Origin of the sequence: Rahnella sp. AA (assembly GCF_002834385.1) — a bacterium.
Lineage (GTDB): Bacteria > Pseudomonadota > Gammaproteobacteria > Enterobacterales > Enterobacteriaceae > Rahnella.
The window spans coordinates 749728-807398 of sequence record NZ_PITQ01000001.1; the positions used below are offsets into that span (position 1 = coordinate 749728).

51 protein-coding genes (2 of these 51 only partly in view) are annotated in these 57671 nt (G+C 53.2%); 31 read left to right on the forward strand and 20 right to left on the reverse strand.

Annotated elements, in window-relative coordinates:
• Together CWS43_RS03360 and yfhb are read left to right on the forward strand one after the other, a co-directional pair.
• A protein-coding gene (locus tag CWS43_RS03360) for a PTS transporter subunit EIIC (RefSeq protein WP_101075793.1) crosses the window boundary here: on the forward strand, nucleotides 1-299 show its end. 1063 nt of this gene lie to the left of the window's left edge; 299 of the gene's 1362 nt are visible here — the last part of the coding sequence; the start codon falls outside the window, past its left edge; it ends in the stop codon at nucleotides 297-299.
• 4 nt (nucleotides 300-303) lie between these two features.
• The gene (gene yfhb, locus CWS43_RS03365; RefSeq protein ID WP_101075427.1) at nucleotides 304-942 is read left to right on the forward strand and encodes a phosphatidylglycerophosphatase C; all 639 of its coding nucleotides are present in this window, start codon (nucleotides 304-306) and stop codon (nucleotides 940-942) included.
• A 72-nt stretch (nucleotides 943-1014) separates the two neighbouring features.
• Here yfhb and yiaY read toward each other — a convergent pair whose 3' ends face one another.
• Complete coding sequence (yiaY, locus tag CWS43_RS03370) at nucleotides 1015-2166, reverse strand: L-threonine dehydrogenase (RefSeq protein ID WP_101075428.1); 1152 nt, start codon at nucleotides 2164-2166, stop codon at nucleotides 1015-1017.
• 333 nt (nucleotides 2167-2499) lie between these two features.
• On the opposite strand from yiaY, the gene tadA reads away from it, so the two are divergent.
• Nucleotides 2500-3012 carry a tRNA adenosine(34) deaminase TadA gene (gene tadA / locus CWS43_RS03375; RefSeq protein ID WP_101075429.1) on the forward strand — a complete coding sequence of 171 codons (513 nt, stop codon included), beginning with the start codon at nucleotides 2500-2502 and terminating at the stop codon, nucleotides 3010-3012.
• Between the two features lie 22 nt (nucleotides 3013-3034).
• Here tadA and mltF read toward each other — a convergent pair whose 3' ends face one another.
• Nucleotides 3035-4495, reverse strand: a complete 1461-nt coding sequence (gene mltF, locus CWS43_RS03380) for a membrane-bound lytic murein transglycosylase MltF (protein WP_101075430.1) — start codon at nucleotides 4493-4495, stop codon at nucleotides 3035-3037.
• Between the two features lie 275 nt (nucleotides 4496-4770).
• On the opposite strand from mltF, the gene purL reads away from it, so the two are divergent.
• The 5 genes from purL to CWS43_RS03405 all read left to right on the forward strand — a co-directional run bounded on the left by purL (nucleotide 4771) and on the right by CWS43_RS03405 (nucleotide 12954).
• Nucleotides 4771-8664: a phosphoribosylformylglycinamidine synthase gene (gene purL / locus CWS43_RS03385; protein WP_198555775.1), complete on the forward strand. Its 3894-nt coding sequence runs from the start codon at nucleotides 4771-4773 to the stop codon at nucleotides 8662-8664.
• A 278-nt stretch (nucleotides 8665-8942) separates the two neighbouring features.
• Complete coding sequence (gene pagP, locus CWS43_RS03390) at nucleotides 8943-9554, forward strand: lipid IV(A) palmitoyltransferase PagP (protein WP_101075432.1); 612 nt, start codon at nucleotides 8943-8945, stop codon at nucleotides 9552-9554.
• 172 nt (nucleotides 9555-9726) lie between these two features.
• Nucleotides 9727-11031, forward strand: a complete 1305-nt coding sequence (agp, locus tag CWS43_RS03395; protein WP_101075433.1) for a bifunctional glucose-1-phosphatase/inositol phosphatase — start codon at nucleotides 9727-9729, stop codon at nucleotides 11029-11031.
• 102 nt (nucleotides 11032-11133) lie between these two features.
• The gene (locus CWS43_RS03400) at nucleotides 11134-12141 is read left to right on the forward strand and encodes a fatty acid desaturase (protein ID WP_101075434.1); all 1008 of its coding nucleotides are present in this window, start codon (nucleotides 11134-11136) and stop codon (nucleotides 12139-12141) included.
• A gap of 15 nt (nucleotides 12142-12156) precedes the next feature.
• Nucleotides 12157-12954 (forward strand): phosphate/phosphite/phosphonate ABC transporter substrate-binding protein, encoded by a 798-nt coding sequence (locus tag CWS43_RS03405; protein WP_101075435.1) that lies wholly within the window; start codon nucleotides 12157-12159, stop codon nucleotides 12952-12954.
• A 50-nt stretch (nucleotides 12955-13004) separates the two neighbouring features.
• Here the strand turns inward: CWS43_RS03405 and sseA are convergent, their stop codons facing one another.
• The 3 genes from sseA to CWS43_RS03420 form a co-directional block, all read right to left on the reverse strand.
• Nucleotides 13005-13850 (reverse strand): 3-mercaptopyruvate sulfurtransferase, encoded by an 846-nt coding sequence (sseA, locus tag CWS43_RS03410; RefSeq protein ID WP_101075436.1) that lies wholly within the window; start codon nucleotides 13848-13850, stop codon nucleotides 13005-13007.
• Between the two features lie 34 nt (nucleotides 13851-13884).
• A complete protein-coding gene (locus tag CWS43_RS03415) occupies nucleotides 13885-14433 on the reverse strand; it encodes a GNAT family N-acetyltransferase (RefSeq protein ID WP_101075437.1) in 549 nt (182 codons plus the stop codon).
• A gap of 120 nt (nucleotides 14434-14553) precedes the next feature.
• Complete coding sequence (locus CWS43_RS03420) at nucleotides 14554-15345, reverse strand: helix-turn-helix transcriptional regulator (RefSeq protein WP_101075438.1); 792 nt, start codon at nucleotides 15343-15345, stop codon at nucleotides 14554-14556.
• Nucleotides 15346-15495: 150 nt separating this feature from the next.
• Between CWS43_RS03420 and CWS43_RS03425 the strand changes: the two genes are divergently transcribed.
• Nucleotides 15496-16266, forward strand: coding sequence for a class I SAM-dependent methyltransferase (locus tag CWS43_RS03425; RefSeq protein ID WP_101075439.1), 771 nt, complete (start codon nucleotides 15496-15498; stop codon nucleotides 16264-16266).
• Nucleotides 16267-16318: 52 nt separating this feature from the next.
• Here the strand turns inward: CWS43_RS03425 and CWS43_RS03430 are convergent, their stop codons facing one another.
• Nucleotides 16319-17233: a DUF808 domain-containing protein gene (locus CWS43_RS03430; protein ID WP_101075440.1), complete on the reverse strand. Its 915-nt coding sequence runs from the start codon at nucleotides 17231-17233 to the stop codon at nucleotides 16319-16321.
• A gap of 389 nt (nucleotides 17234-17622) precedes the next feature.
• On the opposite strand from CWS43_RS03430, the gene CWS43_RS03435 reads away from it, so the two are divergent.
• The 8 genes from CWS43_RS03435 to ppnP all read left to right on the forward strand — a co-directional run bounded on the left by CWS43_RS03435 (nucleotide 17623) and on the right by ppnP (nucleotide 24697).
• On the forward strand, nucleotides 17623-17898 hold the full coding sequence (locus tag CWS43_RS03435) for a DUF1471 domain-containing protein (protein WP_101075441.1): 276 nt from the start codon (nucleotides 17623-17625) through the stop codon (nucleotides 17896-17898).
• Between the two features lie 234 nt (nucleotides 17899-18132).
• Complete coding sequence (locus CWS43_RS03440; protein WP_101075442.1) at nucleotides 18133-18711, forward strand: class I SAM-dependent methyltransferase; 579 nt, start codon at nucleotides 18133-18135, stop codon at nucleotides 18709-18711.
• A 274-nt stretch (nucleotides 18712-18985) separates the two neighbouring features.
• Entirely contained in the window at nucleotides 18986-19510 is a 525-nt protein-coding gene (gene aroL / locus CWS43_RS03445) for a shikimate kinase AroL (RefSeq protein ID WP_101075443.1), read from the forward strand.
• 536 nt (nucleotides 19511-20046) lie between these two features.
• A complete protein-coding gene (locus CWS43_RS03450; protein ID WP_101075444.1) occupies nucleotides 20047-20850 on the forward strand; it encodes an IclR family transcriptional regulator in 804 nt (267 codons plus the stop codon).
• Between the two features lie 51 nt (nucleotides 20851-20901).
• Complete coding sequence (locus tag CWS43_RS03455) at nucleotides 20902-22479, forward strand: OPT/YSL family transporter (protein ID WP_101075445.1); 1578 nt, start codon at nucleotides 20902-20904, stop codon at nucleotides 22477-22479.
• A gap of 133 nt (nucleotides 22480-22612) precedes the next feature.
• A complete protein-coding gene (locus CWS43_RS03460) occupies nucleotides 22613-23542 on the forward strand; it encodes a DUF1177 domain-containing protein (protein ID WP_101075446.1) in 930 nt (309 codons plus the stop codon).
• A gap of 5 nt (nucleotides 23543-23547) precedes the next feature.
• A complete protein-coding gene (locus CWS43_RS03465; protein ID WP_101075447.1) occupies nucleotides 23548-24225 on the forward strand; it encodes an AroM family protein in 678 nt (225 codons plus the stop codon).
• 181 nt (nucleotides 24226-24406) lie between these two features.
• A complete protein-coding gene (ppnP, locus tag CWS43_RS03470) occupies nucleotides 24407-24697 on the forward strand; it encodes a pyrimidine/purine nucleoside phosphorylase (protein WP_101075794.1) in 291 nt (96 codons plus the stop codon).
• 194 nt (nucleotides 24698-24891) lie between these two features.
• On the opposite strand, the gene rdgC is transcribed toward ppnP, so the two are convergent.
• Nucleotides 24892-25806: a recombination-associated protein RdgC gene (gene rdgC / locus CWS43_RS03480; protein ID WP_101075448.1), complete on the reverse strand. Its 915-nt coding sequence runs from the start codon at nucleotides 25804-25806 to the stop codon at nucleotides 24892-24894.
• Between the two features lie 209 nt (nucleotides 25807-26015).
• Between rdgC and mak the strand changes: the two genes are divergently transcribed.
• Entirely contained in the window at nucleotides 26016-26936 is a 921-nt protein-coding gene (gene mak / locus CWS43_RS03485; protein WP_101075449.1) for a fructokinase, read from the forward strand.
• Between the two features lie 50 nt (nucleotides 26937-26986).
• Here mak and eat read toward each other — a convergent pair whose 3' ends face one another.
• Complete coding sequence (eat, locus tag CWS43_RS03490) at nucleotides 26987-28351, reverse strand: ethanolamine permease (protein WP_101075450.1); 1365 nt, start codon at nucleotides 28349-28351, stop codon at nucleotides 26987-26989.
• 22 nt (nucleotides 28352-28373) lie between these two features.
• On the reverse strand, nucleotides 28374-29687 hold the full coding sequence (locus CWS43_RS03495; RefSeq protein WP_101075795.1) for an aspartate aminotransferase family protein: 1314 nt from the start codon (nucleotides 29685-29687) through the stop codon (nucleotides 28374-28376).
• A 276-nt stretch (nucleotides 29688-29963) separates the two neighbouring features.
• Here CWS43_RS03495 and CWS43_RS03500 point away from each other — a divergent pair, with 276 nt between their 5' ends.
• On the forward strand, nucleotides 29964-30974 hold the full coding sequence (locus CWS43_RS03500; protein WP_101075451.1) for a phosphotransferase enzyme family protein: 1011 nt from the start codon (nucleotides 29964-29966) through the stop codon (nucleotides 30972-30974).
• Nucleotides 30975-31140: 166 nt separating this feature from the next.
• Nucleotides 31141-32226 (forward strand): AraC family transcriptional regulator, encoded by a 1086-nt coding sequence (locus CWS43_RS03505; protein WP_232776640.1) that lies wholly within the window; start codon nucleotides 31141-31143, stop codon nucleotides 32224-32226.
• Here the strand turns inward: CWS43_RS03505 and CWS43_RS03510 are convergent.
• From CWS43_RS03510 to sbcD, 5 genes are all read right to left on the reverse strand, one after another.
• On the reverse strand, nucleotides 32223-33044 hold the full coding sequence (locus CWS43_RS03510) for an ABC transporter ATP-binding protein (protein ID WP_232776643.1): 822 nt from the start codon (nucleotides 33042-33044) through the stop codon (nucleotides 32223-32225). The two genes, CWS43_RS03505 and CWS43_RS03510, sit on opposite strands and share 4 nt — an antisense overlap.
• Nucleotides 33041-33805, reverse strand: coding sequence for an ABC transporter permease (locus tag CWS43_RS03515; RefSeq protein ID WP_101075452.1), 765 nt, complete (start codon nucleotides 33803-33805; stop codon nucleotides 33041-33043). Before CWS43_RS03515 ends, CWS43_RS03510 begins: the two co-directional genes overlap by 4 nt.
• A gap of 11 nt (nucleotides 33806-33816) precedes the next feature.
• On the reverse strand, nucleotides 33817-34839 hold the full coding sequence (locus CWS43_RS03520) for an ABC transporter substrate-binding protein (protein ID WP_101075453.1): 1023 nt from the start codon (nucleotides 34837-34839) through the stop codon (nucleotides 33817-33819).
• A 228-nt stretch (nucleotides 34840-35067) separates the two neighbouring features.
• On the reverse strand, nucleotides 35068-38316 hold the full coding sequence (gene sbcC / locus CWS43_RS03525; protein WP_101075454.1) for an exonuclease subunit SbcC: 3249 nt from the start codon (nucleotides 38314-38316) through the stop codon (nucleotides 35068-35070).
• Complete coding sequence (gene sbcD, locus CWS43_RS03530; RefSeq protein WP_101075455.1) at nucleotides 38313-39551, reverse strand: exonuclease subunit SbcD; 1239 nt, start codon at nucleotides 39549-39551, stop codon at nucleotides 38313-38315. The genes sbcC and sbcD overlap by 4 nt, the downstream gene beginning before the upstream one ends.
• A gap of 227 nt (nucleotides 39552-39778) precedes the next feature.
• Here sbcD and phoB point away from each other — a divergent pair, with 227 nt between their 5' ends.
• Nucleotides 39779-40468, forward strand: a complete 690-nt coding sequence (gene phoB, locus CWS43_RS03535; protein WP_013576682.1) for a phosphate response regulator transcription factor PhoB — start codon at nucleotides 39779-39781, stop codon at nucleotides 40466-40468.
• Between the two features lie 22 nt (nucleotides 40469-40490).
• On the forward strand, nucleotides 40491-41810 hold the full coding sequence (phoR, locus tag CWS43_RS03540) for a phosphate regulon sensor histidine kinase PhoR (RefSeq protein WP_101075456.1): 1320 nt from the start codon (nucleotides 40491-40493) through the stop codon (nucleotides 41808-41810).
• 34 nt (nucleotides 41811-41844) lie between these two features.
• On the opposite strand, the gene CWS43_RS03545 is transcribed toward phoR, so the two are convergent.
• Both CWS43_RS03545 and CWS43_RS03550 read right to left on the reverse strand, forming a co-directional pair.
• Entirely contained in the window at nucleotides 41845-42174 is a 330-nt protein-coding gene (locus tag CWS43_RS03545) for a DNA-binding transcriptional regulator (RefSeq protein ID WP_101075457.1), read from the reverse strand.
• Entirely contained in the window at nucleotides 42167-42562 is a 396-nt protein-coding gene (locus CWS43_RS03550; RefSeq protein WP_101075458.1) for a type II toxin-antitoxin system RelE/ParE family toxin, read from the reverse strand. Before CWS43_RS03550 ends, CWS43_RS03545 begins: the two co-directional genes overlap by 8 nt.
• Before the next feature lie 267 nt (nucleotides 42563-42829).
• Here CWS43_RS03550 and CWS43_RS03555 point away from each other — a divergent pair, with 267 nt between their 5' ends.
• The 3 genes from CWS43_RS03555 to proY all read left to right on the forward strand — a co-directional run bounded on the left by CWS43_RS03555 (nucleotide 42830) and on the right by proY (nucleotide 47287).
• On the forward strand, nucleotides 42830-43933 hold the full coding sequence (locus tag CWS43_RS03555) for a cobalamin-independent methionine synthase II family protein (RefSeq protein ID WP_101075459.1): 1104 nt from the start codon (nucleotides 42830-42832) through the stop codon (nucleotides 43931-43933).
• Nucleotides 43934-44380: 447 nt separating this feature from the next.
• Nucleotides 44381-45700, forward strand: a complete 1320-nt coding sequence (gene brnQ, locus CWS43_RS03560; protein ID WP_101075460.1) for a branched-chain amino acid transport system II carrier protein — start codon at nucleotides 44381-44383, stop codon at nucleotides 45698-45700.
• A 156-nt stretch (nucleotides 45701-45856) separates the two neighbouring features.
• A complete protein-coding gene (gene proY, locus CWS43_RS03565) occupies nucleotides 45857-47287 on the forward strand; it encodes a proline-specific permease ProY (protein WP_101075461.1) in 1431 nt (476 codons plus the stop codon).
• Nucleotides 47288-47359: 72 nt separating this feature from the next.
• Here proY and ggt read toward each other — a convergent pair whose 3' ends face one another.
• The 3 genes from ggt to CWS43_RS03580 form a co-directional block, all read right to left on the reverse strand.
• A complete protein-coding gene (ggt, locus tag CWS43_RS03570) occupies nucleotides 47360-49123 on the reverse strand; it encodes a gamma-glutamyltransferase (RefSeq protein ID WP_101075462.1) in 1764 nt (587 codons plus the stop codon).
• Between the two features lie 266 nt (nucleotides 49124-49389).
• Nucleotides 49390-49992, reverse strand: coding sequence for a peroxiredoxin C (locus CWS43_RS03575; protein WP_101075463.1), 603 nt, complete (start codon nucleotides 49990-49992; stop codon nucleotides 49390-49392).
• Nucleotides 49993-50216: 224 nt separating this feature from the next.
• Nucleotides 50217-50798: an ACP phosphodiesterase gene (locus CWS43_RS03580; RefSeq protein WP_101075464.1), complete on the reverse strand. Its 582-nt coding sequence runs from the start codon at nucleotides 50796-50798 to the stop codon at nucleotides 50217-50219.
• Nucleotides 50799-50933: 135 nt separating this feature from the next.
• On the opposite strand from CWS43_RS03580, the gene queA reads away from it, so the two are divergent.
• From queA to secF, 5 genes are all read left to right on the forward strand, one after another.
• Nucleotides 50934-52004, forward strand: coding sequence for a tRNA preQ1(34) S-adenosylmethionine ribosyltransferase-isomerase QueA (gene queA / locus CWS43_RS03585; protein ID WP_101075465.1), 1071 nt, complete (start codon nucleotides 50934-50936; stop codon nucleotides 52002-52004).
• Nucleotides 52005-52118: 114 nt separating this feature from the next.
• Nucleotides 52119-53243 (forward strand): tRNA guanosine(34) transglycosylase Tgt, encoded by a 1125-nt coding sequence (gene tgt, locus CWS43_RS03590; protein WP_101075466.1) that lies wholly within the window; start codon nucleotides 52119-52121, stop codon nucleotides 53241-53243.
• A 166-nt stretch (nucleotides 53244-53409) separates the two neighbouring features.
• Nucleotides 53410-53745, forward strand: a complete 336-nt coding sequence (yajC, locus tag CWS43_RS03595) for a preprotein translocase subunit YajC (RefSeq protein ID WP_101075467.1) — start codon at nucleotides 53410-53412, stop codon at nucleotides 53743-53745.
• Nucleotides 53746-53772: 27 nt separating this feature from the next.
• The gene (gene secD / locus CWS43_RS03600; RefSeq protein ID WP_101075468.1) at nucleotides 53773-55620 is read left to right on the forward strand and encodes a protein translocase subunit SecD; all 1848 of its coding nucleotides are present in this window, start codon (nucleotides 53773-53775) and stop codon (nucleotides 55618-55620) included.
• Between the two features lie 10 nt (nucleotides 55621-55630).
• Nucleotides 55631-56602: a protein translocase subunit SecF gene (secF, locus tag CWS43_RS03605; RefSeq protein WP_101075469.1), complete on the forward strand. Its 972-nt coding sequence runs from the start codon at nucleotides 55631-55633 to the stop codon at nucleotides 56600-56602.
• 80 nt (nucleotides 56603-56682) lie between these two features.
• Here secF and CWS43_RS03610 read toward each other — a convergent pair whose 3' ends face one another.
• On the reverse strand, nucleotides 56683-57258 hold the full coding sequence (locus CWS43_RS03610; protein WP_101075470.1) for a DUF3251 domain-containing protein: 576 nt from the start codon (nucleotides 57256-57258) through the stop codon (nucleotides 56683-56685).
• Between the two features lie 161 nt (nucleotides 57259-57419).
• Here CWS43_RS03610 and nrdR point away from each other — a divergent pair, with 161 nt between their 5' ends.
• Nucleotides 57420-57671, forward strand: the 5' portion of a protein-coding gene (nrdR, locus tag CWS43_RS03615; RefSeq protein ID WP_015698341.1) for a transcriptional regulator NrdR. 198 nt of this gene lie beyond the right edge of the window; only the first 252 of its 450 coding nucleotides appear in the window; it begins with the start codon at nucleotides 57420-57422; the stop codon falls past the right edge of the window.

Consider the following 57671-nt stretch of genomic DNA (forward strand, 5'->3'; position numbering starts at 1 on the left):
AAGTGATTAAAGGCGCGTTGCCAGTGGGCATTCTCGGCATTGGCGAACCGCTGATATTTGGTGTGACCTTGCCGCTTGGGCGGCCTTTCATCGGCGCATGTCTTGGCGGAGCCGTCGGTGGTGCACTAATCTGCTACTGGAAAGTTGCCACGGTGATCACGTTTGGGATTTCCGGGCTGCCGCTGGCGCTGACTATTATTTCCGGCAAAGTGATGTTGTATCTGGCCGGTTTAGTCATTACGGTATTGGCTGGTTTTATTTTTACCTGGCTGATGGGGTTCAACGATCCCGAGGAGTAACGGATTGAGTACGAAGCCGGATCGACGGGTAGTTTTTTTTGATCTCGATGGCACGCTGCACCAGCAGGATATGTTTGGATCTTTCCTGCGTTTTCTGCTGAAAAAGATGCCACAAAACCTGATTCTGGTCGTACCGGTATTGCCGCTGGTGGCTATAGGGTTGTTTATCCACGGGCGCGCCGCGCGCTGGCCGATGAGCCTGCTGCTCTGGTCGATTACTTTTGGCCACGGTGAGGCACGTCTTAAAGCGCTGGAGCTGCAATTTGTCACCGCATTCCGCCAGAAAGTCGTAGCGTTTCCGGTTGTGCAGCGAAGATTGCGTGAATATCTCGACAGTGATGATACTGAAGTCTGGCTGATCACCGGTTCACCGGAAAACCTGGTGCAGCAGGTGTATAACACATCGCTGTTTTTGCCTCAGGTGCGACTGGTCGGTAGCCGTATTGCGCGTGGTAAAGGCGGCTGGCTCCTGCCTCTGCGCTGTCTGGGGGAAGAAAAAGTCGCTCAGCTCGAAAACAGGATCGGTTCTCCGCTGAAACTTTACAGCGGATACAGCGACAGCAAACAGGACAACCCGTTACTGTTCTTTTGTGAGCATCGTTTTCGCGTCAGTAAGCAGGGTGAGTTACAACAACTGGAATAATGGCTGCACAATATCAGACAAAAAACAGGCCGGTTACCCGGCCTGTACACATTGTGTTTTATGAAATCGCTATCAGAACGCGGCTTTGAAAATCCCGACCACATCCTCATGTGTCCCCTGAATCGGGTTAGTGAAGGCACAGGCATCTTTCAGTGCATTAGTGGCCAGCGTATTAAAATCTTCTTCTTTCACTTTCAAATCACGCAGCCCCGCAGGAATATCTACATCGCGCGCCAGCTGGCGAATGGCCGTAATACAGGCTTTCGCGCCTTGTTCGTCAGTCATGCCCTTAACATCAATATGCATGGCAGCCGCGACATCTTTCAAACGCGGGCTGGCGACACGGGCGTTGTACTCCTGAACAAATGGCAGTAATACGGCGTTGCAAACACCGTGTGGAAGGTTGTAGAAACCGCCTAACTGATGCGCCATCGCATGAACATAGCCAAGTGAAGCATTGTTGAACGCCATCCCTGCCAGGAACTGGGCATAAGCCATGTTCTCGCGGGCCTGCATGTTTTTGCCGTCATTGACCGCAGTACGTAACGAGTCGGTAATCATGGTGATGGCTTTCAGCGCGCAGGCATCGGTAATCGGGTTTGCTGCGCTGGAGACATAGGCTTCGATGGCATGAGTCAGCGCGTCCATCCCGGTTGCGGCTGTCAGGCCTTTCGGCATGCCAACCATCAGGTGTGGATCGTTTACAGACATCAGCGGAGTGACGTTTTTATCCACGATGGCCATTTTGATATGGCGTTCTTCATCGGTGATGATACAAAAACGGGTCATTTCTGATGCAGTACCGGCTGTCGTGTTAATGGAAACCAGTGGCAGTTGCGGTTTAGCAGAACGGTCAACGCCCTCGTAGTCCTTAATATCGCCCCCGTTGGTGGCGAGCAGGGCGATGCCTTTTGCGCAGTCATGGGGTGAACCCCCGCCGAGAGAAATGACGCAGTCACAGGTGTTTTGTTTCAGCATTTCCAGACCTTCGCGTACATTGCGGGTGGTCGGGTTAGGGTGAGTTCCGTGATAAACGCTGCTCTGAATGTCGTTGCGTGCCAGTAATTCCTGTACCTGTTTCACTACGCCGATATCGAATAACACTTTATCCGTAACGATGAGTGCATGGCGAAAGCCATGCTGTGCGATAGCCGTTGCCGCATCATTCAATGCGCCAGAACCAATAACGTTGACGGATGGGATAAAGAAAGTTGCAGTAGCCATAATCGTTTTCCTTGTTGTCAGTTCATCGTAGAGTCAAATAAACCTTAATATTGTTACCGGTAACATCAATTGATCTGGCGCAATGTTCCCCGGTTTTTATCGGGTAAATTTTTTTGATAATTACTATAAAAAATAAGGTTTTATTCTTTTTTATAGGTATTTCGTATAGTTAGCGCAATCCGGATTTTTTCATAAAAAATGCTATCTATTTACCTGCATGAACTGTTTGTCTGATAGCGATTATTGGCCGTGGGCGAGCATGCCTAAGAACGATATAATGTCTGTTGGTAAAAAATAACTGAGGTTGAAGTGGCAGACACAGAATTAGCAGTAATGAATGATGATGAACGCTGGATGCGATATGCCATGAACCTGGCGCTAAAAGCTCAGGATGAGGGCGAAGTGCCAGTGGGTGCGGTACTGGTTTTAGACAATCAGGTGATTGGCGAAGGCTGGAACCGTTCTATCGGACATCATGATCCGACGGCGCATGCGGAAATTATGGCATTGCGCGAGGGCGGAAACGCTGTGCAAAACTATCGTCTGCTTGAGGCGACTCTTTACGTTACGCTGGAGCCTTGTGTGATGTGTGCCGGGGCGATGATTCACGCCCGGATCCGCCGGATGGTTTACGGTGCGTCCGATGCAAAAACCGGGGCTGCCGGTTCACTGTTAGACGTGCTGCGTCATCCGGGGATGAACCATCAGGTGGAGATTGTCTCCGGCGTGCTGGCGCAAGAGTGCGCTGAGCAACTGAGTGCGTTTTTCCGTTTTCGCCGTAGTCAGAAAAAAGCGATCCGGCTGGCAGAGCGCGCCGCGCAAGCTGGTGATACTTCTGAAGAGTAAACCTGCACGGCGGTGAGCAATGCTACGGTGACAGAGCGTCCTTTGCATCAACGACCGGATATCCCTGACCCAACTGAGCCTGTAACGCCGCTTTCTGTGCCTGCTGCTTCTCTTTTTCCATGAGATAACCTACCAGGCTGAGCTGATAACGGCGGATGTTTTCCACATAGTTGTACGCCTGCGTACCACGTGCGTAGCCATAAGTGGTACGGCTGAAATAGCGCTTCTGATTCAGCATCGGCAGACGCTGTTTCACATCGGCCCAGCTGTCCGGGTTGCCTTTTTGCTGCGCCGTCAGCTTACGGGCGTCCAGCATATGGCCGTACCCCATGTTATAAGCCGCGAGCGCAAACCAGATCCGCTCGTCCTGCGGGATAGATTCCGGCATTTTGTCCATCAGATGCGATAGATATTGCGCGCCACCACGAATGCTCTGCTCAGCGTCCGTCCGGTCATCGACATTCAGGCCCCCCGCAGTGGCGCGGGTCAGCATCATCACGCCGCGTACGCCTGTCGGCGATTTTGCCTGCGGATCCCAGTGAGACTCCTGATAGGCGATAGCGGCCAGCAGTCGCCAGTCAATATTCTGCGCATATTTTTCGAACAATGGCTGTAAGTCGGGCAGCGTACTGTCGATGGCATTCAGGAAGGTGCGTGTATCGACATAATCAAAATCGCCAACGTGACCGAGGTATTTTTCTTCAAGCTTTTCAAGCGTGCCGTCTTCTGATATCTGGCTAAAGAAGTCCAGCATGGCGGCTGAAAGGCTGTCATCGTCAGGTTGTTTGCGATAATACCAGGTGACCGGTTCGTCTTCGGTAGCGTCAAACGCGACAGCGAGGCGGGGATAGACGCGCTGCATCAGCGCAATAGTGACTGAATCACCCAACGTATAATCGAGTTTGCCATTCTCGACCTGCTGTAACAGGTCACGTGGCGACATTTTATCCGTCGTGCTCCAGCTCAGATCGGGATATTTCTTTACGGCGGCTTCAAGCGTCTGGATATGCGCACTGCCGGCAGAAACCACCAGCGAACCTTTTACATCCGCAAAACTTTTCGGGCGCACGGCTCCCTGCCGGTAAACCAGTTGCTGAGAAACGGAATAGTATTCCGGCCCGGCACGGTAGTTTTTCAGGCGCGCATTGTTGTACACCAGCCCTGAAGCCAGCATATCGGTTTTATCATTGTCGAGATCGTCGAACATCGACTCGATGGTGGTGTGCTGATTCACAACCAGTTTCACGCCCAGGTAATCTGCGAAGCGTTTAGCCAGTTCGTAATCGAAGCCGAGATTGCCTTCCGGGGACTCCATAAAAGTCAGTGGAGAATTGAGCGTGCTTACGCGCAATTCTCCACGGGATTTTATTTGATCCAACTGATCGCCTTCGCCTCTGTGCCACGGGACGGCAGGCCATAAGGCCAGCGCCAGCAACAGGGCGGCAATCCCCATCAGAACATAATTAATTTTTAGTCGCGTCAAATAGTTATCTCGCTGCAGCGCTCTTGTTTTTTTACGGTATGCTGTGCAGTTTCTATGGTTATATCCCCAGTGCTGACGCATTTTGCTCAACAAAACGGCAGTCTGCAACTTTATTCATATTAACCATAAACTTTGAATGGTTATAAATGAATATCAATATTACCGACGCAAACGGTTTCGTATGCCGTCAGCTTTCTTTATAATAGCCCGCGTTTTCCCCCTGTTGCGCCCAATGAAGCACTGTGGTCAGTGTCTTCGAAGACGAGAGATCTGTGATTATGGAAATACTGCGTGGTTCGCCCGCTTTGTCGGCTTTTCGCATTAATAAATTATTATCCCGCTGTCAGGAAGCCCGCCTTCCGGTCAATGATATCTACGCCGAATATGTACACTTTGCCGATGTCAGCGCGCCGCTGAATTCGGACGAACAAACCAAGCTGCAACGCCTCCTGAAATACGGTCCTTCTCTCGCTGAACACGCGCCAACAGGTCGTTTACTGCTGGTTACCCCGCGCCCTGGCACCATCTCTCCGTGGTCTTCCAAGGCGACCGATATTGCACATAACTGCGGTTTGTCTCAGGTTCTTCGCCTTGAGCGCGGCCTGGCGTTTTATGTTCAGGCACCGGAACTGACTGACAAACAATGGGCGCAGCTGGCCGCATTGTTGCACGACCGCATGATGGAAACCGTTTTTGGCAAGTTCGAAGACGCCAGCGCGCTGTTCGCGCAGCAACAGCCTGCACCGGTTCAGCATGTCGATATTCTCGGCGAAGGCCGTATCGCACTGGAAACCGCCAATACCAAGCTGGGTCTGGCGCTGGCGCAGGACGAAATTGATTACCTGATGGAAGCCTTCACGTCGTTGGGGCGCAACCCGACTGACATCGAACTGTATATGTTCGCACAGGCAAACTCAGAGCATTGCCGTCATAAAATCTTTAACGCTGACTGGGTTATCGACGGCGAAACGCAGCCGAAATCCCTGTTTAAGATGATCAAAAACACCTTTGAACAGACGCCGGATTACGTGCTGTCCGCGTACAAAGATAACGCCGCCGTGATGGAAGGTTCGCAGGTTGGTCGTTTCTACGCCGATGCGAAAGACGGTCTGTACGATTTCCATCAGGAGCAGGCGCACATCCTGATGAAGGTTGAAACCCATAACCACCCGACGGCGATCTCTCCGTGGCCGGGCGCGGCGACAGGCTCCGGCGGCGAAATCCGTGACGAAGGCGCAACAGGTCGCGGTGCAAAACCGAAAGCCGGTCTGGTCGGTTTCTCCGTTTCTAACCTGCGTATTCCGGGCTTCGAACAGCCGTGGGAAGAAGATTTCGGTAAGCCGGATCGTATCGTTACCGCGCTGGATATTATGACTGACGGCCCGCTGGGCGGCGCAGCCTTCAACAACGAATTTGGTCGTCCGGCGCTGCTGGGCTACTTCCGTACTTACGAAGAAAACGTCAACAGCCACAACGGCCCTGAGCTGCGTGGTTATCACAAACCGATCATGCTGGCGGGCGGTATCGGCAACATCCGTGCTGATCACGTGCAGAAAGGTGAAATCACCGTTGGCGCGAAACTGATTGTGCTCGGCGGCCCGGCGATGAATATCGGTCTGGGCGGTGGTGCAGCTTCTTCAATGGCCTCTGGCCAGTCTGATGCGGATCTGGATTTTGCTTCCGTACAGCGCGACAACCCGGAAATGGAACGCCGTTGCCAGGAAGTGATCGACCGCTGCTGGCAGCTCGGTGAAGCCAACCCGATCCTGTTTATCCATGACGTCGGCGCAGGCGGTTTATCCAACGCCATGCCGGAACTGGTCAGCGACGGCAACCGTGGCGGCCGCTTCCAGCTGCGTGACATCCTGAACGACGAACCGGGCATGAGCCCGCTGGAAGTCTGGTGTAACGAATCGCAGGAACGTTACGTGATGGCGGTTGCACCGGCTCAGCTTGAGCAGTTCGACGCTATCTGTAAACGTGAGCGCGCGCCTTATGCGGTGATCGGTGAAGCCACAGAAGAAATGCATTTGTCTCTGGAAGACAGCCATTTCGACAACCAGCCGATTGATATGCCGCTGGACGTGCTGCTGGGTAAAACCCCGAAAATGACCCGTGACGTCACCACGCTGAAAGCGAAGGGTGATGACCTCAACGGTGAAAATATTCAGATTGCCGAAGCGGTAAACCGCGTTCTGCATCTGCCGGCTGTGGCGGAGAAAACCTTCCTGATCACCATCGGCGACCGCACCGTGACCGGTATGGTTGCGCGTGACCAGATGGTCGGTCCGTGGCAGATCCCGGTGGCTGACTGTGCGGTGACTACCGCCAGCCTTGACAGCTATCACGGCGAAGCGATGTCTCTGGGCGAACGTGCGCCAATCGCCTTGCTGGACTTTGCCGCCTCCGGCCGTATGGCCGTTGGCGAAGCGCTGACTAACCTTGCCTCGGTCGAAATCGGCAGCCTGAAACGCGTTAAGCTTTCTGCTAACTGGATGTCTGCGGCCGGTCACCCGGGCGAAGATGCCGGTTTATACGCAGCGGTGAAAGCGGTGGGTGAAGAGCTTTGTCCGGCGCTGGGTATCACCATTCCGGTGGGCAAAGACTCCATGTCGATGAAAACCCGCTGGCAGGAAGGCAACGAACAACGCGAGATGACTTCACCGTTGTCTCTGGTGATCACCGCATTTGCCCGCGTCGAAGACGTGCGTCATACCGTCACGCCGCAGCTGCGTACCGATAAAGGCGACACCGCGCTGTTGCTGGTGGATCTGGGTGCCGGCCACAACGCGCTGGGCGCGACGGCGCTTGCACAGGTTTATCGCCAGCTCGGCAACACCCCTGCGGATGTGCGCAGTGCCGAACAGCTCGGTGGTTTCTTCAACGCCATGCAGGCGCTGGTTTCTGAACAGAAACTGCTGGCCTACCATGACCGTTCTGATGGTGGTTTGCTGGTTACATTGGCTGAAATGGCCTTTGCCGGTCACTGCGGCCTGACGGCGGATATCGCGGCGCTGGGCAACGATGCGCTGGCGGCGCTGTTTAACGAAGAACTGGGTGCGGTGATCCAGGTTCGCGCTTCTGACCGTGAAGCCGTTGAGCATACGCTGGCACAGTTTGGTCTGGCAAATTGCACGCATTATCTCGGCACGGCTGAAACCGGTGACCGGTTCATCATCACGCAGGGCGATAAGCCGGTGTACAGCGAAAGCCGCACCACGTTGCGCACCTGGTGGGCAGAAACCACCTGGCAGATGCAGCGCCTGCGGGATAACCCGGAATGTGCCGATCAGGAACATCAGGCCAAAACCAATGATCTCGATCCGGGCCTGAACGTGAAACTGAACTTTGCGCCGGACGAAGATGTGGCTGCGCCTTACATTGCTAAAGGTGCGCGTCCGAAAGTGGCCGTGCTGCGTGAGCAGGGCGTGAACTCCCACGTTGAAATGGCGGCCGCTTTCCATCGCGCCGGTTTCGATGCGGTTGACGTCCATATGAGCGATTTGCTGGCCGGTCGCCGTGATTTGCAGGACTTCCACACGCTGGTCGCATGCGGCGGTTTCTCATACGGTGACGTGCTGGGCGCGGGCGAAGGCTGGGCGAAGTCTGTCCTGTTCAACGACCGCGTGCGTGAAGAGTTCGCTGAATTCTTCCACCGCCCGCAAACGCTGGCGCTGGGTGTGTGTAACGGTTGCCAGATGATGTCGAACCTGAAAGAGCTGATCCCGGGCGCAGAACACTGGCCGCGCTTTGTGCGTAACCTGTCTGACCGCTTTGAAGCGCGTTTCAGCCTGGTTGAAGTGACCGCCAGCCCGTCGATGTTCATGCAGGGCATGGCCGGTTCACGTATGCCAATCGCCGTTTCCCACGGTGAAGGCCATGTGGAAGTGCGCGATGCGGCGCATCTGGCGCAGATCGAACACAGCAATCTGGTGGCGCTACGTTTTGTCGACAACAATGGTCAGGCGACAGAAAACTATCCGGCCAACCCGAACGGCTCACCTAACGGTATCACCGCTGTCACTAACCTCTCAGGCCGCGTCACCGTCATGATGCCGCACCCTGAACGTGTATTCCGCACCGTCAGCAACTCATGGCATCCGGAAGAATGGGGCGAAGACAGCCCGTGGATGCGCATGTTCCGTAATGCGCGCAAGCAGCTTGGCTGATAGCTGATTTCTGCACTGTTGCAGATTCAGAAGTCACATGAGATCAAAATCCGCAGAGCGCGAGCCTGCGGATTTTTTATGCGTTACTATTATTCCTTACGCTTTTTTAACGAAACTGGGCAGGCATATTGGTAGGATTACTCCCATAATAAAATCATGAATTACTGATATTTCATATAATTAAAAAATTATGAACGACCTGTTCCCATATCGTTTAATTTTTTCCCTTTAGCAGTTGGTTATAATCACGGTATTACGTCAGGGAGCTATTTAAAAAGATGTCTTATAAGAAATTAATCAGGGGTTTAAGTCTCACCGTTTCTCTCGCATTTTGTACGCCAGTTTTTGCTGTCAACAACGGTACTCATCCTGTGAGTGATCCTGACGCGCCTCAAAAAGAATCTATCATTCCCGGCTTGTGGTCAGATTTTAAAGATAAGGTTTCCACTACCTGGAATGATTCAGATTCTCAGGACTTGTATTTGCCCGTTATTACCTGGCATAACAGGTTGACCTACGATAAAGAGAAAACCGACAGATATAACGAGCGCCCGTGGGGTGGTGGTTACGGTATTTCCCGTTATGATGAGAAAGGCAACTGGAACGGCATTTATTTTATGGCGTTTAAAGACTCGCATAATAAATGGGAGCCGATCGGCGGCTATGGCTGGGAGAAAATATGGACACCTGCGCAGGATAAAGATTTCCGTTTAGGTCTGGGGTACACCGCCGCGGTGACTGCGCGTGATGACTATAAGTATATTCCTATTCCGATTGTTTTACCGCTGGCCTCCATCGGCTATAACAAGCTGACTTTCCAGGCCACGTATATTCCGGGAACCTACAATAACGGGAATGTGTTCTTTGCCTGGTTGCGATATCAGTTCTGACAGACGTTATTGTTACACTTTTGTGACAGTCAGGCCGAGGTTGTGAGCATGATCTCCCTCTTTTCCTGAATATTCACCTATGCTGAAAATTCACCGCAATTATCAATCTGTTGAACACGGAATGAGTGCGGTGTTTTTCTATTTCAGGGAATATTCATAAAGAGGATCACTTGTGAAAACAACATCATCGCGCTGTCTCGCCTTAACCGCGCTTGCCTGCTTATTACCACTCTCTCTGCCCGCCGCTCAGGCAGCACAATCCGATAATCTGGAACTGCAACAGGTGCTGGTGCTCAGCCGCCACGGTATCCGTGCGCCATTGGTGAATTATGGTGACGTGCTGGCGGAATCCACCACGCATACGTGGCCGGTCTGGAAAACCGAAGGGGGATTACTGACCCCGAAAGGCGGCCAGATTTCCGAACACATGGGGCATTACCTTCGTGCATGGCTGGCGAAAGATAAGCTTCTGCCTGCTGCGGGCTGCCCGGAAACCCAGCAGGTTTTCGCCTATGCCAACAGCCTGCCGCGTACGATTGATACCGCGAAACATATCACCACCGGTGCGTTTCCCGGCTGTGATGTGCCGGTGATTAACCGTGTAGAGATCGGCAAGATGGATCCGGTTTTTAACCCGATCATTACCGCTGAAGTGAATGACAGCTTCAAAACCAGTGCGCTGAACTCCATCAGCCAGCATGCAGGCGAGGGCGGCCTGACGGGGCTGAACCAGCGCCTGAAGCCAAATTACGCATTGCTCGAAAATATTCTCGATTACAAAAACAGCAAAATCTGCAAAGAGAAACAGCAATGTGATCTGGCATCTCAGCCTTCGGACGTGGTACTGACGCAGGGTAAAGAACCGGGCATTACCGGCCCGCTGCGTATGGCAACCGGTGCGGCGGATGCTTTCATGCTGCAATATTACGAAGGTTTTCCGTTAAAAGACGTGGCGTGGGGAAAAATCAGCACCGAAGATCAGTGGACAAAACTGGAAGCCATCAAAAATTTGTATCACGAAACGCTGTTTGGCTCCCCGGCCATTGCTGCCAATGCGGCGAAACCTTTGCTGACGTTCATCTCCGGCGCGCTTGATCCGAAACAGGCTTCGACGGCGGATGAGAAAGCCGCACAGCAGGCAAAACTGGCTCTGCTGGTCGGGCATGATTCGAATATTGCTTCATTGCTTGCAGCACTGAAAACGCAGGATTACCAGCTTCCGGGGCAATTTGAACGGACGCCCATCAGCGGCACCGTGGTTTTCCAGCGCTGGCATGACAAGAACGCGGGTAAAGATCTGATGAAGATCGAATATGTATACCCGACGGCGCATCAGATCCGCAACAACATAGCCCTGAGCCTGAAAAATCCTCCACAGCGCGTCACGCTGCAAATCGAAGGCTGTAAAGTAGACAAGCAGGGCTTTTGCCCGATGGAGCAGTTTACTCAGGCCGTACATAAAGACTTGCAGGGCTGACCAGCCTTAGCCGCTAACTGGCAATAGATAGTGTTTTAAGTTAGTTAGCGGCAGCAAATCGTCATCCGATAATGTGCCGAAGTTTTCCTACTCCGGCACATTATGGCGTCCTCTTCTTTCTATCTTAGCCCGCAGCAACGGGGCGATATTAAAGCGCGTTCCCGCAGCCTGTGGTGGCGGCTGGAAATACCGACGTGGTGCCTGGTTTTCGCCATTTACGGCGGCTGGTTTTCCGTGGTGTTCTTCTGGAGAAGCCTCGGTCCGTGGCTCGGCACGCCTTTGCTTATCTGGTTTACCGCCTGGTATATGTCGCTGCAGCATGAGCTTATTCACGGTCATCCCACACGTAAAGCCTGGCTGAACCAGCTGCTTGGCACTTTGCCGCTGGCGGTCTGGTACCCCTACGGACTTTACCGCGACACGCATTTGCAGCATCACAAGAATGAACATCTGACGATCCCCGGTGACGATCCCGAAGCTTATTATTTCAGCCGCAGAAGCTGGGAAAGCCTCACGCCCGCGATGATAGCGGTGGTTCATTTGCGTAATACCTTGCCTGGCCGGATGATGCTCGGTCCGCTGCTGGATATTTTCAGCACGCTGGCCGGCGCGCTGATGGCTGTTTTTCGCGGTGAATGGCGTGCCGTCGCGATGTGGCTGATTCATGGATTTTTGCTGGCGCTGTTAATGTTCTGGATGGCGCGGCGGGGTTTGTCTCCTGGCTGGTTTGTGCTGGCAATCAGCTACCCGGCGCTGAGCCTGACAAAAGTGCGCTCGTTCTATGAACATCGCGCCGGGCATGCGCCCGAAGCTCGCTCCACGCTTAATGAAGCCGGATTTGTCTGGCGCCTGCTGTTCCTTAACCTGAATTATCATCTGGTACATCACGATTTGCCGGGTGTACCGTGGTTTGCGCTGAGGCAGGTGTATTTTGCCGACCGGGAGACGTATATCCGGCGCAGCGAAGGGTTCGTGGTAAAAGGCTACCGTGAGTGGTTCCGGCAACATACGCGATCGCCTGTTGCGGTGGAAATGCATCCGTTCGCTGCGGGAGCGCCGGCAGCAGAAAACGGCCACAGCGACTATGATTATCAGCAGGACACCCCCTGACGGAGTTGCCAGATCATGCTGATGTCTTTACCGATGTACGCGATTTCTCCACCGGACGTAGAAATTTTTGCCGTAACCTTGCTGGGCAAGCTGAAGCGGCTGGGCATGACGCCGCTGCCGGTTTCACTGAGCTGGCCGACAGATTTACTGGCGCACTGGCAGGATAAAGACCTGTTGCTGAGCCAGACCTGCGGATTCCCGCTGGTGGAGAGTCTGCCGCAGGTGCAACTGGTCGGCGCATTCAGTTACCGCGCACCCGGTTGTGAGGGTTTCCGTTATCGCAGCTTTTTGCTGGCGCGTGAAGAGCACAGCGGCCTGCATCTGACCAGCTTTCGCCACCGCAGGCTGGCTTTCAACAGCACTGATTCTCAGTCTGGTTATAACAGCCTGCGTGCGCTGGTTGCGCCACTGGCCGTAAACGGAAAATTCTTCTCCGAAGCGCTGGCGACCGGCAGCCATCTCGAATCACTTCTGTACGTGCAGCATCATAAAGCCGATATTGCGGCGATTGACTGTGTGACCTTAGAGCTTCTGCGCCGGGTTGCGCCTGAACGGATCAGCGGGCTGGCCGTGGTAGGGCAAACCGCCGCCGTACCGGGGCTTCCGTTGATCACGTCCGCACAAACGTCTCCTGAACATCTGGCGATGCTGAGACACGCATTGCATGAAGTTTCCCGCGAAGCAGTGAGCAAACCGCTGCTGATTGAATCGTTTACCGAGGTTCCGCGACCGGCGTATGAGGTGATCCGGCAGATGAAAAAGATTGCGGAGGAGTTTGGCGTGCGTGAACTGATGCCGGAATCTGTCAGCTAATAGAAACCGGGCATCAGCGCCCGGTTTTGTGTGTCATGTGTAGTCAGGAATCAGTGCGTTTCTATCGGAAAATCTTCGTTCACGTCGCCCCATTCTGCCCATGAACCGTCATACAGCAGCACATCTTTGACCCCTAATGAGTCCAGACCGAACGCCAGTGCTGCGGCCGTCACGCCAGAACCACAGCTGGTGATCACCGGTTTATTCAAGTTTACGCCCAGACGCTCAAACGTATTTTTCAGTTCTTCCGGCGCTTTCATGTGTCCGTTTTGCGTCAGTTCGGTAAACGGCACGCTGAGGCTTTCAGGAATATGCCCGCCGTGCAGCCCCGGACGCGGTTCCGGCGCTTCGGCTTTAAAGCGTGCGAGCGAGCGGGCATCGATAATCTGCACTTTCCCGATGGCATCTTTCACCTGTTGCGCGTTGGCGACGACCGGACGCACCAGTCTGGCGTTAAATGTCGATGGCACGCGGGTGTGTTCGCCGCTCTGAGTGGGTTTGCCTTCCGCAATCCAGGCATTCAGGCCGCCATCGAGCACGCGCACGCTTTTTGCGCCGAAACTTGTCAGCATCCACCAGATTCGCGGGGCCGAGAACAAATCCCCCTCATCGTAAAGCACGATAGTTTGCGTATCCGCTATGCCAAGCCGGCTCATTGACGCCGAGAATGCTTCCGCCGTCGGCATCATGTGCGGCAGGCCCGTTGTGCAATCCGAAATACTGTCGACTTCAACATAAATCGCGCCGGGAATGTGCGCTTCAAGATATTGACCATGGAAATCGACAGGGGGGGTTATGCCGGGTTTTGATTTACGGCAATCGATAATGACCACGTCCGGTGAGTTCAGATTCTTCGCCAGCCAGTCGGTAGAAACGGTATGGGTAGAGAAAGTCATGTTCTGTTGCCTTATCTTTTTTGTGAAGCCAGACTCAGAGATCGCCGGGGATGAGAGAATACATCCAGGCATCGCGCGGCTGGCCATGATAATAAAGCCGGTTGCGGTGCAAACCTTCAGACGTCGCGCCCGCTTTTTCAGCGACACGACGGCTGCGGTCATTGCCATCCATTGCGACAATTTCCAGCCGCGTCAGTTCGAGTTCTGTGAACGCGAAGCGCGCCGTGGCTCTGACCGCCAGCGTAGCCAGGCCACGGCCGGTATATCCGGTGCGGATCCAGTAGCCGAGATTGGCAAACTTATATTCCGGGTTGATCCGGTTGATGCCCACCGAGCCAATCAGATAACCACTGGCACGTTCAAACAGGCAGAAATTGAATTCTACCCCGCGATGACGTTTTTGTTCGCTGTCGGCCAGATATTTATGGCTGTCTTCCAGCAAATATTTATCGGTACACCAGCTTTCCCAGGCGCCAATTTCTTTTACGGACGCCTTAACCGCAGCGAGGTGAATAATCGCCTCAAGCTCGGTGGCGACGCGAATTTCGATTTCTTCATCCTGATATATCTGGCGCGACATCATGGGGATTATCCTGTTGCAGAGGAAACCAATAAAATCAGCCTCACATATTCAGCAGTTGTATGTCAATTGGTGAGAATATCCATTATGTGAGAAAAAACAGCGGGCTGTCTGTCGTTCTTTTCATCCCTCAGGCACCAGTATCACCAGTTTGCATTCCGCATAGCCCGCCGGGAAGAATGTCTGCTGGCGGTAACTGATCTTTCCCTGCAACGGATGATTGAAGCACCGTTCACCCCCTTCACGAGCCAGAACTTCCTGCTGCGTCCACCATTGATTGAACTCCGTACTGCGTTCGCGCAGGCTGATGACCGACTGCCGGACGGCTTCTGAATGTGCGTAATGGCTGGTTTCGGCGCGAAATTCGGCCACCACACGTTTAGCCCGTTCGGCCCAGTTGGTGACCAGCTGGCGCGCCAGCGGATGCAAAAACATAAAATTCAGGAGATTCGGCGCTTCATCGACGCCCAGCCAGCCGCTGAACAGGGCCTGAGCCTGCGGGTTCCACGCCAGCACATTCCAGCAACTGTCGAGCAAATACCCCGGACAGGTCAGCTGATTTACGCAAGCCGTCAGGTTGATGTCAGGGGCGCCGGAAGCCGGTAATGCCTGCGGATCTTTCACTGACGCTAAACTGAATAAGTATTCCCGGGCTGCAGGTTCCATACGCAGGGATTTTGCCAGGCTGTCGAGCGTAGTGGCGGAGATAGAAACGTCACGCCCCTGTTCAATCCATGTATACCACGTTGCACTGATGCCGCTGATTTGTGCCAGCTCTTCGCGCCGCAGCCCGCTGGTTCTGCGGCGCGAAGATCCGGGCAATCCGACCATCTCCGGTGTCACCCGTTCGCGCTGAGCGCGTAAAAAGGTGCCCAGTGCTTTCGGGCCGGTAAGTGACTCTGCGTTATCAATCATGCTTTTCTCTTAAACAGGGAGTAACTGATACCAGTATAAATGCTCATATTGTACCCGTATATAACAATGCCTATAGTGAATTTGAGGTCATTTGAAAGTCGCGTTCTTTTCAAAGAAAGCGCTAAAAAAATAAGACAAACAGGAGCAATGATGAACATGAAAAATACTCACAGCCAGGCAGTCGATAAGCAGTTTGGATCACAGGCACAAAATTACCTGACAAGCGCCGTTCACTCGCAGGGCGCTGATTTACAACGTCTGGCCGTTTTACTGGCGCCATTCCCTGATGCGCAGGTCATTGATTTGGGCTGTGGCGCAGGGCACGCCAGTTTTGTTGCCGCGCGCGCCGTAAAAAATGTGATTGCCTATGATTTGTCCGCGCAAATGTTGGACGTGGTGTCGCAGGCCGCGAAAGATAAGCAGCTGGAAAATATCACCACTCAGCAGGGCGTGGCAGAATCGCTGCCGTTCGCCAGCGCGAGTGCAGATATCATCATCAGCCGGTATTCCGCGCACCACTGGCACGATGTCGGGCAGGCGCTGCGTGAAGTGGCGCGTGTGCTGAAACCGGGCGGCAAATTTATCATGATGGACGTGGTGTCGCCGGGGCATCCGCTGCTGGATATCTATCTGCAAACGGTTGAGGTTTTGCGCGATACCTCGCACGTCCGCAACTATTCTCCAGGCGAATGGCTGGAAATGGCGTCCGGTGCCGGCCTGGTTGCCGGCGAAGTCACCACCGACCGCCTGCCGCTGGAATTCACCAGCTGGATCGCCCGCATGCGCACGCCGGAGCATTTCTCCGTTGCCATCCGCGAGCTGCAAAAAGTGATGTCAGATGACGTGGTCCGCCACTTTGAGATCCAGCCCGACGGTTCGTTTACCAGCGACATTATGATGCTGGTGGCTTCTAAGGGGTAAAGTGCCTGAAAGAGGTTTCGCCCTCCTGCGAAGGGGAGGGCGAGAATTATGCTTATTTCTTCCCGAACATCTTCTTTCCAAGCATCACCAGCGCCAGAACGGCTGCGCCGACGATAAGGCCGACTACTAAATCTGTTGCGCCGGTAATCAGCGTGTTGATCCAGCTTTCGTGGCCGTGGGTCAGCGGTTCAATCAGGCTGTGCATAAACGGCAAACCGTGGCTGATAATACTGCCACCCACCAGGAACATCGCGATTGTGCCCACGACAGAAAGCGTTTTCATCAGCAGCGGTGCGGCGTTCACGATGACGCGGCCAAACGCGCGTACGCCATTCATCACGCTGCTTTCGCCTGACAGTTTGCTGAGATACAAACCCGCGTCGTCAATTTTGACAATCGCGCCGACCAGCCCGTAAACACCGATAGTCATCGCAACTGCAATCAACACCATTACGGTGACCTGATTAATAAAAGGTGCGGAGGACACAATGCCCAGTGAGATGACGATGATTTCAGCCGACAGAATGAAGTCAGTACGGACGGCGCCTTTGATCTTTTCTTTTTCCTGCTTTTTGGCGTCAGCGTCGTTTCTTATTTCTGCTGCCGGTTTGACTTCTTCATGAGGTTCGCCGGGCATGAATTTATGCGCGATTTTTTCGAAACCCTCATAACAAAGGTAGGCACCGCCAATCATCAGCAGTGGCGTTATTGCCCAGGGGATGAAAGCGCTGATCAGTAACGCCAGCGGAACCAAAATAGCTTTATTGAGCATTGAACCTTTGGCGACCGCCCAGACGATCGGTAATTCGCGATCGGCTTTAACACCGGTAACCTGTTGCGCGTTCAGCGCCAGATCGTCGCCCAGGACGCTGGCTGTTTTTTTTGCAGCGACTTTACTCATTGCTGCCACATCGTCAAGAATCGATGCGATATCATCGATTAGCGCCAGAAGGCTGCCACCCGCCATAAATACTCCCTTTTATCATGATGCAAAGATTCACCGCACACGCGGTGATCCGAACTCTGTTGCTCTGACATTGCAGGTGATCACAGCAACAGAAAATTCATACAAAATAATCATAACAGTGATTGCATACTGGCGTCGATTTGTGCGAATGTTGTCCGGGTTATAAATAACTTTGAAAACTCTCCATACTTTCTCCATTAAATATCTCGGTTTTTCCAACGGTTATCGCTCCGGAAATATTCATTTTCATTCTCTCCTTTTTTTTACCACAAAGGTTGAATTTCTTTACGTTGCATTACGTCTCCTTTCATTGCTTCGCTGATAATTAACTCAACGGATGACATCCGCTCCCATTAATTAACGAAACTCACGAAAGAAAGGTGCGAATTATGAAACTCTTACCTGCAATTACAGCCGTTGCTATTACTGTCGCTTCATTCTCAGCTCTCGCAGCCACGCCTATTTCAGAAATGCAGGCGCAAAGCGGTAACTATCAGTCACTGGGTATGGTTTCTGTCAGTGCGCCCAATACCATTCCGGGCAGTATGCGTGACGAGCTGAACCAGGTTGCCAGCGATAAAGGCGCGACCCATTACCGTGTGGTGGGTGTGGCAACGCCGGGTGATTCCAGCCTGAACCGTGCGAACGTTGAGCTGTATAAATAAAGCCCGTATATTTCAGTAGTGCGGTTTTATGAAGCATTAATATCTGTTTGAGAAGGCCAATATCACCTGATATTGGCCTTTTTGTTACCCATCTTTTTTATAATCTACTCTTTTGAGAATTCTCTCATGTGATTTCATTTTAATTAATCTTTCTGGCGGTTATTTCTTTTATTAATCATTTCTTAAGAATTTTTTGTTTTAATCAGGGTCTATATCCCCAGGAGGATTTTTTATATGTTGAATGCCGCAAAAATGACAATTAAGAACACAGGTCTTTCGATCCAGAATCAATTTTTTTATCTGCAGAATTTTATTACTTCACCCCGGACGATGGGAACATTGATGCCTTCATCATCCTGGCTATGTCACACGATGCTCAGCCAGATTGACTGGACCACATCGCTGGATATCGCTGAGCTGGGGGCCGCTGACGGTGTGCTGACCCGCCGCATTCTGGAGCGTATGCGTGCTGATGCAAAACTTGAAGCGTTTGAAATACAGCCAGCGTTTGTCCGCAAGCTTAATCAGATGGACGATCGCCGTTTGCAAGTGATGGCTCACTCTGCTGAGCATATGGGCTCGCATTATGACGTTGTGTTTTCCTGCCTGCCGCTGTTGTCTATGCCCGTGCGCACCAGCATCCGGATTTTGCAAAAAACGCAGCAACAGCTGAAGGAAAAAGACGGTGTACTGATATTGTTCCAGTACAGCCAAATGTCTGAGAAATTGCTGTCCCGCTATTTCACCTGGAAAAAGATCCGTGTGGTGAAAAACTTTCCACCTGCGCTGGTGTATATTTGTAAACCTCGCTGATACAGTTACTTAGGAGTGATGGCTCCCAAAGCTTACTGCAGGCCATTGCGTAGCAAGGATTTTTCAGTATGATGCCCTGAAGGGCGTAAATAAAACGCTACAGAAGCTTCACCGGCAGGTGACAAAATCTGCCAGTGAGGCTTTTTTGTTGTACTATTTCGCGAGTACGTCTTAAGGCAGTTCAACACGCAGCTTTTGACATTCATACTCCATATTGAGGATGGATTTTCATCAGGTGGGCAACGGGGCTCACGGGAAATAAAGGATAGCGGTAATGACACAACCCATTTTCATGGTAGGCGCGCGCGGCGCGGGTAAAACGACAGTTGGCAGCGTTCTGGCTAAGGCTCTGGGCTATAAATTTGTCGATACCGATCTGCATCTGCTGCGTACCTCAGGCCTTAGCGTGGCTGATATTGTTGACCGCGAAGGCTGGGCAGGATTTCGCCTTCGTGAAGCCGAAACGCTCAAAGCAATCTGCTCGCCGCTGACGGTCATTGCGACCGGCGGTGGCGTGGTGCTGTCGGCAGAAAATCGCGATTTTATGCGTGAGGCGGGCACCGTTATCTATCTGCGCTCACCGGCATCTACGCTGGCAAACCGCCTGGAAGATGCTCCGCAGGAAGACCAGCGTCCGACGCTGACCGGCAAGCCAATCACTGAAGAAATGAGGGAAGTGCTGAACGAACGCGAAGCGCTTTATCAGCAGGCCGCTCATCATGTTGTGGACGGAACGCAGGATCCGGCGCTGGTGGTGAATTCTATTCTGGATGCGCTGGCGTTGCCGCTGGCACGTTAAATCTCCCGATATCATTCAATAACGAGCCCCTGCGGCTCGTTTTTTTATGCCTGAATTTCCCGGGCGGCAGAGGCGCTGTAAACAAATCGGGCCATTTTCAGTCACAGGGAACACGAGTGCTTAAGTATTGTACTGGTGTATGTCCGGGCGTAAAATAATAACTCAGGTGATTACTTTAACTCTTGTAACGGAATCAATGATGAAACCCCTGATGTCGTTCTTTAACCAGCATGCAAAAGTGATGCCTGCTGTCTGGTCAGTCACTATCATTCTCGTCGAAGCCTCTATTGCCCTCTATATTTTGCGTAATATTTAATCAAAATATTCTGCTGAGTTTTACGTTCGTCACCTCATTAATACTCGGCATTTATCCCTCCTGTATTGCCATTAAATGGTTTTAGGAATTTCTTTAAGCATATTCATTTATCTGTAGCCTTTCGTGTGAAAAATAAACGACTTGACGCTGACTCGTATCAGCTTTAGTTTTTATTTAACTTAACAGGAACCCTGTTCCATATACCGGAACTCCCTCCTTTATGACCACATTAGAAAATGCGGCTGCGGTGCTGAAGTTATTTTCAAAGCAGGGGATCAGTCAGGGACATCCCGGCTTGTCTTTCAGTGATGTAGTCGAAAATTTAAAATTGCCGAAAAGCACCGTTTCTCGTTTGCTGATGACGATGGAAACGGAAGGCTTGCTGGAGCGTGATCCGGACAGCCGTTTATATCGGGTCGGAAAGTTATTACTGGCTGTTTCCAGCCATTATTTATCGGCTCCGCTGGTCGATTCTGCTTCACCGTATATGGCGCAACTGAGCCAGCTAACCCAATGCACCGGGTATATTTCAATGCTGGAAGGGCGGGACATTATGGTTATGCGGATGTTTCCCGGCAGAACTTATCTGCAAGTTGTCACGCCAGCGGGCAGTTTATTACCCGCGCACGAAACCGCGATTGGCCGTGCGATTCTGGCGCGCTATACCGATGATGAAGTGCTGGAGCGATTTAGCGGACAATATCAGGTTAATTCTGTTAATGCCCCGGCAAACATGGAAAGGCTTTTAGCCCGGCTGGCTGATGTCCGGTGTACCGGTTTGTCATTTGCGAATAATGAAACGTTGCAGGGGATCAGTTCTTTAGCCACCAGCATTTTTAATAAACATCGTAATGAGACCGTCGGGCTCTGTTTGTCTTTCCCTTCGCCTGCGCAGGGAAAAGAAATTCCGGAAGGGATAAAAGAAGGACTGATTGCAGTAACCCGGCAAATTGCCGGGAAATTGGGTGATGAATATTGGCGTTTATCAAAACCGGCAATGAGCCGGAAAGGTAATGACCAGTAACGGACCCGGATAATTTGTTATGTGAAATACTTGCTCAACACCAGGGGCCTTATGTCAGATCAACCTGTTAAAGATAATAAGGAAAACCAGCTAAAGGATATTGGCACTCTCATCGTGATGATTTTGTTGTCTGTTTTGGGCGCAATCATCGGTGTTCAACTGATTACTACGTTAGGTGTGACGCCTAATACCTCTATTATCGGCGCGCTGTTTGCCATGCTGCTGGCGCGCATCCCGATGCAAGCTTTTCGACGCTATCGTTCTGTACATACACAGAATCTGGCGCAAACCGTGATTTCCTCCGCGACTTTCGGTGCGGCAAACAGCCTGCTGATGCCGATAGCAATCCCTTATGTCATGGGCCAGCCGCAACTGATCATGCCGATGTTTGCTGGCGTGGCAGTGGCGATGTTGCTGGATGCCTACCTGCTTTATCGTCTTTTCGATACCAAGGTGTTCCCTGCCAGTAATGCGTGGCCGCCGGGCGTGGCAGCAGCAGAGGCTATCAAAGCCGGTGATAACGGCGGGCGTCAGGCCTGGCTGCTGGTGGCCGGCGTCGTGGTCGGGCTGGCTGGCGCAATGCTCAAAATACCTATGGCGGCTTTCGGTACCGCGTTTATCGGCAATATCTGGGCGCTCAGTATGTTTGGCATCGGATTGCTGATCCGCGCTTATGCGCAGCCGGTGGCGGGGCTGGATCTCAATGCCCTGTATATCCCGCACGGCATGATGGTCGGTGCGGGTCTGGTTTCACTGGTACAGGTGATCCTGGTCGTCCGCAGTAAAAATGCTGACGCCAAAACGACCTTTACACAACCCGCGAAAGAAGTGCGTAAAGCGCTGGGGTTGGGGGCGTTCGGGTATATCGCGATTGCTGCGCTGCTGGCGCTGGCCGGTGGTTTGTACAGCGAAATGTCTGTTGGCATGCTGATCGCGTTCGTGATTTACGCCGCCTTTGCCGCATTCTTCCATGAGCTGATTGTCGGGATTGCCGCTATGCACTCCGGCTGGTTCCCTGCATTTGCCGTGGCGCTGATTACGCTGATTGTTGGCATTCTGATAGGTTTCCCGCCGCTGGCACTCTGCGTGCTGACCGGTTTTACCGCCGCGACGGGCCCGGCGTTTGCCGATATGGGTTTTGACCTGAAAGCCGGATTTATTCTCCGTGGCTATGGAAAAGATTTACAGGCTGAGCTGTATGGCCGCCGCATCCAGTTATTCGCCGCGTTGCTGGCCTTCATTATCGCCATTCCGGTGGTGTGGTACGCGCATTACGGCTATTTCTCTCAGGATTTGGTTCCGCCGGTGGCGCGCGTTTATGCCAAAACTATTCAGGCCGGTGCACAGCCGGGTATTGCCCACAGCCTGCTGATTTGGGCGATTCCGGGCGCGCTCATCCAGCTGATAGGCGGTCCTAAACGTCAGCTCGGCGTGCTGCTGGCGACCGGGCTTCTGATCAACAGCGTGATGGCGGGGTGGGCGGTCGTTTGCGGTATCGTGCTGCGCATTATCATTATTCGTATCTGGGGTGAAAAAGGGCGTACGCCAATGGAAGTGCTGGCGGCAGGTTTTATTGCCGGTGATGCACTTTACAGCTTCTTCACCTCGGTTTTCAGTACCAAAAAGTAAAGCGTTATTGCCAACACCAGGGCCGTTATCTGGCCAGCATTAAACACTGACTGTTCCGATGATGAACAGCGTTCGTGACCGTTTTGGCTTCTGCGCCTGTGCGCCGGTCACGAAGTTTTAAGAGGATTTTGTGATGAGTTTACAACAGACGTTAACAGTATTTGAACTGATGGATAGCGCACACGTCAGCGGTCAGGATGTTGTGGATTTATTCACCCGTTATCCGGGTATCATCGCCAGCACAAACCGTGCGGATGGCCCGAAAGGCGGCACGGATTTCGTCCGTATCACCGTGCCGGGCAGCAAAGGTAAAAGCAGCGGCGGTACCGCCCCGACGTTAGGCATTATTGGCCGTCTGGGCGGGATCGGTGCGCGCCCGACGCGCATTGGCCTGGTCTCCGACGCGGACGGTGCGATTGCTGCGGTAACCTGCGCGCTGAAGCTGGCGGACATGCAGCGTAAAGGTGATGCGCTGGAAGGCGATGTGATCATCACCACCCATATCTGCCCGAACGCGCCAACCCGCCCGCACGATCCGGTGGATTTCATGGATTCGCCGATCGACGACGTGACCATGAATGATAACGAAGTGGTCGACGGCGTTGATGCCATTCTTTCCATCGACACCACTAAAGGCAACCGCATTATCAATCACAAGGGTTACGCCATTTCGCCGACAGTGAAAGAGGGCTATATCCTGCGTGTATCCGAAGATCTGGTGCGCATTATGGAGATGACCAGCGGTAAACCTGCGGTCACTTTCCCGATAACCACCCAGGACATCACGCCTTACGGCAACGGCGTTCATCACCTCAACAGCATTTTGCAGCCGTCAACGGCGACCAGCGTTCCGGTGGTTGGCGTGGCGATCACGGCAGAATCTGTGGTGCCGGGCTGCGGCACCGGCGCGAGCCATGAAGTGGATATCGCTCTGGCGGCCAAATTTGCCGTAGAAGTCGCGAAAGAATTCGGGCGCGGTACGTGCCAGTTCTTTGATGCTGACGAATATCAACTCCTGTTGTCGCTGTACGGAAGCCTGCGCCACCTGCAAAACCGGAAGTAACCTTTATGACGACGACCTTTGCGACGTTAACCATTGGACAGGCGCCGCGCAGTGACATTATGCCGCTGCTGATGGCGTATCTGCCGGCCAAATCAGTCACCCATGTGGGCCTGCTGGACGGAATGAGCACGGAGCAAATTGAGCAGCGTTATGCGCCTGCGGAAGGCGATGCGGTACTGGTCACGCGTTTGCTGGACGGTTCGCAGGTCACCATGGCGGCGCATCGGGTCGAACGCGGATTACAGGAAAAAATCGACGTTCTGGAAGCGCTTGGTTGCATGACCATTTTGCTGTTGTGTACCGGCGAATTTAAAAATCTGCGGGCCCGCAATGCGCTGCTGCTCGAGCCGGACCGGATTATTCCGCCGTTAATTGGTGCAATTGTCGGCCAACACCGTGCCGGGATAGTCGTGCCAATCGAAGAGCAGATTGTGGAGCAGTCGAATAAATGGCGGAAGTTGTCCAAACCGCCTTGTTTTGCCGTGGCCAGCCCGTATATTTCCGATGATCAGACCATTATGGAAGCGGCAATGCGTCTGGCGCAGCAGGGTGCTGAAGTGGTGGTGCTCGACTGTATCGGTTACACGCGGCATCACGCTGAATTGTTGAAAAAGCATCTCAACATCCCGGTATTGCTCTCGAATGTGCTGATGGCAAAACTGGCGGCGGAGCTGGTTATCTGAGACGGGATTTTATGAGGCGAACAGTTGTCCACAATGGCACTGTGCGGCGATAAAATCAAATCAGCGACACCGCTTTGCGGGCGGTGTCGTCTGGTGCAGATAAAGCGGTAAAAATCAGTGACAGAATGAGGTTCCTGCCCCTAATATGGAGGCTCTGAAAATTATCGCAAAGGGCCAATCTATGTTGAAAAATAATGAGTATTTTGACGGGAAAGTTAAGTCGATTGGTTTTGACAGCGACAGTACGGGTTCAGCCAGTGTTGGCGTGATGGCCGTCGGCGAATACACTTTCGGCACCGCTAAGCCGGAAGAAATGACCGTCATCAGCGGCTCGCTGAAAGTGCTGATCCCGGGTTCTCCGGACTGGCAGGTCTTCAAGCCGGGCGAAACCTTCTACATTCCGGGTAAAAGTGAATTCAATTTGCAGGTCGGCGAAACCACGTCTTATCTCTGCAAATATCTGACCAAATAAATCATTCAGACACAGCACAAACAGAAAAGGCGCCAATGAGCGCCTTTTCTTATTTCATAACTCCGTATACCCAAAATCATTCGAGTTGCATCAAGGCGGCAACTGAGTGAATCCTCCGGGAGCATACATCAGTATGCTCCCGGAGTTCGCGAAGGCGGCCAACGCGGAGGCAGCTTGAAGGATGAAGGGTATAACTAGCGTTGGGCTTCGCCGCCCAGGGCCTCAATCAGGTTTTGAATCAGCGCCGCCAGTTCACCGGTCATCAGCACGAAATCCGCATCGAAACGTCCGGCGAAATCTTCGCGATCGATGTCTTCGTTCTGGTCACGGATCACGTCGCTGAATTTCAAACGTTTGATGCTGCCGTCGTCGGCCAGAACAACAGCAATGCGTTCCTGCCAGTCAACGGCCAGTTTGGTCACCAGTTTGCCATTCTCGATGTGCGTGGCGATTTCGTCGCTGACCAGCGCCTGTTTCTTACAGCGGATCACGCCGCCTTCTTCCAGAATCGCTTTCAGCTCGGCTTCATCCTGCAGGGCAAAACCGGCAGGCGTCTGGCCTGAACGGACCCATTCGGTCAGCGTCAGTTCAATCGGGCTTTCCATGGTTAACGGCACAACCGGCAGGGAACCCAGGCTTTTACGCAGCAGCGCCAGCATATCTTCCGCTTTTTTCGCGCTGGCGGCATCGACCATGATCAGGCCGTTAACGGTGTCAATCCACATAAACGTCTGGCTGAAACGGCTGAACGCGCGCGGCATCAGGCTGTGCAGCACTTCGTCTTTCAGGGAATCTTTTTCGGTTTTCTTCAGCTTACGGTGTTGCTCACCTTCAAGCTGATCAATCTTGGCCTGTAGCTCCTGTTTGATGACCGGAGAAGGCAGGATTTTTTCTTCTTTACGGGCGCAGATCAGGATCTGACCGCCGTTAACGTGAGTCAGCGCATCGCCACCGTGGGAACCCATCGGTGAAACCCAGCCGGTTTTCGCCATATCCTGGCTGCCGCACGGGGTAAAGGTGAAAGCGCTGAGCTGTTTTTCCATTTCGTCAGCAGATAACGAAACTTCACGGCTCAAACGGTATACCAACAAATTCTTAAACCATAACATGGCGTTATCCCTGTCCCGGCGCACTCGTGGTACGCTGATTAAATGAATGCAGGGCGGCATGATAACCAATTGAGCGCCGGTCGTCGTTAAGAAATCGCCGTGGCATGAAACATTGCATAACAGCTTATTCTGGTGACGACCGCACCGAGCTTCTAAACTGAATTAACCTCAAAATAACTGACCCTACCGGCAGAAACAGGAGAGAAAACGTGCGAATTGGCATTGATTTAGGCGGCACAAAAATAGAAGTCATCGCGTTATCCGACGAAGGGAAAGAACGTTTCCGCAAACGGGTGGATACGCCCAGAAATGATTACGAACGCACGCTGAAAGCGATTGAAGGTCTGGTGCTGGACGCCGAAAAAGCCACCGGCCAGCACGGCAGCGTCGGCCTTGGGATCCCCGGCACGCTTTCGCCGTTTACCGGCAAAGTGAAGAATTCAAACTCAATCTGGCTCAACGGACAGCAGCTGGATGAAGATCTGGCGCTGTTGTTAAAACGAGAAGTGCATATTGCCAACGACGCCAACTGCCTGGCGGTTTCCGAAGCGACCGACGGCGCAGGTGCCGGGCATCATACGGTGTTTGCGGTGATCATTGGCACCGGCTGTGGTTCCGGCGTTGCGCTCAACGGCGTGGCGCATGCGGGGGGAAACGGTAATGCCGGAGAGTGGGGGCACAACCCGTTACCTTGGCAGGATGAGGAAGAAATTCAGTTTGCGCGCGACGTACCGTGTTACTGCGGCAAATCCGGGTGCGTTGAGACGTTTGTTTCCGGCACGGGGTTTGCGGAAGATTATTTCCGGTTGTCAGGCCAGCGGCTGAAAGGCGCGGAGATTATTGAGCGGGTCGCGCTGGGCGATGAAACGGCGGAGCTGGCGCTGGGCCGCTATGAGCGTCGTCTGGCAAAAGCGCTGGCCAATGTGGTGAACATTCTGGATCCGGACGTTATCGTTTTTGGCGGCGGCATGAGCAATGTGGATCGTCTGTACCAGACCGTTCCCGTGCTGATCAAACAGTGGGTCTTTGGCGGCGAATGTGAAACGCCGATCCTTAAAGCGGTTCACGGAGATTCCAGCGGTGTTCGCGGTGCCGCCTGGCTGTGGCCGCAGTCGCGTTTCGCGCTCTGAGCTTTTGAGCAAAAGCATCAGGGGCGCAACCATGCGCCCCTGAATATCCGTTATTCCCCTTCGAGCATCAGATCCCTTGGCGCATTGCTGCGCTGCGTCTTGGTCGAAATAAAGTACAGATAACCGCAGGCCATAAACGCCACAAACACACCCGCGATCACCAGATTAAACCACACCATCGCCACCAGACAGACCGCGGCCAGCACCAGTGCAATACCCGGCACCAGCGGATAGCCCGGCGCGCGGAAACTGCGTTCCAGTTCCGGGGCGATTTTACGCAGGCGGAACAGGCTCAGCATACTCATCAGATACATCACAATCGCTCCGAATACCGCCATGGTGATCATCGCAGCGGTCAGCGACATTCCCTGCAAATTGATTAAACCATCGCTGAAAATTGCCGCGATGCCAATGGCGCCGCCGAGCAGAATGGCACGGTGCGGCGTCTGGAAACGGGACAGTTTTGCCAGTCCTGAAGGCAGGTATCCGGCTCGCGCCAGAGCGAAGAACTGCCGCGAATAGCCGAGGATGATACCGTGGAAGCTGGCTACCAGCCCAAACAGGCCAATCCACACCAGCATGTGCATCCAGCCAGAATGCTCGCCAACCACCATTTTCATGGCCTGTGGCAGCGGGTCATTGATGTTAGACAGTTTGCTCCACTCGCCTGCGCCGCCCGCCATCACCATCACGCCAATGGCCAGCACGACCAGGGTGAGAATGCCGCTGACATAAGCTTTCGGGATGGTGCGTTTCGGATCTTTAGCCTCTTCAGCCGCCATCGCCGCCCCTTCAATCGCGAGGAAGAACCAGATAGCAAAGGGGATTGCCGCGAAAATACCGGAGAATGCCGGGAAGCTGAAATGCGCGCTGCCTGCCCAGCCATTAAGCACGAAATTGCTGACGCTAAAGCCGGGTGCGACCACGCCCATAAACACCAGCAACTCCAGTACCGCCAGAACGGTCACCACCAGCTCAAACATCGCTGCCAGTTTTACGCCGAGGATATTCAGCACCATAAATACAACATAGGCACCGACAGCGGCGATTTTAGGATCCAGCGTGGGGAACTGCACGTTGAGATAGGCACCAATTGCCAGTGCAATCGCCGGAGGAGCAAACACAAACTCAATCAGCGTTGCCATACCGGCGATCAATCCACCGGTTTCACCATAGGCCCGGCGGCTGTAGGCAAACGGGCCGCCCGCATGAGGAATGGCCGTGGTCAGCTCGGTAAAACTGAAAATAAAGCAGGTATACATCGTGGCAACCAGCAGGGTTGTGACCAGAAAACCCAGCGTCCCCGCCACGCCCCAGCCATAACTCCAGCCAAAATACTCACCCGAAATGACCAGTCCGACGGCAATTGCCCATAAGTGCAGGGTGCCGAGCGTCGGTTTAAGTTGTGTTGTCATATTGCACTCCTGAAAGGGGGGATCAGAACATTTTGCTCAATACGCTTTCCAGCGCGTTCACCAGGATCTGGCTGTGTTCGGCGGTAAAGACCAGCGGCGGGCGGATCTTCAGAATGTTGGCATGCGGGCCGGAAGCGCCAATCAGCACGCCTTCTTCGCGCAATGCATTGACGACCGCCAGCGCGGTGACGGAATCCGGTGCGCCGTTTTCAGTCACGAAATCGACGCTGACGAATAACCCGGCCCCGCGCACGCTGCCAATCGCCGGGAAGCGCTGTGAAAGTGCGGTAATGCCGTCAAGGATGGCTTTCCCGGCCAGGCCGACGCTGGCGATCAGGTTTTCCTGTTCGATCACTTCCAGAACGGCCAGACCGACGGCGGAAGACACGGTATTGCCGCCAAAGGTATTGAAATAACTCGATTCACTGCCGAAACGTTCGAGAATGTGCGGCTGAATGGTAATACCTGCCATCGGATGCCCGTTGCCCATCGGCTTGCCGAGCGACACGATATCGGGCAGTACGCCGTGGCGCTGGAAGCCCCACATATGTTCACCGGAGCGGCCATAGCCCGGCTGCACTTCATCGGCGATATACAACGCGCCGGCTTCATGGATGACGTCGATAGCCTCTTTCAGGAAACCCGCCGGATCGAAGAACCCCCCGTCGCTGGTAAAGAAGGTGTCGATCATCAGCGCCGCAGGTTTGATGCCATGCCTGTCCATATCCGCCAGTGCGGCGCGGATATCGTTGGCAAAGCGTTTGCCGACTTGCGCCGGATCGGCAGGATTGTGGATGGGCGCAGGAATAACACGCGCGTCGCCGTTCACTTTGACGTAAGGCCCCATCGAAGCGGAAAGCCCTGCAATAGCCTTGGTCATACCGTGGTAGCTGAATTCGGTGACGATAACGCCGGTGCCGCCGGTAAAGTCTTCGGCAATACGTAAGGCCAAATCGTTAGATTCGCTGCCGGTGCAGGTAAACATGACCTGGCTGAGTTCAGCCGGCATGGTGCCGACCAGTTTTTCGGCAAAGTTCAGCACATTTTCATGCAGGTAACGCGTATGGGTATTCAGGGTTGAGGCCTGACGCACCAGCGCTTCCAGTACATGCGGGTGGCAATGGCCGACGGAAGGCACGTTGTTATAGACATCGAGATACCGGCGACCGTCGGCGTCATATACCCACACGCCTTCGCCGCGCACCAGATGCACCGGGTTTTTGTAGAACAGCTGGTAAGCCGGGCCTAACAAACGGCGGCGGCGTTCAATCATCGCCAGATTTTCGGCTGAAATATTCCCGCTGCTCGCGGCATCAAAGGCATTAGTTTTCAACATAATAGTCGTCTCCTGACGGGCGGTTTCAAAGTCACTGCCGGTGAGCAAAAAATGCCATTCCGGCTGAAAGTGATTTGATAATGCGCCGGGCAAAGCGGCAAAACTTGACCGCAGGACGGTGACCGCTGTGCGCTGCGGTCAATTTTTCGCTGCCGGCGTGCGCACTGTGTTTTGCGGTCAACATTTGCTGTCCTCAGGTCAAGCGACGAAAACGCCCCGCTTCCATTCTGAATACCAGCAATATCGATTCGATTAACCGGTACGGAGTGGGACCTGATGACTGCAAAACAATCTGACACGCTTGATGAATACAGCCTGAACCTGCTGGCGGCGGAAGCTTTGCGCCGTTATTCACCTGATTTACAAGGGCATCTTTCGCTGATCTGCCGTTCGGAAAACGCAACTTTCTTGCTGCGCTGCCCGAATGGCGAACGTTTTGCCCTGCGCGTTCATCGCGGGGATTACCATCAGCGTGATGAAATAGAGAGTGAACTGGCGTGGCTGGATGCGCTGCGTGACAGCGGTATTCAGGTGCCGGAGGCGGTAAAAGGGCTTGATGGCACCACGGTGCAAACCGTCGCCGTCAGCGAACGGGAAAGCCGCAATGTGGTGATTTTCCGCTGGATTGAAGGCGAGATGCCAACGACAGAGGTCGATCCCCGTGCCTTTGCCCAGCTTGGTGAAGTAACGGCCCGTTTGCATCAGCACAGCCGCAAATGGCAGAGCCCGGCAGGGTTTCGCCGTATTGTCTGGGACAGCGAAACGATGGTCGGCGCGCAAGGGCACTGGGGCCACTGGCAGGATGCGCCGGGCCTGACAACGGCGGGTTTTCCCCTGATTCAAGAGACGCTGGCGCACACGGGCAGCGTGCTGAAAAGTTACGGTAAAAGCGCACAGCGCTATGGTCTTATTCATGCGGATCTGCGGCTGACCAATTTGTTACTGCATAAAGGCGAAACGCGGGTGATCGATTTTGACGACTGCGGAATGGGCTGGTATCTCCACGATGCGGCGGCGGCAATCAGTTTTGTCGAGCATCATCCGCGGGCACAGGAGTGGATCCACCACTGGCTGGAGGGTTACGAGCGCGTGTGCCACCTCAGTGATGCCGATCTGGCGGTGATCCCGTCGCTGATTATCCAGAGGCGGATCCAATTGCTGGCCTGGCGCGGATCGCACGCGACAACCGAAATGGCACAGAGCCTCGGGGGGGAGTGGGAAAACGAAAGTCTGAGGTTGTGTCGTGAATATCTGGCACATGCACATCAGCCCTCAATGATGGGATGAAACTGCACGAAAAGTGGGCGCGGTGGCAGTGCGCCGGAGCAGGGAATGAAACAATGATGGATTTATATCGTTGTATTTCATCAAATTGTATCGCAGGGAAGCGAAGCCTGGCGCTGGTACGAAACTTGCAGTTGTCTTTTATCACAGACATAACGGGGCAAAGACGATGCAGACAGGCTTTTCTTCAGGCGCGGCCGGAGCCGTTTTCAACAATGCGTTGAATGCGCTGACGACCGGCAGTGACAGCAACCGTGGTGTTCTGGCTGCTGCGGCCAGCGGCCTGAGCGATTTTATTCAGGCCAAAGGTGCGGATGTCGATCGTGTGCTGGGTATTTGTCACATCAATCCGGAATTGCTGCAACAGCCAACACTGAGCCTCGGGCTGACCAATTATTGTCAGGTACTGGAAGAAGCGGCCGCGCAGTCAGGTTGTGATAACTTCGGTTTGCATTACGGAAAGCAGTTCAAACCGCAGTCATTAGGGTTGATTGGCTACATCGGATTATGTTCATCCTCGGTGGAAAGCGCATTGCAAAACGTGGTGAATGCGTTTCCATTCCATCAGCACAACACACTGACGCGGCTGGTGGATAAAGGGGATCATTACCGGTTTGATTATCAGGTGCGCCACGGCAGCATTTTGTGCAGAAGGCAGGATGCGGAGCTGACACTCGGAATGATCCTCAACTTACTGCGCCACGGGCTGGGGAAAAACTGGGCACCGCGCGAGGTGCATTTTGAGCATCCGCGCCCGCAGCAGTGGCATGAGCACTGCAAAGTGTTTGATGCGCCGGTCTATTTCGACCAGCCGTATAATTCGCTGCTGATCGTTAAACGTGATTTGCAGCGCGCGATGCCGGAGCGCGATCAGACGCTTTTGCTGGTCATGCAGGATGCGATCCGTCGTCTGAACGCCGATTCGCCTTCCCATCAGTCGGTGGTCGACAGCGCCCGCGCCCGCGTACGCCAGGTCTTATTGCGTGGTGAACCGGTGCTGGATGAAGTGGCGGATAAAATGGGCATGTCGCCGAGCTCGTTGCAGCGTCGCCTGCGCGAGCAAAATCTGACATTTACCCAGCTGGTTGATAAAGTCCGGTGTGAGCTGGCGACGCATTATCTGCAACAGCAACAACTGCCGATTTCCGAAATGGCGTTGCTGCTGGGGTATTCTGAAGTCAGCGCCTTTTCGCGAGCTTTCCGCCGGTGGTTTGGCGTCAGCCCGCGTCAGTGGCGGCAAACCGCCGTCAGCTAAAGCGCCATTTCCCGCTTAAATACCTCCAGCGTATGGGCTTTTACCCGGATAAACTCAGGGTGGCTCATGATTTCTGCCCCCCGCGGGCGCGGCAGGCTGAACGGAACAATTTCTGCGACCTGCGTCGGCCTCCGCGTCAGCAGCAAAATCTCATCAGCGAGAAATACCGCATCTTCCAGGTCATGTGACACAATCAGCATCGTCACGCCGGTCGCCAGCTGAACTTCCTGTAGCTTATCGCGAATAAACAGCGTCATTTCAAAATCCAGCGCAGAAAAAGGCTCGTCGAGGAACATCACTTCCGGGCGGGTCGCCAGCGCCCTCATGATGCATACGGTTTGTTGCTGGCCGCCGGAAAGTTCATACGGATAACGTTGCAGGTCGAAACGGATATCAAACATCTGCATCAGTTCATCGACACGCGCATTGACTTGCGCCTTGCTCATCCCGTGACGGACCAGCGGATAGGCGATATTGGAACGCGCACTCATCCACGGAAACAGCGCATCGCGGTAGTTCTGAAACACATAGCCGATGGTGGTGTCGGCCAGCGTTTTACCGTCAAACAAAATGTCGCCTTTATCCACCGGGATAAGCCCGGCAATCATGTTCATCAATGTTGATTTTCCGCAGCCGTTTGGGCCAAAGATCGACACGATTTTCCCGCGAGGCAAATCCAGATTCAGATCGGTATACAGCGGCTGGCCGGCAAACGCCTTGGTCAGCCCGCGGATCGTCACGTGAGTATCCGGGCGAGTGGCGTATTGTGGCAACTGCGGGCCTTTGTAATCAGGGTTGAGCGAAAGAGGTTGCGTCATGCTTTACGACTCCAGTGGACGGTTTTTTTCTCGATCAGCAAAAAGGCCAGATTCAGTAAATAGCCCAGTGCGCCGGTGATGAGTATTGAGGCGTACATGTCTTTGATATTGAAAACCTGCTGTGCATCAATGATCCGATGCCCCAGCCCGGTTTCTGAGCCGATAAACATTTCCGCGACGATCACGATGACGAGGGCTATCGATACGCCAGTACGCAAGCCGACGAACGTTTGCGCCAAACTTTCCATCAGCAGGATGTCTTTGAAAATATGCCAGCGGGAAATGCCCATGACTTTGGCGGCCATCAGGCGGGTTTGCCTGGCATTCATCACGCCATAAGCACTATTGAACAGGATCACCAGCACGGCAGCAAAGGCCGCAATGGCAATTTTATTGGCATCGGTGATGCCGAAAATCAGCATAAACAACGGGATCAGTGCCGATGACGGCGTTGACCGGAAGAAGTCGATCAAAAACTCCAGGCTCCGGTACACTTTCTCATTACTCCCCAGAATGACCCCCAGAGGTACGCCAATCACGGCGGCAAACGCGAATGAAACCAGCGTGCGGTACAGCGTGGCACCGATGTCGGTGCGCATGGATGCATCGAAAAACGACTGAAACAGGTAACCCAGTGTCTCAACGGGTGAGGGCAGCAGAACCGGATTCAACCATCTGGCACTGACTGCCAGTTGCCAGAATAAAAACAGCAACACCGGACCCACCAGCGGTAGCAACCTCGAAGACCAACGTGAAGTCATCATATTTCTCCTTATCCCTGATAAATCAGCGAAGCGACATCCACGGGTTTGCTGAAGATTTTTCTTTCTGTAAAGACGTCATAAAATTTCTGGAACCATTGCAGGTTGTCTCCTTTCAGGTCGGGATACATGACGAAGCCCGGCAGGGGCACTTCTTTCACCAGCGCAGGTTCAATGCTGGTGTAACCGGCGACATTTTTCCGCGCCTTATCGGGCTGCGAGGCGATGAAATCCACGGCTTTCTGGTAGGCGGCGATAAACTTCCTGGTTTCATCCGGCTTGCTGGCGATAAAACGGGTGTTCAGCGCTGCGGCACCGCCAAACCACGGCGCATCGGCATTGCCCAGCACGTATTTGGAAATGACGCCGGTTTCCAGCGTACGGGACAGGTTTTTCATGCGCCCGACGGTTCCGGTTGGCTCAAGCGTATAGACGCCGTCAATTTGCCCGGCAGCCAGCGCGGGGGCATGCTGGCCGACCGGCAATTCGATCACCGAAGGGTTGGTAAAACCGTTTTTCTCCAGAATGATTTTCGCCATTGTGACGTTCTGAATTCCCGGCCCGCAGGCGATTTTCTTGCCCTTCAGGTCGCCGATCGTTTTTGCCGTGCTGTTGAGCGGAACCAGGAATTCATCTAACACCAGCGTATGGTTTGACGGGTTAGAGCAGATGATTTTAAACAGATCGGGTGAAGTGATAGCACCGAGGCCAAGTGCGCCGGTGGCCGTGCCGTTGGCGCAACCGTGGATCCTGCCGGTGATCATCCCTTCGACAATTTGCTGAGCACTGGCGAACTTAACACCTTTAACATTGAGGCCTGCTTCTTTAAAAAATCCCTGTTCCAGCGCGACATATAAAGGCAGTCCTCCCACAATCGGCCAGTAACCAATGCGAATTTCGTCATCGTCGGCAGCAAAAACTGACGTGGGGATCATACCGCCCAGCGTTGATACTCCGCCGGTGATGGCGAGCCATTTCATCAGCTGGCGGCGTTTTTTGTCGACCGGAAGAATTTCAGATTTGATGTTTTTCATCGGCGGTTCCCTTAGCTGTTATGAAGGCGTTGCAACTTGTACTGCAACTTGTATACATAACGTTAAGCACAGGGCGTGCCAGTTCGGCCTTGCGGTGTAAAAACAGGGAATTCAGCAGGTTGTGAAAAGGTGGCGCACCGCACTGGTGCGATTTTCGCACGGAAGGTCACAGAAAGGATCCACTACAGAGCATATCGCTAGCAATTTCACTAGCGATATGCCGGGGTATCAGACTTTAAATTCGTTGCTCAAACGGCTGACGCCCAGCCCGTTAACCTTGGTGACTTTGATTTGCACTGGGATGCGGTCTTTCATCGCTTCAACGTGGCTGATAACGCCAATGGTTTTACCGGAAGCGTTCAGGCTGTCGAGTGCGTCCAGCGCGGTGTCCAGCGTGTCGGCGTCGAGCGTGCCAAAACCTTCGTCGAGGAACAGCGAATCGATACGGGTTTTATCGCTTACCAGATCCGATAACGCCAGCGCCAGCGCCAGGCTGACCAGGAAACTCTCGCCGCCGGATAACGTGCGGGTATCACGTACGGCGTCGGCCTGCCAGGTATCGACAACCTGCAATTCCAGCGCGTCGCTGGTTTTGCGCTGCAACAGATAACGGCCATGCAGTTTTTCCAGCTGGCGGTTCGCCAGATACACCAGATGATCCAGCGTCAGTCCCTGCGCGAACTTACGGAATTTCGCGCCATCGCTGGAGCCAATCATCTGATTGAGATATCCCCAGTCATCGCAGGTCAGCTGTGCCTGCGCAATCTGCGCGATCAACTGCTGCTGGCTGCCGCTGCGTTCCTTGTCGGATTTAAGCTGATTACTCACTTCGCCGGTGCGCTGTTGTAACGCTTTCAGGCTTTGTGACAGCGATTCCTGCTCTGCCATCAGCGCCGTGAGATCGCTTTCGTTTTCACTCAGATGCGCGGGGCGTGCGAGCCGCTGTTTCTCCAGTGTCTCTTTCGCGTCGCTTAGCAGCGCCTGAGCCTGCGCCAGCTGTTTCTGCAACTGGTCTTTACGCTGCCGGAGTTGCTGGCGTAATGCGTCGTCGAGCAGGGCGAGTTTCACCGCCTCTTTATCCGCAAACTCGCTGGCGGCCAGCGCCTGTTGCCAGTCTGTTTGTGCCTGATGCAGACGCGCCGTAGCCTGCTGATGTTGCAGTTGCGTGCTGGCAAGCTGACCGGCCAGTTTGTCGCGAAGTTCCTGCGCCCGGTGCAGGGCCGTCTCGGCTTCGCTGACGGCTTTTTCGGCGGCCTGTTGTTGCAGATGTAAGTGCTCGCGAACCTGCGTAACCTGACGGTCGCCGAAGAGTTCTGTACGCTGCGCCGTCAGTTCCTTCAGCGTTTTCTCGCCATCCGCATACTGGGTTTGCAGACGTTCAAGCTGTTCCTGATATTTCGCCAGGTTTTGCTGCGTCAGCGTAAAACGCTCCGCCAGCAATGCGCTTTGCTGCTGGACTTTTTGTTGCTCGCTGACGGCTTCGCTGAGGGCGTCTTTCGCCTGTTGCAGCGTGCGCGCCAACTGTTCATGCTGGCGGATGGCCTCCTGCGTTTGCTGTTCTTCCTGATCGCACGACGCCAGCCATTGGTGAATGTCCGGCGCATCCATCAGCGTGAAGGTCAGACCATGCGGAGCGCTGATTTTCTGCCAGTTTTCGAGATGCGCGTTCAGTTGCTGCTGATCTTGCTCAAGCTGCGTTTGCAGGCGCGTTTGCTGTTCTTTCAGGCTTTTAATTTTCGCTGCCAGTTCGATTCCGCTGGCTTTCGCTGCATCAAATTCCAGCTGCATTTTCTCAACACGCTGCGCCGTTTCAGACGGTTTGATCTCCTGATAACTTTCAATCGCCGGATGTGAGGTGGAGCCGCACAGCGGGCAGGCCTGACCGCTTTGCAGATTCGCGCGTTCTGCCGTCAGGCTGACGATCAGTTCCTCGTTTTTCAGCCGCGCTTTGACATCATTCAGATGCTCGAGCTGTTTCTGGCATTGCAGACGGATTGCGCTAAGGCGTTGTTCTTCCTCTGCGATCGCCGTCTGATTCTGCACAAAATCCTGATGCTGCTGACGGACACGCGAGTCGAGCTGAGGGAAAATTTGTGCGAGTGAAAACAGCTGCTGACGCACCGGACGCAGCTGCGCCAGTTCAGATTGCCGTTTCTGCAAGGCAGCCAGCGGATGCTGTTTTTCCAGCCCGGCCTGATTTTGTTGCTGAACCTGAAGCGCAGCGGTCAGCGTGGTGTGTTTCGCCTGATGCTGCTGACCCTGGGCCTCCAGTGTCTGACGTTCTTCGGTGATTTTCCCCAGCGTCGAGTTGTGCTCGCTGACTTGTTTCTGCACTTCACTGACGGCTTGCTGCGTGTCAGCCAGCGATTTGCGCCACTGAGCAATCTCGTTATCCAGTGGAAGAACTTTTTCGTCCATCAGCGTCTGAAGCTGGCGCTGCTCTTCGGCCTGTTTCTGACGTGCGACTTTCGCCTGCTCCAGCACCAAAGCCAGTGGCGTCATCTGCGCTGCCTGTTGTTCCTGTTGCTGAACCAGCTGGTCGAGAAGTTGTTGAAGATCAAACGCTTCTTTCTGGCAGCGCTGGCGATCGTTAAGCAGAGGGCGTAGTTTTTCAGCCGGTTCGCTGCGCGCCAGCTGTTGCAACTGCGGCGCTGCGGCGAGGTTTTCCTGCTCAGCCGCCGTCACCTGCTGCTGAGATTGCTGGTGTTTTTGCTGCACCTGTTGCCATTGTTGCAGCCAGTTCAGATCCTGCTGGCATTGCAGCGCCTGCTGGCTGAGGATAATTTCCTGCGCGTTCAGCGCGGCCAGTTCCGTTTCGAACGCCTGACGCTGTTCTTCGCTGAGCAACTCGATACCGGCCATCCGCTGATACAAGCCGTCGAGCTGATTTTTGGCTTCTTTATGTTGCTCAAACACGCGCTCAGATAATTGCCCGTAGATTTCGGTGCCGGTGAGTTCTTCGAGTAATTCCGCGCGGTCGTTGGCGTCGGCATTCAGGAATGCGGCAAACTGACCTTGTGAGAGCATCATTGATTTGGTGAAACGGCCAAAATCCAGCCCGGTCAGTTCGGCGATGGCATCGAGTTTATCGCGCACTTTGTCGGCCAGAATTTTGCCATCGGCCAGCAGCGCCAGTTCCACTTTGGGCGCCTGTAAATTGCCGTCCGGCGAGTTTTTAGCACGGCGCTGGCTCCAGAACGCGCGGTAGCCAATGCCTTTGACTTCAAATTCGACTTCCGCCAGCGATTCGGAGGTGTGTCGCGTCATCAGCTCATTCTGGCTCGGCGTGACGTTCAGGCGCGGCGTCTGGTGATACAGCGCCAGACAGATGGCGTCGAGCAGGGTGGTTTTCCCCGCGCCGGTCGGGCCGGTGATAGCGAATAATCCGTTACTGGCAAAAGGCTCTGCGGTGAAGTCGATTTTCCATTCGCCTTCCAGCGAGTTCAGGTTTTTTAAACGCAGACTGAGAATTTTCATTGTGCGGCATCCTCTGCGGACTCGCCGCTGGTGACCTGGCTGACGACCTGAGCGAACAGTGTGCGCATCCGCGCCTGACGCGGTTCGTCGGGGTCGGTTTCCTGCGCCAGCCGCCGCTCGAACACTTCGCTGACACTCAGCTCGCTGAGCGTTTCTTTTTCCTGTTGTTCGATGCTGCTGATGCGCTGTTCTTTACTGCGGCGCAGCAGAACCACCTCCACCGGAAAATCTGCGGTCAGCGTCTGAATACGCCGCTGGATATCACTGAGATAGTCCTGCGTGGCGACTTCGATATCCAGCCAGACCGGTTTACCGGCATCGCCGTCAGCAAACTGCGTCAGTTGTTTTTCGATGTCTGCGAGCGAACCTTTAATGATCTGCATCGGCTGGAAAACGGGGATTTCCAGCGTATCGATGCTGTTAAGTTTATCGCCTTCGAAATCAAGCAGGTAAACGCTTTTGGCTTTGCTGAGTTCATCGAAGCTCAGCGCAATCGGTGAACCGCTGTAACGGATATGTTCAGTTTTTGCGACGCACTGTGCGCGGTGAATATGTCCGAGCGCCACGTAATCTACCGGCGGAAAAGCCTGCGCAGGGAAGGCGTCGAGCGTGCCTATATAGATGTCGCGCACGGAGTCAGACGTACTGACGCCGACGGTGGTCAGATGGCCGGTGGCGATAATGGGCAGTGGCACGCCAATCTCCTGACGTTTCGCCTGTGCAGCCTGATACAGCGCGTCATAATGCGCCGCAATTGCTTCCTGCAGGGCGAGCTGTTTGTCGCTGCCGGACTGCCCGGCCTGGCTGGCCAGCAAATCGCGCGGACGCAAAAACGGAATGGCGCACAATACCGCGCCGGGCTGGCCATCGCGGGTATTCAGCACCAAAACCTGTTCATCCAGATTTTCGCCCACGGTGGCGATCACCCGCGTATTCAGGCACGAAAGCAGTTCGCGGGATTCATTGAGCGTGGCGACGGAATCGTGATTTCCGGCCAACACCACCAGCTGACAGCCGGTTTGTTGCAGTTCGACGACGAAGCGGTTATACAATTCACGGGCATAGCTGGGCGGTGAACCGGTGTCGAAGATGTCCCCCGCGACGATCACTGCGTCCACCTGATATTGCTGCACCTGACCGGTCAGCCAGCGCAAAAATGCCTGATGTTCAGCGGCGCGGCTTTTGGTAAAAAAGTACTGGCCGAGATGCCAGTCAGAGGTGTGGATCAGGCGCATGGGACTCCCGTGTGAACCTTGTGTGACGACGATGAGGCAGAGTATAAACGTCGGCAGGGGAAGCTGTCCCCGATAAATCAGACCAATTTCAGGCAGATGACAGGAATTCCTCTGTCATATTTCCCTTAAATGAACCATCATTTCTATTCATAAATCTGTCACAAAACTGACGCATAATGGCGCCCGCAATCAAATAAAAGATCGCTAACCTTTTGGCAGGACCTACGATGGCAAGACGTATACTGGTGGTTGAAGACGAAGCTCCAATCCGTGAAATGGTGTGTTTTGTACTGGAACAGAATGGATATCAGGCAGTAGAAGCTGAAGATTTTGACTCAGCAATCGGGCAGTTGGTCGAACCTTATCCTGAACTGATCCTGCTTGACTGGATGTTACCTGGTGGTTCCGGTATTCAGTTTATTAAGCACCTTAAACGTGAAGCCCTCACCCGCGAAATTCCGGTGATGATGCTGACCGCCCGCGGTGAAGAAGAAGATCGGGTGCGCGGCCTGGAAGTGGGCGCCGATGATTACATTACCAAACCGTTTTCTCCAAAAGAACTGGTTGCCCGTATTAAAGCCGTGATGCGCCGTATTTCGCCAATGGCGGTGGAAGAAGTGATCGACATGCAGGGGCTGAGCCTGGATCCGTCGTCTCATCGCGTGATGGCAAACGAGCAGGCGCTCGATATGGGGCCGACAGAATTTAAGTTGTTACACTTCTTTATGACCCACTCAGAACGCGTTTATAGCAGGGAACAGTTGCTCAATAACGTCTGGGGCACTAACGTTTATGTGGAAGATCGCACGGTTGACGTGCATATTCGTCGTTTACGTAAGGCGCTGGAAACCAGTGGACATGACAGAATGATTCAAACTGTTCGTGGAACCGGATACCGTTTTTCAACGCGTTATTGAGTCCCCACAGCGGAGAATCTGTGTGCTAGAACGTTTGTCATGGAAACGATTGGCGGGTGAATTTTTCCTCTTTTGCCTGCCAGCGTTAATCCTCGGTATATTTGTCGGCCATTTCGGCTGGCTCCTCTTTGTGTCGCTGGTTGCGGCACTGGGCTGGAATTATTATAACCAGCTCAAACTTTCTCACTGGCTGTGGCTCGACCGCAGCATTACCCCCCCCAATGGCCGCTGGAGCTGGGAGCCACTGTTCTACGGGCTGAACCAGATGCAGATGCGTAATCGTCGCCGCCGGCGTGAACTGGGCCAGTTGATCAAACGTTTTCGCAGCGGGGCAGAATCGTTGCCCGATGCCGTGGTACTGGCAACAGAAGAAGGCAATATTTTCTGGTGTAACGGCCTGGCACAGGATTTACTGGGATTTCGCTGGCCGGAAGATAACGGACAACACATCTTTAACCTGCTGCGTTACCCGGAATTCCGCACCTGGATCCAGACGCGTGATTTCAGCCGCGCACTGAACCTGCAGCTTAATAATGAGCATTATGTTGAGTTTCGCGTGATGCCCTATTCCGAAGGTCAATTGCTGATGGTGGCGCGTGACGTCACACAAATGCGTCAGCTCGAAGGCGCGCGACGTAACTTCTTTGCCAACGTTAGCCATGAACTGCGCACGCCGCTGACGGTGTTGCAGGGTTATCTGGAAATGATGGAAGACGCTAAACTGGAAGAGCCGTTCCGCACCAAAGCGCTGGATACGATGCAGGAACAGACGCGGCGCATGGACGGGCTGGTGAAGCAGCTTCTGACCCTGTCGAAAATCGAAGCATCCGCCAATATTGATATGCACGAGAAGGTCGATATTCCGGTAATGCTTGGCATGCTGGAACGTGAAGTACAGACATTAAGTAATGGTCGCCACGAAGTGGTCTTTCGCGTAAATGAAAAGCTGAAAGTTTTCGGCAATGAAGATCAGTTACGCAGTGCCGTATCGAATCTGGTGTATAACGCAGTGAACCATACGCCGACAGGAACCCGTATTGAAGTCAGCTGGCAGCAGACCCCTCACGGAGCGCAGTTCCAGATAAGCGACAACGGGCCGGGCATTGCGCCTCAGCATTTACCGCGCCTGACTGAACGTTTTTACCGTGTGGATAAAGCACGTTCACGCCAGACCGGCGGTAGCGGGCTGGGGCTGGCTATCGTCAAACATGCCCTGAGTCACCACAATACGAAGCTCGAAGTCATGAGCGAAGTCGGCGTCGGCACCCGGTTTATGTTTACGCTGGCACCGAAACTGATCGTTCCTCAGGAACAATCAAGCACAAGCCCGGTAAAAGGATAAAAAAGATGCCACAGTGAATCGCTGTGGCTTCTTTCTAGCAGATGACTTGCAGACCTTTTTCTTCAATTAACATCAGTAAGATCAGCGCAGCACCCGTCGGTTTTGTTTCGTCACGCTCCCACTTTTGAATGCTGTTGGCGGACATATTAATAAGTCTGGCTAGAACTCCCTGACTGATCTTTTCTTTCTCCCGCAGCGCGCGGATACGCTGGGCGGAGCTTTCTGCAAAAGCCTTAAGTTTTTCTTCCTGAATAGCTTCATCAACAATTTTGTTTATTTCGCGCATGGTTGTTTGCGAAACAGTTCCAGATTCATGGAATTGTTGCGCAATACGTTGTGCTTTAAGAAGAAGTTCATCAGCCATGTGGTTTTACCTCGGTGATCAGACCCAAACTTAAGTCTTTATTTAGCTGCGTATCAGGTATATCCAAAAGTACCTGAGCAAGCGATTTAAATATCTTTAATGCTCCCGGTGATATTTCTGGCCCGGACTTATGGACATTTTTCTTCTCCCATCCGGCCATGAAGAAGATTTTCTCTTCAAAGCGAAAGGCAATAACCGCACGCCCAAATCCTGACTTCGATCTGCCTGATGGGGCAATTCTTTTTTTAAAAACATTGCCGGATAAATCTGCATCGTAAAGCCCGTTCGCCAATTCATTTGCCGACTTAACCACGTCTTTTTCTGACAATTTGCTCGCTTTCATAAAGTCATGAAAGTCTTCCGTAACGAAAATACGTAAACAGACCATGTAATCATCCCTAGGAAAAACAACTATAGTATATATTACCATAGTTAGCAACTGACTAAATATTGTCCGGCGTCATGAAAATTCCAAACGTGATCATGAATTTATTTCACGTCCCATGAAAATTCCTCTGTTGTAGGTGAACAGGCTGCATGACAGTATGGCCTTAAAGCCGTTTAGACATCCAGATGTCTATAAATAACGCAACGTAATTATTTACTTTGTAAATCATTCGCATTCCGCCAGGGCGTGATGCCATAAGGAGTTTTCATGCAACGTACAACCCCTCCGTTCCGCGCTGACGTCGTTGGTAGTTTCCTGCGTCCGGCCGCAATTAAAGAAGCCCGTAAACAGTTTCAGGCCGGTGAAATTGATGCGGTGCAGCTGCGTGCGGTGGAAGACACTGAAATCCGCCGTGTGGTGGATTTGCAACGTGAAGCGGGTTTACAGGTGGTCACTGACGGTGAATTCCGCCGCGCATGGTGGCACTTTGACTTTTTCGAAGGCCTGGAAGGTGTGGAAGGTTATGAAGCCGTTCAGGGAATTCAGTTTAACGGCGTACAGACGAAAGCGCGCAGTATCAAAGTGGTGAGCAAACTCGGTTTTGGTTCGCACCCGATGCTGGAAGATTTCCGTTTTCTGAAAAGCATCAGCGGAACGGCTGTGCCGAAAATGACTATTCCGAGCCCGAGCGTGATGCATTTCCGCGGTGGCCGTAACGCCATCAGCAAAGAGGTTTACCCTGATCTGAAAGATTATTTTGACGATCTGGCACAGGTTTACCGGGACGCGATCAAAGCCTTTTACGATGCCGGCTGTCGTTATCTGCAACTCGACGATACCGTCTGGGCGTATCTGTGTTCTGAAGATCAGAAGAAACAAATCCGCGAACGTGGCGACTCTCCGGAAGCGTTAGCGCGCACTTACGCTGATGTGCTGAACAAAGCGATTGCCGGCAAACCGGACGATCTGGTGATTGGCCTGCATGTTTGCCGTGGTAACTTCCGTTCTACCTGGATTTCTGAAGGTGGCTATGAGCCGGTGGCAGAGATTCTGTTTGGCGGAGTGAACATCGACGCTTTCTTCCTGGAATATGACAATGAGCGCTCTGGTGGTTTTGAGCCCCTGCGCTTCATTAAAAAAGGCCATCAGCAGGCGGTTCTGGGGTTGATCACCACTAAATCCGGTGAGCTGGAACTGGCGAAGACTGTAGAAGCACGTCTGGCTGAGGCGGCTCAGTACCTGGATATCGACCAGATCTGCCTGAGCCCGCAATGTGGCTTCGCTTCAACAGAAGAGGGCAACAGCCTGACCGAAGCGCAGCAGTGGGAAAAACTGAAACTGGTCGTGGATATCGCGGCCCGCGTCTGGTAAATCCGAAAATAGGCTAGATTTTGGCCTCATAAAAATGCTGAGTGTTGTGCGTGAAATGACCATTGAATGGTGATTTCACGCATTTTTGATCTCATCGGAGCATATCTTGTGCTTTGTTCGTTCAAAAATCATACATATCATATTGCGTGTTTCATGATGTATTTAGTGATTATTACTGCTTTGGAAGATTAATCTGGTTGAACACTCTGCTTTTTGGATCTCAGCTTGCCTTTCTGCGCTATAAACGTTTACCTTAAGCCCCGCTGTCGCTCGATTCCTGCTGAATAACAACGTAATCATCTGCAAACCATCAGGCATTCTTAGCTCACTCCGATCCTCACATTGGTGCTCTCTGGCTTATGACAACGCCATTCATCCTTCTGACGGCGTGGTGCAACGACAGCAGCGGACACTTTATTCATTTGAACAGGCAACACGACACCAATCATGAGTACTCGTTTAACAAATAAAGATATTCTGGCGCTGGGTTTCATGACCTTCGCCTTATTCGTCGGGGCAGGAAATATCATTTTCCCGCCGATGGTTGGCTTGCAGGCCGGTCATGAAGTCTGGTGGGCAGCTGCCGGGTTTATGATCACGGCGGTAGGGCTTCCCGTGATGACCGTGATTGCGCTTGCGCGCGTCGGTGGCGGTGTTGACGCCCTGAGTACGCCAATTGGTCGTGGTGCCGGTATTCTTCTGGCGACCGTATGTTATCTGGCTGTGGGCCCGCTGTTTGCCACACCGCGTACGGCAACGGTTTCCTTTGAAGTAGGTATCGCGCCGATGACCGGTGACGGCCCGCTGCCTTTACTGATTTATAGCGTGATTTATTTTGCGCTGGTGATTGGTATCTCCCTGTATCCGGGCCGTCTGCTCGATACCGTCGGGCATTTCCTCGCGCCGCTGAAAATGGTTGCGCTCGGTGCACTGGGTATCGCGGCACTCCTGTGGCCTGCCGGTCAGCCAATGCCTGCGGTTGACGCTTACCAGACGGTGCCGTTCTCCAGCGGTTTTGTTAACGGCTATCTGACCATGGACACGTTGGGCGCGCTGGTCTTCGGGATTGTTATCGTCAACGCAGCACGTTCCCGCGGCGTGACCGATGCCAAACTGCTGACCCGTTATACGGTTCTGGCGGGTCTGATTGCCGGTCTGGGCCTGATGCTGGTCTACCTGAGCCTGTTCAAACTCGGTGAAAACAGCGCCTCGCTGGTGCCAAATGCAACAAACGGCGCGGTGATCCTGCATGCTTACGTGGCACATACTTTCGGTGGCGTGGGCAGTTTCTTCCTTGGCGCGCTGATTTTCATCGCCTGTATGGTCACTGCGGTTGGCCTGACCTGCGCCTGTGCTGAGTTCTTCGCTCAGTATCTGCCGCTGTCGTATAAAACGCTGGTCTTCATTCTGGGTCTGTTCTCTATGCTGGTGTCCAACCTGGGCCTGAGCCATCTGATTCAGATTTCCGTACCGGTGCTGACTGCGATTTATCCGCCGTGTATTGCGCTGGTTGTTCTCAGCTTCACCCTGCGCTGGTGGAACAGCACCACGCGTATCGTCGCGCCGGTGATGGTGGTCAGCCTGGTCTTTGGTATTGTTGACGGTATCAAAGCCTCTGCTTTTGCAGGCCTGATGCCCGCCTGGACTGAGAACCTGCCGCTGGCGGCGCAAGGTCTGGCCTGGTTACCACCGTCATTATTAATGCTGGTGCTGGCCGGTATTTATGACAAAATCAGCGGTCCGCGTAGCGTCACTGCGCACCAATGATCATTTGGTGAATGTTCAACGGCATAAAATATAATTAGTCTGCTGAATGTTTCGCCAATCAGGCCACGGAGAATCTTCCGTGGCTTTTTCATTGGCAGGTAAAAAAGCTAATTTCTTAAAATACGCATTTTTGATATTTAAAAAACATACGGGTTAATGCACATGCAGCAAGAAGCTGAACAACCAACAGAGCAAAAAGAAGCGCCAGGCACGAAGCTAAAACGTGGCCTGACAACGCGCCATATTCGCTTTATGGCACTGGGATCAGCCATCGGTACAGGGTTATTTTACGGATCTGCCGATGCCATCAAAATGGCCGGGCCAAGCGTGCTGCTGGCGTATCTGGTCGGCGGGATCATCGCATTTATCATCATGCGTGCGCTGGGCGAGATGTCCGTTAATAATCCGCAGAGCGGGTCGTTTTCCCGTTATGCACAGGATTATCTCGGGCCGATGGCCGGGTACATCACCGGCTGGACGTATTGTTTTGAGATTCTGATTGTCGCGATTGCCGATGTTACGGCGTTCGGTATTTACATGGGCGTGTGGTTCCCGGATGTACCGCAATGGACCTGGGTACTGAGCGTGGTGCTGATAATCGGCGCTATCAATCTGGTGAGCGTGAAGGTGTTCGGTGAGCTGGAGTTCTGGTTCTCCTTCTTCAAAGTGTTCACCATCATCATCATGATCATTGCCGGTTTCGGTATTATCTTCTGGGGCATTGGCAACGGCGGGCAGGCGACCGGTATCCACAATCTGTGGACGAACGGTGGCTTCTTCAGCCAGGGCATCATGGGCACGATCCTGTCATTGCAGCTGGTGATGTTTGCCTACGGCGGTATCGAAATCATCGGTATTACCGCCGGTGAAGCAGAAGACCCGAAGAAATCCATTCCGAAAGCCATCAACTCCGTTCCGCTGCGTATTCTGGTGTTCTACGTAGGTACGCTGTTTGTGATTATGTCGATTTTCCCCTGGAATCAGGTGGGTACGCAGGGCAGCCCGTTTGTGCTGACGTTCCAGCACATGGGCATTGCGGCGGCAGCAACCATTCTGAACTTCGTGGTGATCACCGCGTCTCTTTCTGCGATTAACAGTGACGTATTCGGCGTGGGCCGTATGCTGCACGGTATGGCAGAGCAGGGGCAGGCGCCTAAAATGTTCAGCAAAGTTTCGCGTCTCGGCACGCCGTGGGTCACCGTTCTGGTGATGATGGCCGCACTGCTGGTGGCGGTCTATCTGAACTACATCATGCCGTCCAATGTCTTCCTGGTGATTGCTTCTCTGGCGACTTTCGCGACCGTCTGGGTGTGGATTATGATCCTGTTCTCCCAGATCGGTTTCCGTCGCAAACTCAGCAAACAGCAGATCAAAGAGCTGGAATTCCCGCTACGTGGCGGCGTTTACACCTCAGTCTTCGGGATTATTTTCCTGGTGTTTATCATAGGGCTGATTGGTTACTTCCCGGATACCCGCGTGTCGCTATATGTCGGTCTGGTTTGGGTTGTGGCGCTGCTGGTCGGTTACCGCTTCAAATTGCGTAACGATCGTAAGAAAGCAGCACTGACGCTCAGCAATAAAGCGTAAGCAAGCACTTACCTACGGCTGATAAATAAAAGCCCCGACATCATGATGATATCGGGGCTTTTTTAGTGTGGCTTAATAGCCTGTAGCGGCACCGGCAGGGCGCCGCACGTCATTCGCGCCGTACAGATAGCCTTCACGGACTTTCCCCGAAACCGCCGAGTCGTTGCCTGAATTCACAGGCGTAACACCCGCAGCGCCCGGCAGACCCACCAGAATCAGCTCTGTGGCACCCCACGGAGTTTGCTCAACCATTTTGTATCCCATTTTTTGCAGGATATTCAGGCTGTCCTGAGAAACACCGCGCTGCTCGTAATACACCTCGTCCGGCAGCCACTGATGATGAATGCGCGGCGCATCGACTGCTTCCTGCGGAGGCATCCCGTAATCAATCACGTTCAGCGCGGTTTGCAGCGTGATGGTGATGATACGTGAACCGCCCGGAGACCCCAGAACCATGAAAATTTTGCCGTCTTTAGTCACCAGGCTCGGGCTCATCGACGATAGTGGGCGCTTACCGGGGGCGATGGCGTTCTTGGTTCCCTGCACCAAACCGTACAGGTTTTTCTCACCAACTTTAGTGGTGAAGTCATCCATCTCGTCGTTCAGGAAGAAGCCGGTTCCCGGTGCAATCACCACGGAACCAAAGCGGCCATTGACGGTATACGTGGTGGAAACGGCGTTGCCCATTTTATCGACGATGGAATAATGCGTCGTTTCCGGCTTCTCGTGCGGTTCCATGCCCGGCTGAACCTGCGTGGAAGGCGTTGCTTTATCCGCTTCTATCTTCTTACGGATTTCTTCGGCGTAGCTTTTACTGACCAGACGGTCGATGGGGTTTTTCACAAACTCCGGGTCGCCGAGATAGGTATTGCGGTCCATATAGGCGTGGCGCATAGCTTCGGTGAGAACATGAATGGACGCTGCCGAGTTGAAGCCCATGCTTTTCAGGTCGTAGCCTTCAACGATGTTGAGAATTTCACACATCGTCACACCACCCGAACTCGGAGGCGGTGCGGAAACAAATTTGTAGCCGCGATAGCTGCAGGTGATTGGTGTGTCTTCTGTCACTTTGTAACTGGCGAAATCTGCCGCGGTCAGGATGCCTCCGCCTTTCTTCGATGCGGCTTCAACTGCTGCCGGGATTTTGCCTTTGTAGAAGGCATCCGGGCCGTGTTGAGAAATGGATTCGAGCGTGTTGGCTAAATCGGTCTGCACCAGTTTGTCGCCGGGTTGCAGGGCGCTGCCGTCTTTACGCAGGAAAATGCGGGCGGCTTCCGGATCTTCTTTGAAGCGCTTAACCGTCGTATCGAGAATATCGGTATCTGCGCGGGTCAGTACAAAGCCCTGACGCGCCAGTTTAATCGCCGGCGCCATCACCTGCTGGCGGGTCAGTTTGCCGTATTCCTTCTGAACGGTGTCCATTCCCAGTACGGTTCCCGGCACGCCTGCGGCCAGATAGCCGTAAAGGCTGGCACCTTTTTTCACATTTCCGTCGGCATCCAGGTACATATTGGCGCTGGCGGCGGCGGGAGCCGTTTCGCGGAAGTTGATAAACGTGTCTTTTCCATCAGCCAGATGCACCGTCATGAAGCCACCGCCGCCGATATTGCCACAGCATGGGTTAACGACGGCCTGTGCGTAACCGACAGCGACGGCCGCATCAATGGCGTTTCCGCCCATTTTCAGAATGTCGACGCCAACCTGTGACGCCAGATATTGCGAGGTGACGACCATTCCGTTTTTAGCTTCGACCGCCGGGTTAGATGCTGCGTACAGCGGGAGGCTGGTCAGCATTGCCAGTGCGAGGACTGATTTTTTCCATGGATTCCGTAGCATTCAAACTCCTATTTTTACCCTGTCTTTTAGAGTCATAACCTTCAGGTTATTGTGTGATAACGCTTTTTTAATGGCGATGTTGTTCCGTTCGCCAGGGAATTTTATGCAAAGCGCACGCCATTCTGGCGATAACCGGACGTTTTCAGCGTAGACGTAAATGAGAGGGAACGGGTCGGCGGGGCGGGAAAATGTGATCGGGGCAAATCCGGCGCAAAAAAAACGGCCAGCTAAGCTGACCGTTGATAACCGTTAAATCCGTGAAGGGATTACAGGTTTGAAGCGTTTTCAGACAGGTATTTAGCTACGCCATCCGGAGATGCGCCCATGCCTTTTTTGCCTTTTTCCCACTGAGCCGGGCACACTTCGCCGTGCTCTTCGTGGAATTGCAGTGCGTCAACCATACGCAGCATTTCGTCGATGTTACGACCTAATGGCAGATCGTTCACAACCTGGTGACGAACAACGCCTTCTTTGTCGATCAGGAAAGAGCCGCGCAGTGCAACGCCAGCGTCCGGATGTTCGATACCGTAGGCTTTCTGAATTTCGCGTTTGATATCTGCAACCATTGCGTATTTAACAGGGCCGATACCGCCTTTCTCAACCGGCGTGTTACGCCATGCGTTGTGAACAAACTCAGAGTCGAAGGAAACGCCTACAACTTCTACGCCACGTTTCTGGAATTCTTCGTAACGGTGATCAAAAGCGATCAGCTCAGAAGGACATACGAAGGTAAAGTCCATTGGCCAGAAGAAGATAACAGTTGGTTTGCCTGCAGTGTGTTTTTTGAAGTTGAAGTTTTCAACTACTTCGCCGCTGCCCAGTACTGCTGCTGCGGTGAAGTCAGGGGCTGGGCGAGTTACCAGAACCATAATATTACTCCTTTTGAAACCCTTAAGGGCAACGTAGGTGAGTGGAAAGGGTGAACAAAACGACTGCCAGTATAGGGGCAAGCCTTTAGTGAATAAACCCCATTACACCAATCAATCAGATAGCATCCGGCTATCAGTTTTTGAACTAAGTCGCGAAGTTCTTTAACAACAGCCCTCTGTTTTGCAAGGAAATGAGCGGTAGTTCACAATTTAGGCTGCATTTATCAGATTTCACGATTCATTGCCTGCTGCATCATGGCCGGATAAAACTGCCAAAATAGTTGCTCAAGGGCGTCGTAATTGAGTTCGATATCATGAAAAGAGCCGGCCAGCGCGCTGAGTTTCGGACGCCGGTTCGCCATGCCGCGCAGCACATCACTAATAAAAGGCAGCACCGCGTAGCGTTCCATCCAGCGTTCCGGCCACAGATACGCATTCAGGTTCTGGAAGCGTTCCGGCATATCAGGAAGTTGAGGCGTAATTTCCTGCTGGCAGGCATCGAGGAAATCCTCCAGGGACTGCTGCGGATGGAGTGTGGCCCAGTGACGTGACAGAAAGTGATCCCAGACAACATCCAGCGTAATCGGAGCAACACGGCGAAAATCGTCACGGAAATAGCTGCGGGCGATTTTGACTTCCGGCAGGGAATCGGTCATGACATCTACGCGGCGGTGCATGCGGATCCCGCTGACAATTTCCGGGCTGTACTGCCCGTCAGGATTACCGCGAACGAAGTCAGCCAGCAGGTTGCCGGTCAGGGAACTGTCAGCTAATGACGCTAACTGGAGGTGGGCTAAAAAATTCATTGGCGGAGTATAACGCAGGAAAGTTGATCCCTGACAGGGCAGCGGGTGCCTTTCTTCGCGCATAAGCTTGCAGGGGATGCCCCGTCCCACTAGACTAAGCCGCCTGTTTTTGTCGTTAAAGTGAAGTGAAAAGCTATGCGTGTTGCCGATTTTTCTTTTGAACTCCCGGAATCCCTGATTGCCCGCTATCCGCAGACCCAGCGCAGCGGCTGTCGTTTGTTGTCTCTTGACGGGCCGAGCGGTGAGTTAACGCACGGCGTGTTCACCGATATTCTCGATAAAATCCTGCCCGGCGATCTGCTGGTCTTCAATAATACCCGCGTGATCCCGGCCCGTGTTTTTGGCCGTAAAGTCAGCGGCGGTAAAATTGAAGTGCTGGTTGAGCGTGTGCTCGATTCGCACCGCGTTCTGGCGCACGTTCGCGCATCGAAATCGCCAAAGCCGGGCGCTGAACTGCTGCTGGGTGATAACGAAGACATTAAAGCCACGATGGTGGCGCGTCACGACACCTTGTTCGAACTGCAATTTAATGAAGACCGCGATGTCTTTACGCTGCTCAACGAAATCGGCCATATGCCGTTGCCGCCTTATATTGACCGTCCGGATGAAGACGCTGACCGCGAGCTGTATCAGACGGTTTACAGCGAACGTCCGGGCGCTGTTGCCGCCCCGACTGCCGGTCTGCACTTTGACCAGCCGCTGCTGGACGCGCTGAAAGAAAAAGGCGTTGAGCTGGCGTTTGTCACGCTACATGTCGGCGCGGGGACTTTCCAGCCGGTGCGCGTTGACACCATTGAAGACCACATCATGCACGCTGAGTACGCCGAAGTGCCTCAGGAAGTTGTAGATGCGGTTCTGGCGTGTAAAGCGCGCGGCAATAAAGTGGTGGCAGTAGGCACCACGTCGGTCCGTTCGCTGGAAAGCGCAGCGAAGGCCAGCGAAGACGCGCTGATCGCGCCGTTCTTTGGCGATACTAAAATTTTCATTTACCCGGGTTATAACTATCAGGTGATTGATTGCCTGATTACCAATTTCCACCTGCCTGAATCCACGCTGATCATGCTGGTGTCGGCGTTTGCCGGGTATAAAAATACCATGAATGCTTACCACCAGGCGGTGGCAGAGCAGTACCGTTTCTTCAGTTACGGCGATGCGATGTTCATTAACCGTAACCCGCTGGCACCGCAGGAAGTGGTGGGTCAGTAAACCTGAATCAGCAGTTAACGGCCCGGACGCACTCGGTGTATTCGGGCTTTCTTTTCCGGGCGTCATGCCACGGACTTAACCTCATCAGACTGTTTCTCTGATGCTGGAGGCAATGTGAAGTACGAATTAAGCACTACCGATGGCCGCGCGCGCCGCGGACGTCTGGTCTTTGAACGCGGCGTGGTCGAAACCCCGGCATTTATGCCCGTAGGCACTTACGGCACCGTTAAAGGCATGACCCCGGAAGAAGTTAAAGAAACCGGCGCACAGATTTTACTGGGCAACACGTTCCACCTTTGGCTGCGTCCGGGTCAGGAAATCATGAAGCTGCACGGCGATCTGCATGATTTCATGAACTGGCATGGCCCGATCCTTACCGATTCCGGTGGCTTCCAGGTCTTCAGCCTGGGCGCGATGCGTAAGATCAAAGAAGAGGGCGTGCATTTCCGCAACCCGATCAACGGTGATCCGGTGTTCCTGAGCCCGGAAAAATCCATGGAGATTCAAAACGATCTCGGTTCTGACATCGTGATGATCTTCGATGAATGTACGCCATACCCTGCTGACTGGGATTACGCAAAACGTTCAATGGAAATGTCTTTACGCTGGGCAAAACGCAGCCGCGATCGCTTCAACGAATTGAATAATAAGAATGCTTTGTTCGGTATTATTCAGGGAAGCGTTTACGAAGATTTACGAGATGTATCACTAAAAGGGCTGGTAGATATCGGCTTTGATGGTTACGCTGTGGGCGGTTTGGCGGTAGGCGAGCCGAAAGAAGACATGCACCGTATCCTTGAGCACGTTTGCCCGCAAATCCCGGAAGACAAACCCCGTTATCTGATGGGGGTGGGTAAACCGGAGGATTTGGTTGAAGGCGTACGTCGCGGTATCGATATGTTTGACTGCGTCATGCCAACGCGTAATGCGCGTAACGGCCATCTGTTTGTCACCGACGGCATCGTGAAAATCCGTAACGCCAAACATAAAGATGACACTTCGACGCTCGACGAACACTGTGATTGTTACACATGTCGCAATTATAGCCGCGCCTACTTGCATCATCTTGACCGTTGCAACGAAATTCTCGGTGCGCGGTTGAATACCATTCATAACCTGCGTTATTACCAGCGTCTGATGGCTGGTTTACGTCAGGCTATTGAAGAAGGTAAATTAGAAACGTTTGTAACAGACTTCTACGAGCGTAAAGGCAAGCCAGTTCCGCCTTTAAACTTCTGATTTCTTTGCTATATCGGCATCATCGCAAGGCGGTGCCGATTTTATCATTTGTTGAACCGGCATAATGGGGTATTGTGCGAGACGTTTCATCGCCAGACTCCGGTTCGGATCCGCGATTTGTTCTACAACAACTATTTTGCTTCACAACAACAATGAGGGAAATTAAATGAGCCTTTTCATTTCTGATGCAGTTGCTGCTGCTGGAGCTCCGGCTCAAGGGAACCAATTGACCACTCTTATACCTATGCTGGTGATTTTTGGTCTGATCTTCTATTTCATGATCCTGCGCCCGCAGCAGAAACGTTCTAAAGAACACAAAAAACTGATGGACTCCATCGGTAAAGGTGATGAAGTGATGACTACCGGTGGTCTGATCGGTCGCGTAACGAAAGTAGCTGATACCGGTTACGTTGTTATCGCACTGAACGATACCAACGAAGTGATGATCAAACGTGACTTCGTGGCAGCCGTTCTGCCAAAAGGCACGATGAAGTCTATCTAATTTTCGATTTTCCCGAAGGGAACTGCCGTGTTAAACCGTTATCCTGCGTGGAAGTATCTGATGTTGATCGTTGTGGTCATCGTCGGGCTGCTTTATGCACTTCCCAACCTTTATGGTGAGGATCCGGCTGTTCAAATCACTGGTGCTCGGGGTTCCGACGCCAGTGCAGCAACGCTGGACCAAGTCCGTAACGTATTAGATCAAAATAAAATCCAGAGCAAATCTATTGCCCTGGAAAATGGCGCTATTCTTGCCCGTTTTAGAGATACGGATGTTCAGCTTCGCGCCCGTGAAGCACTGACCGGCGTACTGGGTGATAAATTTGTCATTGCACTCAATCTGGCTCCGGCAACGCCGCGCTGGCTGGCTATGCTGGGTGCTGAGCCGATGAAGCTTGGCCTTGATTTACGTGGTGGTGTGCACTTCCTGATGGAAGTCGATATGGATACCGCGTTAACCAAGCTGCAAGAACAAACCATGGATAATATGCGCAGTGATTTGCGCGATAAGAACATCCCTTACTCCACGGTGCGTAAACTCGACAACTATGGCGTTGAAGTGCGTTTCCGTGATGCGGCGACCCGCGATGCGGCCGTCAGCTATCTGAGCCCACGTCACCGTGATTTAGTGATCACCAACAGTGGCGATACTGCTGCCAATGTGGTGATGACTGATGCCCGCCTGAATGAGGCGCGCGAGTATGCTGTTCAGCAAAACATCACTATCCTGCGTAACCGCGTAAACCAACTGGGTGTCGCCGAGCCGCTGGTGCAGCGTCAGGGTGCTGACCGTATTGTGGTTGAGTTGCCTGGTATTCAGGATACTGCACGCGCTAAAGAAATTTTAGGTGCAACCGCGACACTGGAATTCCGTCTGGTTAACACGAATGTGGATGCTTCTTCTGCTTCAGCGGGCCGCGTGCCGGGTGACAGTGAAGTGAAAGACATGCGTGATGGTCGTCCGGTTGTTCTGTACAAACGCGTGATTCTGACCGGCGACCACATTACTGATTCCACATCCAGCATGGATGAATACAATCAGCCGCAGGTTAACATCTCTCTTGACAGTGCAGGCGGTAACGCCATGTCTAACTTCACCAAGGACAACATCGGCAAACCGATGGCAACCCTGTTCGTGGAGTACAAAGACAGCGGTAAGAAAGATGCAAATGGCCGTGCGATCCTGGCGAAACAAGAAGAAGTTATTAACGTCGCGACGATTCAGTCACGTCTGGGTAACAGCTTCCGTATCACCGGGGTGAACGATCCGAATGAAGCGCGTCAGCTGTCTCTGCTGCTGCGTGCCGGTGCTCTGATTGCGCCAATTCAGATTGTTGAAGAACGCACCATCGGCCCGACCTTAGGATTGGAAAATATCAAACAAGGTCTGGAAGCCTGTCTGGCAGGGCTTGTGGTCTCAATTATCTTCATGCTGTTCTTCTATAAGAAGTTTGGCCTGATTGCGACCTCTGCGCTGATTGCTAACCTGGTGCTTATTGTTGGGATTATGTCTCTGATTCCCGGGGCGACGCTCACTATGCCAGGCATTGCGGGTATCGTATTAACCCTTGCCGTAGCGGTTGATGCCAACGTGCTGATCAATGAACGTATTAAGGAAGAACTTAGTAACGGACGTTCAGTACAGCAGGCTATTGAGGAAGGTTACAAAGGCGCGTTCAGCTCCATCTTTGATGCCAACGTCACGACGCTCATCAAGGTTATCATCCTGTATGCCGTCGGCACCGGGGCAATTAAAGGCTTTGCGATTACAACCGGTATTGGTGTAGCGACGTCAATGTTTACCGCAATCGTCGGTACCCGTGCCATCGTAAACCTGTTGTACGGCGGCAAGCGCATCAAAAAGCTGTCTATCTGAGGAGTGCGTTGTGGCACAGGAATATACTGTTGAACAATTAAACCATGGCCGTAAAGTCTATGACTTTATGCGCTGGGATTACTGGGCTTTCGGTATCTCCGGTTTCCTGTTGATCCTTTCTATCGCCATTATCGGTGTGAAAGGTTTCAACTGGGGTCTGGATTTCACCGGCGGTACGGTTATTGAAATCTCGCTGGAAAAACCTGCGGATTTGGACGCGATGCGCGCAGCGCTTCAGAAAGCAGGCTTTGCTGATCCGCTGGTACAGAACTTTGGTAGCAGCCGTGACATCATGGTCCGCATGCCACCGACTCAGGGTGAAACAGGCGGCCAGGTTCTGGGTACCAAAGTTCTTAGCGTGATTAACGAAACGACCAGCCAGAATGCCCAGGTGAAACGCATCGAGTTCGTCGGGCCGAGCGTAGGGGCCGATCTGGCGCAGAATGGTGCTATGGCGCTGTTAGTGGCACTGATCGCTATCCTGATTTACGTCGGTTTCCGCTTCGAGTGGCGTCTGGCGGCAGGTGTTGTTATCGCGCTTGCTCACGACGTTGTGATCACCATGGGTGTACTCTCGTTGTTCCATATCGAAGTTGACTTGACCATCGTCGCTTCACTGATGTCGGTTATTGGCTACTCGCTTAACGACAGCATCGTGGTATCGGACCGTATTCGTGAGAACTTCCGCAAGATCCGTCGCGGGACACCTTACGAAATCTTTAACGTGTCGCTGACCCAGACGCTGCACCGTACATTAATCACATCCGGTACCACGTTAGTCGTGATCCTGATGTTGTATCTGTTTGGCGGTGCATTGCTCAGTGGTTTCTCACTGACCATGTTGATTGGTGTTTCAATCGGTACGGCTTCATCAATCTACGTTGCGTCCGCGCTGGCTCTGAAACTGGGCATGAAGCGTGAACATATGTTGCAGCAGAAAGTGGAAAAAGAAGGTGCAGATCAGCCTTCGATTCTGCCGTAATCTGCCGGTAGCGTAGAAAGTAAAAACCCCGCAATGCGGGGTTTTTTTATGTCTGATTTCTAAAACTGAAAGCCAAATTTTTACTTCGCCGGAACCGGTTCTGCGGCCTGAGCGGGTTTCTGCGTGGCGACAATATTATGCAGATGAACAAAGCCCAGCGTTTCGACCGTCACCTGATCGAATTTCACCTCTATCGTTTTCACCGGACCCGGTAATAAATCCGGTTCAACCGTGATGGTCTGCGTTTGCATATCTACAGTCAGCGGTTTACCGGTTACCGGATCCAGCTGGCCCCAGTTCAGTGTGGCGGTAAATGCAGGCAGCGGCTGGCCGGCATTGTTTTTAATCTCTAATACGGCCTGAACGCCGCTAGCATCCGGGGCGACGCGGGTCAGTGCAAGGCTCAGTTCGCCAATTTCACTCTTCACCAGTGCAGCGCTTTTCGCCGCAGGAAGCAAATAGACCCCGTTAGTAGACTGGCGGTTCAGCGTAGTTTGCTGTTCCAGTGCTGTCGCCAGATCGGTCAGGCGGGAGAGTTTTTGGTTCAACTGGCCTACTTCGGCTTTCAGCTCCGGTAATTTGGGATCTTGCTGTGCGCAGCCCGACAGGCTGAACAATACAGCACAGGCCAGTAAGAGGCGGGGAGGTTTTGTCATATCAGAGACTTCCTTTCATCTGCCCGTTGAAACATTCGGTCCGGGCACCAATATAAGATGAGTAAGTTTAACCTGATGTCTATGAAAGTAGCGACAGCCTTTGTTGTCAGCACACTTCGGGGTAAACTGATGTCCAATTATGCCCGCTGTCAGGAAGTGCTATGCATTGCCCATTTTGTGCCGCTGTTGATACTAAAGTCATCGATTCCCGTCTGGTAGGCGATGGATCTCAGGTTCGCCGCCGCCGTCAGTGCCTGGTGTGCCATGAACGTTTCACCACATTTGAAGTGGCGGAACTGGTGATGCCGCGCGTCATTAAAAGCAATGAAGTCCGTGAACCGTTCAATGAAGACAAACTTCGCGGTGGCTTTCTGAAAGCGCTGGAAAAAAGACCGGTCAGCTCCGACGACGTC

Coding starts and splice junctions, on each gene's coding strand:
- brnQ (WP_101075460.1), top strand. CDS start 44,381: ATGAGTACTCGTTTAACAAATAAAGATATTCTGGCGCTGGGTTTCATG.
- CWS43_RS03500 (WP_101075451.1), top strand. CDS start 29,964: ATGACTGCAAAACAATCTGACACGCTTGATGAATACAGCCTGAACCTG.
- CWS43_RS03435 (WP_101075441.1), top strand. CDS start 17,623: ATGAAACTCTTACCTGCAATTACAGCCGTTGCTATTACTGTCGCTTCA.
- sbcD (WP_101075455.1), bottom strand. CDS start 39,551: ATGCGCCTGATCCACACCTCTGACTGGCATCTCGGCCAGTACTTTTTT.
- ppnP (WP_101075794.1), top strand. CDS start 24,407: ATGTTGAAAAATAATGAGTATTTTGACGGGAAAGTTAAGTCGATTGGT.
- phoB (WP_013576682.1), top strand. CDS start 39,779: ATGGCAAGACGTATACTGGTGGTTGAAGACGAAGCTCCAATCCGTGAA.
- CWS43_RS03455 (WP_101075445.1), top strand. CDS start 20,902: ATGTCAGATCAACCTGTTAAAGATAATAAGGAAAACCAGCTAAAGGAT.
- CWS43_RS03400 (WP_101075434.1), top strand. CDS start 11,134: ATGGCGTCCTCTTCTTTCTATCTTAGCCCGCAGCAACGGGGCGATATT.
- CWS43_RS03580 (WP_101075464.1), bottom strand. CDS start 50,798: ATGAATTTTTTAGCCCACCTCCAGTTAGCGTCATTAGCTGACAGTTCC.
- CWS43_RS03425 (WP_101075439.1), top strand. CDS start 15,496: ATGAACATGAAAAATACTCACAGCCAGGCAGTCGATAAGCAGTTTGGA.
- CWS43_RS03495 (WP_101075795.1), bottom strand. CDS start 29,687: ATGTTGAAAACTAATGCCTTTGATGCCGCGAGCAGCGGGAATATTTCA.
- CWS43_RS03440 (WP_101075442.1), top strand. CDS start 18,133: ATGTTGAATGCCGCAAAAATGACAATTAAGAACACAGGTCTTTCGATC.
- rdgC (WP_101075448.1), bottom strand. CDS start 25,806: ATGTTATGGTTTAAGAATTTGTTGGTATACCGTTTGAGCCGTGAAGTT.
- CWS43_RS03465 (WP_101075447.1), top strand. CDS start 23,548: ATGACGACGACCTTTGCGACGTTAACCATTGGACAGGCGCCGCGCAGT.
- sbcC (WP_101075454.1), bottom strand. CDS start 38,316: ATGAAAATTCTCAGTCTGCGTTTAAAAAACCTGAACTCGCTGGAAGGC.
- yajC (WP_101075467.1), top strand. CDS start 53,410: ATGAGCCTTTTCATTTCTGATGCAGTTGCTGCTGCTGGAGCTCCGGCT.
- CWS43_RS03515 (WP_101075452.1), bottom strand. CDS start 33,805: ATGACTTCACGTTGGTCTTCGAGGTTGCTACCGCTGGTGGGTCCGGTG.
- CWS43_RS03405 (WP_101075435.1), top strand. CDS start 12,157: ATGCTGATGTCTTTACCGATGTACGCGATTTCTCCACCGGACGTAGAA.
- yiaY (WP_101075428.1), bottom strand. CDS start 2,166: ATGGCTACTGCAACTTTCTTTATCCCATCCGTCAACGTTATTGGTTCT.
- CWS43_RS03520 (WP_101075453.1), bottom strand. CDS start 34,839: ATGAAAAACATCAAATCTGAAATTCTTCCGGTCGACAAAAAACGCCGC.
- CWS43_RS03460 (WP_101075446.1), top strand. CDS start 22,613: ATGAGTTTACAACAGACGTTAACAGTATTTGAACTGATGGATAGCGCA.
- ggt (WP_101075462.1), bottom strand. CDS start 49,123: ATGCTACGGAATCCATGGAAAAAATCAGTCCTCGCACTGGCAATGCTG.
- tadA (WP_101075429.1), top strand. CDS start 2,500: ATGAATGATGATGAACGCTGGATGCGATATGCCATGAACCTGGCGCTA.
- CWS43_RS03510 (WP_232776643.1), bottom strand. CDS start 33,044: ATGACGCAACCTCTTTCGCTCAACCCTGATTACAAAGGCCCGCAGTTG.
- CWS43_RS03550 (WP_101075458.1), bottom strand. CDS start 42,562: ATGGTCTGTTTACGTATTTTCGTTACGGAAGACTTTCATGACTTTATG.
- queA (WP_101075465.1), top strand. CDS start 50,934: ATGCGTGTTGCCGATTTTTCTTTTGAACTCCCGGAATCCCTGATTGCC.
- CWS43_RS03610 (WP_101075470.1), bottom strand. CDS start 57,258: ATGACAAAACCTCCCCGCCTCTTACTGGCCTGTGCTGTATTGTTCAGC.
- proY (WP_101075461.1), top strand. CDS start 45,857: ATGCACATGCAGCAAGAAGCTGAACAACCAACAGAGCAAAAAGAAGCG.
- CWS43_RS03505 (WP_232776640.1), top strand. CDS start 31,141: ATGCAGACAGGCTTTTCTTCAGGCGCGGCCGGAGCCGTTTTCAACAAT.
- pagP (WP_101075432.1), top strand. CDS start 8,943: ATGTCTTATAAGAAATTAATCAGGGGTTTAAGTCTCACCGTTTCTCTC.
- CWS43_RS03420 (WP_101075438.1), bottom strand. CDS start 15,345: ATGATTGATAACGCAGAGTCACTTACCGGCCCGAAAGCACTGGGCACC.
- eat (WP_101075450.1), bottom strand. CDS start 28,351: ATGACAACACAACTTAAACCGACGCTCGGCACCCTGCACTTATGGGCA.
- CWS43_RS03555 (WP_101075459.1), top strand. CDS start 42,830: ATGCAACGTACAACCCCTCCGTTCCGCGCTGACGTCGTTGGTAGTTTC.
- sseA (WP_101075436.1), bottom strand. CDS start 13,850: ATGACTTTCTCTACCCATACCGTTTCTACCGACTGGCTGGCGAAGAAT.
- CWS43_RS03415 (WP_101075437.1), bottom strand. CDS start 14,433: ATGATGTCGCGCCAGATATATCAGGATGAAGAAATCGAAATTCGCGTC.
- CWS43_RS03575 (WP_101075463.1), bottom strand. CDS start 49,992: ATGGTTCTGGTAACTCGCCCAGCCCCTGACTTCACCGCAGCAGCAGTA.
- CWS43_RS03450 (WP_101075444.1), top strand. CDS start 20,047: ATGACCACATTAGAAAATGCGGCTGCGGTGCTGAAGTTATTTTCAAAG.
- CWS43_RS03545 (WP_101075457.1), bottom strand. CDS start 42,174: ATGGCTGATGAACTTCTTCTTAAAGCACAACGTATTGCGCAACAATTC.
- CWS43_RS03430 (WP_101075440.1), bottom strand. CDS start 17,233: ATGGCGGGTGGCAGCCTTCTGGCGCTAATCGATGATATCGCATCGATT.
- aroL (WP_101075443.1), top strand. CDS start 18,986: ATGACACAACCCATTTTCATGGTAGGCGCGCGCGGCGCGGGTAAAACG.